The organism is Dendronalium phyllosphericum CENA369, assembly GCF_016056275.1.
Taxonomy (GTDB): Bacteria; Cyanobacteriota; Cyanobacteriia; order Cyanobacteriales; family Nostocaceae; genus Dendronalium; species Dendronalium phyllosphericum.
The window spans coordinates 1-57,671 of record NZ_JAECZA010000233.1; the positions used below are offsets into that span (position 1 = coordinate 1).

Below are 57,671 nucleotides of genomic sequence, written 5' to 3' on the forward strand. Positions count from 1 at the left end.
CTATACACCGGGGGTTTCTGGTGTCCCTGATTCTGAGGATTGGGCAGAATCACTTTACCCCTTTTACCGTCTCAGCCGTTTTCGGTAATTCCTCTTCACGATGCCTCTGCAAGGATTCACATCTGTTAACCCTGTCTAGTTTTACCCTAGCACTTCACCTAACTATGCGGCTTGCTGATGTCGCGCATTTTACCCTCTAGCTATGAGACATTACAGTTACCCGTAATGCCCCTTTGGGCGGGTACTGGCATTGACACTCGCCAGGAGTATTTCTGAGATACTCACTCTCGTCGTGCAACCGATAGTCGCACCAGTCCCCGTGAGGGGTAATGAGGTTTGGAAACTCTTACACAGCGCCTCGGTATCATGCGATCGCCTCTAGATTTACAGCCTGTTTTAATTGGATGCGGTAGCGCGTACCTTCATCTACAAGCTCAACATAGCTTTTTTGATTTGTTTGTCGGTGGATGGAAAGTAAAGGAGATCGCCCTTTATTGGAATTGGCGAACTCATTGATGCCAATCAGTAATCCTATGTGTTTGTCATAGTAGAGATAGCGGGGATTGCTATATTTTTGAATATGAAGCAAATGCTGCATTTTTAATGCATGACAGCATCACCATTGAATATAACAGTACAAGATGTTGACCACTGTGGTATTGTTGCAGAAATATGTGATGATATGGAACTAGTAGAGCAAATCAACCTAGTGCTTGTTGCAATCCGCAAGAAATAATTAGTGCAGGTCAGGTTGTAAAAGCAATGATTCTCAACAGATTAGGATTTGTCAGTTATGTTTCGGCTCAAGAGCATTTTGGGGTAAAATTAAGACGATGCTTTTTTGATAACCAAGCTGTCGAATTATTTCTGCTGCGCTGTTGCGCTTAATCGCGCAATCTAATTGGGCAAACCAGATGGCTGCAAAGTGGAAGACTAACTTACTACTCTATTGAGAGAAGGTGTGTCTTTTTTCCGTTTCATGCAACAAAGCCCTTTTTATGTCCAATGAATCTCTTTTGAACGAAAAGCTCTATCCCAATCGTTAGCAATCACCTCCATCATATTAATCATTCCTTCATAGCCAAAATATGGCTTGTCAAGATAGGTTTCTCTGTTAGTTGGGCTAAATACATCAAAAGCAATTTGTATTCCTAGTTCCTCTGCCATGTACTTTTCCCATGCCGAGCCAATAACGGCATTAACATCAACCTCTTGTAAGGCATGTTTGATTTGATATCCATCTGCCGAAAATACTACGCGAGGAGAAAGACCGAGGCCTTGTAGTTCTCGCTCTAGAATCGAACGAGAATCAGGCATCGCCGAGCGAAACAATAAGACTTCCGGAATCATCTCTAATTCTTCAAAGAGCATTCTAACAAGTCCAATGCCAAGCGTCCCATCAGCAGATATAGCAATTCTACAGTTACGATACCGAGGAATAATCATCAATGCTCGTTTGCGAAGTGTATCTATGACCATTTCTTCGCCTTGTTTAATCATTGGCTCAACTCTTTCTTCTATTTTGAAATGTGCCGCCAATGCCTTTAACCATCGATTAGTGTTGTTTACACCTACTGGTAAAGGTATATCATCAAGGATAAGGGGAATATCATGAGTCTGTTGCATTTTGCGAGCAAACTTATACCCAACATCATGACTGAGAACAATATTGGCGGTTGCTTCACCAGCTTGCTCCAGTTCTTCAAAGGAGGTATTGTGCGAGAAAACCGTCTGTACTTTAATCCTTAAAAACTTTAAAGTCTGCCTTACCCATTCCAAATCAGCCCACCAAGTAGGATTCAAATTTGCCTGTGGTGCAATGATATTTACAATCCTCGGCTTTCTGCCCCTTCTCTTGGTCTGCCTTTTTTTGATAAAAGGAAGTAAGGCTTCCAAACCCATATCTAAGCCATCATAAGCATTTCCCCTAAACCCACCAGCAAGTAAAGGAACAAGTTTAGCTTTGACCTCTGGTTGAAGCTGATGGCACAATCCCTGAATATCTTCACCAATAATATCTGCCGCGCAAGTACCAACGACAAACATCACCTTAGCATCAAAAGATTTATCCGCCTCTTTGATCATACCTTTGAGTTTCTCAGTTGCTCCCATGACAATGTCTGACTCAAAAAGACGAGTACAACCTACTTTGCGCTTAGTGAAATCAACTTCATGGGCATCATATCCAGCCGCAACAGTGGACGCGCAACCTTGTGGAGACTGAATCACAATACTGACATCTTTAATGCCAGCAACCGTAGTTGCAATACCTTCAAGGGCACAGCCAACGATTGGGTCTTTACTATGGTCTTTACTATGGTCACAATTTTCAAAATTTAGTCCAGCAGACATTTTCTCCTCCTCTTTCTTTAAGGGCATTGCATTGACTATAGGTAGGTGTAGGTTAGGTTCAGTCCCAACATCCAAAAACGTTGTGTTTATTGGGTTTCTATTTTTACTTTTTACTTATTACTCGTTAAAACATTTTCCCCGTCTCTTCTGGGCATATACGGTACAGTCAGGCAAGTCTTGGGCTAGTTTTCCAGTCAGTGATTGAGCAGATGCCAACCCGGAATTTTTAGGGAACACCATTTGCTTGGTTAGGGAACTGCGAGGTCTAAAGCCATATTGCAGTGCTGTTTTGATACACTGTGCGACCTTCAAAGCTCCGCGATAGCCGAATCGAGGACGATTTAAGATGGCGTTTAAATCAACCACAGGAATATGAGGGAAACTCAAAGAAGAACCAAAATACACTACTGATTCGGGATCAAGACCACCAATAAAATCTAGTAATTCATCTTCGGTTTGTTTCATCGACTCGTACTTGCCAAAAGCCAGCGTTCCTTTCGTAATCAGGATTTCCGGGTCTAACCCTGTTTCTAACAAGTAATCTACACTGGTTTCTCGTGCTTCCGTACTCCAAGGATGGAAATTATAAATTACCGCACGCATCCCAAAATCACGTTCTAACATATGGGCAATGGACAAGCACTTGATAGCATCATGTCCTTCGATAATTGCTAACTTTCCCTCTATGTAACTTTTAGCAGCTTCAAATTCAGTCTTAATGGCAGCATATTCCCTTTCCATTAAAGCAGCCGCCTGTTCTTCCATCCCTAAATATTTTGCAGCCCCTTCGAGCCATTTTTCTGTAGCGCTGATTCCATAAGGAAGGATAGTAGAGTTCAATGGAGTACCAAATTTGTCTGACATGGCTTTACCGATGGTATAACCAAGATCCAAACATAAGGTACAGTTAACTGCAGCACTCGGCGCTTGCTTGAGTTCTTCTAAAGTACAATCACCAGCGATGACGCTGTGAACTCTTGCTCCCATTCCTTCAATTAGTCGTATCAGTTCCTTGACATCGGTTTCGACTTCTGTCCTTTCGGGGCCCATCTTTGCACCCACAATATTGACAGCATCGGCTAATTGAGACTGACGTTCTGGAGTTGGCGGCTCCATAAAGTCTACGATTTGCCGAAATACGATATCAAATCCACTGCGATACTCCCCCGCAAATCCTTCACAGTGTATCGTCATAATCTCAGACTGGATTTCTTTGCGTGCCTTATTCACTACGTCATCAACACAGTCGCCAATAATACCAGACGCACAACTAGTAGCAACAACGATCGCATCAGGATGGTATTTTTCATCTACTTCTCGAATCGCACCTGCTAATTCTTTTTCACCACCAAAAATCACTGCCTTCTCACTCATGTTCGTAGTCACCACAGGTTCATAAGGTGAACCACTGTTGCGGCTATTGGTCAGCTTGTATGCCCGCTTTACACCATAAGCACAGCCACTTGGCCCGTGAGAAATGACGATCGCATCTTTAATCCCACTTAAAATCTTTGTTGCAGTCCAGAATTTACAGGGGCGAGTATGGCTACCTTGTAAGGTGGTTTTAATCTTACCCTCTTTTGCCATTTGGTAAAGTTCGCTCAGATTTCCATAAAATACGATATTTTGATCTATAGTCATTATGATTCTCCAGTGTTTCGTTAGCTTCTATAGCGTGGGTAATTAGATCCCCGACTTCTTAGAAAAGTCGGGGATCTCGCAGTTCGTCAAGTATCCTCTTCAGCCTATTACCAGACGTTTAAGATCCACTCGCGATCGTGCTTGTACTCCATATCTGCAAACAAGGCGTTAGCAATGTTGTCTGCTAGCCATTCTGCTCCTTTGTAACCAATCACAGGGTATTTCCACAGACCTGCACGGTCAAAGCTGGGGAAGCCTACCCGAACCATGGGAATATTGTTATCGATGGCAATGTAGCGACCTTTGGAATGACCCAAAATCAAGTCGATTTGCATGGATTTATCTTTAATGCGGCGCTCCAATTCCCAGAGGTCTGCATTTGTGATCACTTCGATGTCAGTAGGTGAGATGCTCTCCAGAGCCTTAATTCTGGGGTCTTTTGCACAAGCTTTGTTATCATCGCCTAACAAGAGCAGCACTGGCTCTAACTCAACTTCCAAGCAGAACTCTGCGAGACCAATTACTAAATCGGGATCTCCGTAAATAGCTACCTTCTTGTTAGCGAAGAACATGTGAGCGAGGTCGGCGAGCGCATCAATAGCTTTACCTCGTTCTCTAACTAAAGATTCTGGTATTGGTTTACCAGTTAGTTTGCTGATATTTTGCAGCCAGATATCGGTGCTTTTGATACCAATTGGTGTTGGGCCAACAATCGCAGGAACCTTAAACTTCTCGTCTAAAAATTCAGCCGCGCTACCGCCTTCATATTTACATAAAGCGATGGTGCCGATGGCGTTAGCAGAATCAGCAATGTCTTCGATGGTGGTATTCCCAAAGGCAAAACTTGTCTTATCGGGCATGGTGGGCGCATCGAAGCTTTCTGTATCCATTAAGATGTTTCCTGGAACATCCATTTCTTTTAAGATGCGCTTAACTTCTGTGACATCTCCAGGGTTAAGCCAGCCAGTAATGACGTTTAACTTGCCAGTTGGTTCGCCTTTTTTTGCTAGGGTAGAAATGATCGCATGGATGCCGACATTATAGCCAGTGACTTGAGAGCCTTTGTAACTAGGAGTATGTACAGCAACAAGCTTAACGTCGCGATCGGGATAGTCTTTCTTTAACTGGCGGTTAAGCTTGTTAATGGTTCCTTCGATGTCGTCCCCAATCGTCTCGGTTGAACAAGTCGTAATAATAGGAATAATCCGTAAATCAGGATATCGTGCGACTAAAGTCTTTACGCCTTCCTCAATACGTGGTATACCCCCAAGGACAGCGCTATTTTCATGCAGAGATGAAGAAGCAATGTCAAAATTTTCCTTCAAATGCTGGGCAAACAGGAGGCGAACAAACATACTGCATCCTTGTCCTCCATGCACCATGGGAATACAATCTTTAATTCCGATAGAAGCATACTCGGCTCCAGCAGGCTGACAGGTAAAAATTGGATTGATTACGCCGCTGCGTTCTTTCTGTTTGACGATTACAGACATCCTATTGACTCCTATGTGGTAAAAAATTGCGTGATTTTTGTTTAGCGTTGCTCAACGAAGAGATGAATTGTTATTTTGAGCATAAGGAAGTAGAGCGATGCCTGCGGCGAGCGATCGCACCTACCAAAACAGTAAGTTGTGCCTGAGACTACAGAAGTAGAATTGAATTTCCTAAAAGTCTTGCAAACTATACGGATGCTTCTGTAGTCAGACAGTGCAAGAATACTACTTTTTGGGAATGTGTTTAGCGTAGGCGTAGCCCGCCCTTAGACATCGCTCCTTAGTTTGTAGGCAAATTCCTGTAAGTAAAGCAGCACCAACACTAACAGGATGACAAAACTCTAATTACTACTCCAATTGAGCAACGCTGTTTGTTTAGTGAGGCAGTTTAGTCTTGGAGATTTCCACACCACTCGCTACCGTGGAAGTTCACCTCACCTCCACGGAGAAGCAAGCTAGGCGTAGTCTGGTAGAGAAGGAGTACAAGCCAAAGGGTGGCTCCCCAAGAAGAACTGTCCGACGCAGGCGCATCACCCGAAGGATTGAATCACCAATCCAATTGCTTAATAAAGCGAGTGGTGTAATTCACCATTTAAGGACTTGGTGATTGCAATATCGATCAGCTTGTGTTTAACAGACTCCAATATTGCTTTCTTTTGCACGTTATCCATCTTGCTCAACCATTGGAATTTCTTTTCTAGGTCAATCACAAGAAGTTTTGCGTCTGCATAAAAAGCTCTGTCAATAAGGGTTTCCAGAACAACCTCTTCCCCGGTCAAGATTTTAGCAGCCTGAGCGAGAACGCCATTGATGTTTTCTTCACGATCCCATGAGCGCGAGTGAAACTGCCACAAACACCGTTGTTGTATTAATGAAGTGACTTCCTCAGTTCGCTCTTGAATGTATATCGCGATTTCCTTTGCTGGCTGTGGAACTGGTAAGGTAGTTTCCTTAGCTGGCGCTTGAACCTGTGAAGTAGTCTCCTTAGCTGGCGCTTGAACCTTTGAGGTGGTTTCCTTGGCTGGCGCTTGAACTGCTGAGGTGGTTTCCTTGGCTGGCGCTTGAACCTTTGAGGTGGTTTCTTTAGCTGGCGCTTGAACCTTTGAGGTAGTTTCCTTAGCTGACTGCTGAACTAATGAAGTCATGTCCGCAGAGGTATCTTTAGCAACTTTGCCATTGCCATTGCCATTGCTGTTGCTTTTGCCGTTGCCATTAGCAACAGAAACATCATCGCGGATATCATTTTGAGCCAATTTCATCAGGGGGGAATTAATGGCATTGTACATATCACGTGCCATATTCACCGCACCTTCAAAGCCCATGTAAGGACCATTGTGGTAGCCATGACCATTCACATAAGGCAAGTGTAACTTCTTCACCAATGCACCCACCCGTGGCCCAGTCAAAACCAAATCAGGCTTGACCATCTCTAGCACTTCAAAGAACTCAAGTTCATTGCCATCATCAATATAGATAGTCCCTTCTTCACCTCTGGCAATTACCTTTTCAAAGTCCTCTTGGTGACCGAACTTCGACGACATCGCCACCACTCTCATCCCCAAATCGTCTTCCAGAGCCTTTGTCCAGTGCCACAATCTAGGGCCTCCAGTCCAGATACAGACTTTCTTGCCGGTCAAACGCTCCTTATACCAAGCTAACTTAGATTCGTATTTAGCTACCTCTTCGGCAATTACCTCTTCGGCTTTATCCTCAAGACCAAAGAAAGCCCCAATTTTACGTAACCCTTCTTTTGCATAATCAAAGCCCCAAGTATCCACATCGATACGGGGAATGCCATATCTTTTCTTCAACTCATTAGCAATATATCCCGCAGACCGCGCACAGTTAGTTACATTCAACTGCGCTCTGTGCATTCCACGTAATGAGTCATAAGTACCATTGCCAGTAAAATGGGCAATGATTTGGATGCCCATTTTTTCCATATACCTTTCAAGGACAAAGGTATCTCCTTGGATGTTGTAGTCCCCAATCACATTAATCGTATATGGACTGGTAATCTCTGGCTCAAGGGTTCCTACTTTCTCATTCACCCAGCCAATGTTAAGAACGTGGTGTCCTTTAGATTGACTTACTCCAGCAAAACCTGGACACTCTACAGTGAAGATATCAACATCACCGAGTTCTTTTTCCACTTCTTTGACTACAGGCTTGATATCATCACCAATCAAAGCTGTAGAGCAGGTGGTGTACACTATCATCCGCTTGATGTCAGGAAATTCAGCAAAGGCTTCTTTGATGGTCTTTTTGAGTAATTTCTCACCACCAAAGACAATATGCTGTTCCTTCATGTCTGATGACCAGGCATACTTAAGTTGGAAGTTGCCGTTGTCACTGGGATAGCGTTTGGTGTGCCAAGTATCGTAGGAACAACCTACAGGGCCGTGTATCAACTGGATAGTATCTTTGAGGACAGCACCAATTACTAGCTTGGCACCACAATAGCTGCATCCGCGCTCAGACAAAGAGCCGGGAATGGTTTCCACGTTGGCGCTGGGGAGAAACTGGGTTGTATCTTCTCCCTTCTCTTTAATATATATGTGTCTTTCACGTTCGGGAATCGTTTCGTCGCATTTAAACAACTTGGTTGGCATGGCTGATTGCTCCTTCTGCAATAGCTGATCTTAAGAAAGATGATTCAAGGCTTTGTATTCAAGAAGAAAACTTTCTTGAGTTCCTTGATTTCAAAATCCTATCAACATCTGTAATTAATAATAGTAAATCTGATAACAATTAGGAAAAAAAATGTAGGAGAATTAAAGAGTAAGTTAGCTATAAATAGACAGTTCTGTCTAAAATTAGAGCAATATTTTCTAATAAAAATAAATCGTTTATCTATGAAAATAGACAGACTGTTCTAAATATATAGGAAGAGATAAATAATTAAATTATTGTCCAGATGATAGATATATTCTTGGAATAAATATGAAATATTTGCTCAATTGAAATCAATATCAAAAACTTAATTTGTGGCTTTTGGACTCTCCCTGTGATGGCTAATTGTAACCACGAATACTATTTGTAAATTAATTGGTAGGCGCAAGTAAATTTGCTGGATGTATGATATTCTTGATTTATGGGAATCTGAATCGCCAAAGCACAATAACTCCTCAGGCACCTGCCAATCAAATTTCAGCCCGGCTTCATCAGTTATTTGTGACGGCATAAGTTAATCGAAGTGGAGCAAAGCCGCAAAAAGTCGGTTTTTCGTTTGGCGAAGCTGTTGCCACAGGGTAGGCTGGACTGATTTTTCTATCTATATGTATATTAGACCTATTGCAAAAGTCGTTCTTTTCATTCTCCTCTTTGCATCTTTGCGCCTTTGCGTGAGGCAAAAAAATATTTATGCAAGAGGTCTATTCATTCCAATAGAAATGATGTTTGTTTTGTTGGAATGAAGCAGAAATTTGTCATTTACTTACCAGAACTGTGGAAGTTTTGTGAATTACTAATCAAAATAATTCGTAATTCAAACTCTCACATTTATGCATGACCTTGAAATTAGCAAGAAATTTCTTTGTCTCCATAATTAAAATTAGAGGCTACAACTTTCATTACGAATTACGAATAGATATATCTGTGCCATTACCGAGGTTTTCATGCGGAAGATTGCTATTTATGGAAGGGGGGGAGTTGGTAAGTCCACAACCACTCAAAACGTAGTGGCTGGACTAAGTGATATGGGTCGTAAGGTAATGGTTGTAGGGTGTGACTCAAAAGCAGACTCTACTCGGCTGCTTTTGGGAGGATTGCACCAGAAGATTGTACTCGATACATTGCGTAAAGAAGATGATGAAGTAAATTTAGAAGACTTTCGTCAGGAGGGATGGGGGAAGACGCTTTGTGTAGAATCAGGTGGGCCTGAACCTGGTGTGGGATGTTCGGGTCGAGGCATCTTGACATCGATTGGATTGCTAGAACAACTTGGTGCCTATGATGATGCAGTTAAACTTGATTATACATTTTATGATGGTCTGGGTAATGTGGTGTGCGGTGGATTTGTCATGCCCCTTCGCGAACGCAAAGCTCAAGAAATTTACATCGTCACTTCTGGGGAAATTATGACAATGTATACCGCCAACAACATCTGCCGAAGCATTCAGAAGTATGCCCCTATAGGCGGTATACGTCTGGGAGGATTGATTTGCAACTCTCGCAAAGTCGATAAGGAAAACGATCTAATTGAGGCTCTAGCCGAGAAACTGGGTACTCAAACAATCTACTCCATACCCAGAGACAACATGGTGCAACGGGCAGAGTTCCACCGTAAAACGGTGATTGAGTATGCTCCTGAGTGCGAACAGGCACAGCACTATCGCAACCTAGCAACAGCAATTGACCGGAACACAAATTTTGTAATTCCGAAATCCATGTCCAACGAGCGGCTTGAAGAACTGCTAGTAAAGTTTGGGTTGTTTGACTAAGACGACGTAGTAAAGTGTCTGAAGCAATTGGCAACCTCTAACTCGAAAAAGCACAAAAAACTGCGTAAGTTTCTTACCAACATTTGAGAAATCGACGTTATAAACTACGTCAAAATTTGTCTACCTCATTGAAGGAGTAGAACTTATTATGTTAACCGAAGAGGTATTAGTCCAAAAATTTATTAGTGTAGCTAAAGAACGTTGTCCCAAACTCGGTGAGTTGCTCCAGTACTGCCACGTCGAACTCGTAAACTCTTACTGGGGCTGCCCCTCGAAACTTATTCAACATTTTGCTGTATATTCGCCCAATCTGTTATTTGCTTGTATTAATGACTACAAAGACCTTCTCAGAGGCACTGCTAGAGATCTAGGAATATCGGACGCTGTTTGCATGAATGCTACACGCATTATCCGCGATCCCGCTTCAACTTTAAAGGAGAGAAACCCCATTCTGTGGTTGGAACTTCATTATGTGTCAGTACCAACTAGAAAATGCAATTGATATCTTAAATTGGAACTTACGGATGAAGGGAATGAGCAAGATGCAGACACACGGAGAAATTATTTCAAAATTCTCTTCCTTGCCTCCTGGGGATACTATTTCTCTTCGCAACTTAGTATAAGTTAGCAAATACTGAAAAAGCGATCGCTAAATAGTATCCAAAAATGCAAGTATATTGGCAAAATGTATGTTACACTTGCGGCAAATAAGCGAAATTGTCAAAGATAGATATCAACATGTCTTCCCACAAAAACGGCAAACACTGAACAACCTTGCTATTGTCCCTACAGATTAAGTTTGTCCACTGCAACTTTTTCTAACGGAGAAATACAGCCTCATGAAACTGGACGTAAATCTTTACAATAACCTGAAGTCAATTAGAACTCGTTTAGGCATGAGTCAGCAGGATTTGGCTAATATAGCTGGCGTAACCCGTCAGAGTATAGGTGGTGTGGAATCGGGACAATATGCTCCTTCTGTCGCTATGTCACTGCGTTTGGCCAAAGCCCTTGGTTGCCAAGTCGAGGACTTATTTTGGTTTGAGGAAAATTTACCAGAAGTTGAAGCAGTTCTTACTAAACCAGTACAGTGCGGACAGCAATTGCGAGTTAGTCTAGCGCGGGTTGGAGGTCAATGGATAGCTTATCCTCTGGTTGGGAACAATGCTTTTCGCCTAGAAATGATTCCGGCCGATGGAGAGGCAGTTGCAGTGAGCCACCAAGTTACAGACAAAAGTTTTAATAGTGAAGCTAAGTCGAGTTTTTTCCCCAGGGAAGACGCTAAGAGCGATAACGCAGCGTTAGTAAGTCTACGAGCATCACAAGCATCGGAGAATTTCTCTGCGGACGAATTCTCATACTCGCCTCTAGGCGAACAGAAGGTTTCCCAGCCTGTTCCTAATGTTCAGGAACACTTACCCTGCCATAAGAGCTACGCCCAACAGCAAATAAGTCAGCAAAGAGCAGCTCCTTGCAGGATAGAAACTGCTGTTAGTGCAAGCAAACTGCCGTTGGCGGAGGATGAAGTACAGAACCAGACAAGTACAAATAAAGTATTGGTTCGACTGCTTGATGATACGGAGAGATTGCAAAATACAGTTGTGGTTGCTGGTTGTACGCCGATGATTTCCCTTTGGGCAAGAGCATCTGAACGCTGGCATCCCAGACTGCGAGTTCATCATATTCTCGCCAACAGTATGGCAGCATTGCGTAGTCTGTGCCGAGGTGAAGTTCACATTGCAGGGATGCATCTGTACGATCCGGAAACTGGAGAACATAATATCCCCTTTGTGCGGAAAGCTTTAGCTGGCAGGAGTGCAGTTGTAATCGCCCTTGGGGTTTGGGAAGAAGGACTTGTAGTTGCACCAGGAAATCCAAAGAAAATCAAAACAATCAGTGATTTAGTGGAATTAGGAGCAACTGTTGTCAACCGTGAATTAGGTTCTGGTTGTCGTACACTTTTGGAACGCAAACTTCAAGAGAAACAGATACCATTACACACAGTTAAAGGATTTGACCATATCGTTTACAACCATCAAGATGTCGCTTTATCTGTAAGCTCAGGAATTGCAGATGTAGGTGTCAGTACAGCATCTATAGCTGCTGCCTTTGGATTGGGATTTATCTGCCTGCATCGATCGCGCTACGATTTAGTGATTCTCAAAGAATACTTGGAAGAAACACCAGTACAGCAGTTGCTCAGTACTTTGGGACATCGGCTAGTTCAATCGCAATTAGAGATTCTCGGTGGCTATGATGTTAGCAACATTGGAGAAGTCGTAGCGAATATTTAGTAATTAGTATTCGTAATTATTAGCCTTCGACTGTTACGAACTACTCAAGTAAACCAAAATCACACAACAGGTTAGCCGCTCGTGAATCACCACTCCATTACGAACAAACATCCCATTCAAATTAATGATACAACCTTGCGAGATGGCGAACAGGCAGCAGGTGTAGCTTTTAACGTTGAAGAAAAAATTGCGATCGCCACCTTTCTAGATTCTATTGGCGTTCCAGAGCTAGAAATTGGCATTCCAGCAATGGGACAAGAAGAAGCAGAGTCAATTCGCACCATTGTCAATTTGGGATTAAATGCCAAGTTACTTGGCTGGAACCGAGCTAATTTATCTGATATCCAAGCATCTATAGATTGTGGTTTGCAACGGGTGCATATCTCCGTTCCCGTCTCGGAAATTCAGATTGCCGCCAAGTTTAGCGGTAAGCAGCAGGTAATGCTAGATCGTCTCCAAGATGCAATTAATTTCGCCTGCGATCGCGGTTTAGCTGTATCTGTTGGTGGAGAAGATTCTTCTAGAGCCGATCCATCTTTTCTATTAGATGTAGCTTTCTCTGCTCAAGAGTGGGGAGCTTTCCGATTTCGCTTTTGTGACACTGTCGGAATTCTCGACCCTTTGACTACTTACAGCAAAGTTCGCTCACTCGTGCATCACCTCTTTATTCCCATAGAAATGCACACGCATAATGACTTTGGACTAGCAATGGCAAACTCGCTAGCTGGTATTGAAGCAGGGGCGCTATCAGTCAATACCACAGTTAACGGAATTGGCGAACGCGCCGGTAATGCGGCGTTGGAAGAAATAGTGATGGCGCTCAAACATATCTACGGTGTCCGAACGGGTATTAATACAAAACGGTTGCTGGAACTGTCACGGTTAGTTGCTAAAGCTGCTAATTGGCCGGTTCCCCCTTGGAAAGCGATCGTTGGTGAAAATACCTTTGCACACGAATCGGGCATTCATGCTCACGGTGTGCTGCAAAATCCAGGTACTTACGAACCGTTCGCGCCGGAAGATGTTGGTTGGGAACGTCGTTTAGTTGTAGGCAAACATTCCGGTCGGCATCTAATACTGAGTGTACTGCAACAACATGGAATCACCCTCAGTCAGCCAGAAATTCAATCAGTGCTGGATGCCGTCAAGCATCAGTCAGTACAAGTTAAGCGCAGTCTCACAGTGGAAGAACTCTTGAGTTTGGTTCCCCAAGGGTGAACGCACTATCAGTAAACAGTTATCAGTACATCCGACAACTGATAACTGATTACTGAAGTTGATTAAGAATGCATAACAATTTTGTCTTTATTGCAAGCGCAATTATTGTACCAAGTGCTAACATGTTACCAACTAAATTGGTGTTAACTATGCCGAGAAAAGATCAAGGATGGATTACCTTTCAATCGTCAACAGAAGAACTGCAAATTTTGGAGCAGTACTGTAAGCGCCATCAACGCACTAAAACTGATGTATTGCGCTCCTTAGTGCGTACTCTCCAACCAAAATTACTTAAAAATCGGAGTCAGCGATTTGATTCTACAGAGGTCGATCTTGACCTATTTAGCTATTTTGAGTAGTGATACCAGTTGTAGAGGTCAATTAATTGTTGATACTGCGTTGTCATAACACCACTTGATGTCCAGGGCAGTCAGGATTGGTTAACTATAGTAAATTATTTTTTTCTACCATGCTCAATTTTGAGTCCATTAATACCACAGCAATGCAAAAAGTCCCATATAATTGGGCTTTGATTAAAAACCTATTCTCAACAGAGGCAAGCGTAGAACTAACTGCCAGTTTTCCCCACGAGGAATTTCACCTGTCGGAGGGAGAGGGATATGGATACTCTTGGGGAAAGATGCTTGCCAGTAGTGAGGATATTCCTTTGATGCTCAAATCTAGCGATCGCCGCTGGCGACAGCGAATGGCACAAGGCAGACTTACCAGTGACTTGGGACACCTTAGTAATCTCTGGCGGCAGTTGATAGAAGGACTGTGGACAGATTCTTACCGCACAGCAATGGCTAAAATGTCTGGGTTGGAGCTAAAAGACTGTTTAATGGATATTGGGTTTCGTCGATATAAGTTAGGACAATTGCATCACCCTCATACAGACGAGCCGAACAAAGTTTTAACTCATCTGCTATTTTTCAATCAACAATGGTCTAGTGACTGGGGAGGCTGTTTGCGAATTCTTAAAGACTCCCAACCGGAATCTACCTTCCAAGACATTCTACCCCTGAGCGATTCCTCAGTTGCGATCGTGCGTTCTGATAATTCCTGGCATACAGTAACTCCGCTTACTTGCCCTGTATCTGAGTGTCGGCTGGCTTTACGAGTTGCTTTTTTTCACAACGATCGCCTAACCCCAGATTTTGGAGAAACCCAGCTAGCCGCGTAGCAGTCAAGTATTTTTCTGTGGATGCCTGATATGAATAAAGAATTCTACAATTTCTCCAACATTGCAATCCAAATCCTTCCCATACTTCTGTTGCTGCTGCTTGCCGTATATCTCAACCTGAAAGTGATAGAGCGTTACCCCCCTTTTGTCACTTCCGTCAAAGAAAATGATGAAGTTTATATTTCAAAAGGCTTTTATCCATCAGATATAGATAAGCCCCATGAACAAAACCTAACCAAGCTAGAATCTATGATTAACACTGTCTTGCTTTTTTCAGATTGATAGAACAAGGATTGTACCGATTTTTGTGAGTTAATCGGCCTTCTGATTTTCTAATTCTTCCTTGTTCTCCCTGTTTTTCGTTGTTGGGAATCCCTGTGAAATCGTAAAAAAGTGTTGGAGTTTGAAAGTTGACCATGACTAATCCTACAGAACTATTGCGATCGCGCTACGGTGAGATTCCCTTCAATTATGAAATTGACTGGAACGACTCTCTACAAACGCTACTATCTCACCGTTCAATTCGGTCTTATCTATCTGACCCCTTACCACCAGGAACCCTAGAATGGCTAGTTGCATCTGCTCAATCTGCTGCTAGTTCAGCTAATTTGCAAACTTGGAGTGTGGTAGCGGTTGAAGATCCAGAGCGCAAAGCAGAATTATGCAAGCTATCTAATAACCAAGCATGGGTTAACCAGGCTCCTGTATTTTTGGTTTGGTTGGCAGATTTAGGTCGTATGGCTCATATTGCTGACAGTCGCGGATTACCTCATGTGGCTCTAGATTACATAGAATTGTTGTTTAAAGCAGTAATCGATGCCTCGATAGCAGCGCAAAATGCGACTCTAGCTGCTGAATCTATTGGTTTGGGAACGGTATATATTGGTGCAATCCGTAATAATACACAAGAGGTGGCAACACTACTAAATTTGCCACCTTTTGTGTTCCCTGTATTTGGATTGTCTGTAGGTTATCCCAATCCTGAAGTACAACCTGCTATTAAGCCGCGTTTACCACAGTCAGTTGTATTCCACCGGGAAACCTATAAATTAGCAGAACAAGATGAAGCGATCGCTCACTACAACGATATCATGAAAGAGTTCTATATAGAACAAAAAATGAATGCCGCTGTTGATTGGTCGCAAAATTCAGCCGAGCGGATCGCAACCTTAGACTATTTAAAAGGATGCAAATACTTGCGTGAAACTCTCAACAACTTCGGCTTCAAGTTGCTCTAAAAGCAACTGACGTTGTCTGCAAGGGTTCCCGCTGTTGAGCAACGCCAGTTTGCTCAAGTCGGAAAACCCCTTCGGGTGACGCTCCTTATGTCGCTAACGCTGCGCTAACGGCAGTCCACTCGGCGGCAGAGCCGCACGTGTAGCTGCACTCACCGCCCACGCAACTGGCTCAACTTTTCAAGACAGATTTTGGATTACAGATTGAGTTGATACCCAAAATCACACTCTTTTCTTCTACGTCTGGGTAACTCTGCGTAAATCAATCACATCCTGATTCAGCAACACTAAAAACTGCTGTGAGAGATATTCCAACAAGCTTTATCTTTCAAACAAGAGCTGACCTGTAAGAATCGCTCTTGTGATGATAATCACCGACCAACAACGTAGAATTAACCCACGAAACAGAAAGGAACTTCAAACAATGAACGACTTGTCTACCAAAGATTTAAACAAACTACGCTCTCTAAGCAAGATAATTATTAATCGAGTGGAGATTTTTGTAGAAACCTACTTAGCAGATGCCTCTGTTAATGAGGAACTGATTAACCAAAACTTACAAGAGATTATCAAGGCTGCGAATAACCTAATAACAGCGACATCTAAAATTAAACCCACAGAAAATTTACATAACATCAACAGTTCAAAATAGTTCAATAGTGCTGAGTAGAACCCCATAGCTAAATTATGGGATTGAATACAGTGCCGAGTTACGAGTGCTGAGTATAGTGTTAATTACTCAGCACTATTTTTGATTAGGGAGATAAATGAACCTAGACTATTAGGAAATACTATGCTAAAAGAACTGATTTTCAAACTCAACAATTGGTTACAACGAAATAGAATTGTACGTAACCTAGAGTTTTTTCAAGACTTTATTATCATTTCTCTATGTCTTGGTTTATTCTGTGTAATGCTCATCCGACTGGGAGATATGTTCTTATCCTTTTTGCATCCCTTAGATTTACGACAAGTAACATCTGATATCTTATTCATTTTAATTTTAGTAGAGTTGTTTCGTCTATTAATCGATCATCTACAACAACAACGGACATCCGTAACCGCAGCAGTGGAAATTACTATTGTTTCTGCTTTGAGAGAGGTAATTTTACGCGGTGTTCTCGAAATTCCTCGCGACCAAATTTTTGGTATAGCTGTATTTTTAGTAGTTTTAACAGCAATCATTGGAGCTTTGCCTTGGATATCTCGGTTTTTGGAACAGGTCAAAATTGCTAACCCAGAAGCAACAGAAAAAAAGCAGTTGTTGACTGAAAATACTCTAGCTTCTGATTAATTGTAACCGTAATTACTCTTTGAAAATAATTTGGTAAACGCAAGTAGATTTGCCAGATGTATGATATTCTTTATCTAGAGAGAATCAAAAGCACACTTAAAGATATGGTCTTTGTATCTCCCTAGCTTATTAACGTAGAAGAAAAGTCAAATCATCCAAGTATTTTCAATTTTGCTAAAGTGCATCAATCTGCAAGCGATATTAATGATATTTAATATCCTTGCGTTTTTGTTTAAGACTTTATACCAATTTGAAAAAAGAATGCAAGAGATACAAATCTAGAAATTTAAATAAAGTTTGACTTTCTTAACTACGTAGCTTGCTTACTATTAGGTATTAGGAGCTTGTTTCTCCCGGAGCAAGTATTACGAATTACGAAAATACTAACTAACACATGAGTAGAATACCATGCTTGAGAGTCTTCTGAACAACCATAACTTACCGTACCCCGATACAATACATCCCATCATTGTCCATTTTGTGATTGCGATGGTATTGTTTGCCTTTTTGTGTGATGTTATTGCTTACTTTACTAATAACTATCGTCTTTTCGAGGTGAGTTGGTGGAATATGTTTTTCGCTACAATTTCCATCTTCATCGCCGTTGTTTTTGGTCAATTTGAAGCAGGTTTAGCACAACCTTATGATGCCGTTCAACCAGTACTTAATTTACACACTATCCTTGGTTGGTCACTTTCAGGAATTCTTGCAGCAATCACAGCTTGGCGTTATGTAATTCATTGCCGTAATCCAAAAAAAGTATCAGTTTATTACCTAGCAGCAGGTCTAGTTTTGACCATATTAGTAGGCGTACAGGTGTATTTCGGAGATGAATTGGTTTGGGTATATGGACTGCATACTGTACCTGTTGTTGAAGCCGTGAAGGAGGGCTTACTACGATGAATCCTGAAGTTGTTGAGCAATTAAGAAGTCATTTAGGCGCAAATGGGTTGCCTTATCCTATACCTATTCACCCAAATCTAGTTCATCTGACTATAGCTTTGTTCATCCTTGGCATTACCTTTGATTTCATTGGTACACTGTTCCCTCTACAAAAACCAATCTTCAAGTTTTTAGCAATTCCTGCTAATCGTTCTAGCTTCTTTGAAGCTGGTTGGTACAACATGCTAGGCTCGGCACTGATCACATTGTTTACAGTGGCAGCAGGTTTTTACGAAATTATGTTGGCACAACCACCTGCTGGGGTTAAAAGTGCCTGGGGATTGGAAGCAACAGAAACAATGCTTTGGCATGGTGTAGGTGGTGTTTTTTTGCTAGGACTGATTGTGGGGATGGCTATCTGGAGAGGATTGCAGCGCTACATTTGGGATCGGGATGACGGTAAACAGGTGCAGTGGGCTTATTTATATTCTGGACTGTTCATTATATTCATCATGTTCATCCACGGTACGCTAGGAGCGCACTTAGGTGCTGAGTTTGGGGTTCACAATACTGCTGATATGTTGTTGCGCTTGGGTAAAGATCCCAACTCGCTACTGAGGTAATCATGAAAATCCGAAAAATTTTGATTTTGAGTGGAATTGCGATCGCCTTAACTGCTGTTAGTCTTTTGATAGGACAGTGGACATATTCCTGGATGCCTCCTCAAGCCGCAGCAGAATCGCACCTCGTCGATAGATTGTTTAGTTTCTTAATCACACTGGGAGCATTTATCTTCCTGGGAGTTACAGGAACACTCATATATTCAGCAATTTTTCATCGAGCAGAGAAGTTCGATACTAGCGATGGCCCTCCAATTGAAGGAAATATCACATTAGAAATTGTCTGGACGGCAATTCCTGTATTGCTAGTATTTTGGATTGCTGGCTACAGTTACCAAATCTACGAGCAAATGGGGATTCAAGGCCCAATGGAAGCTATGCATCTGCATATTCCAACGCTAACGAAATCTGCATCTGCTGCACCAGTGAAAGAGGACAAGGGGAATGTTGAGGGACTTCCAGTTGAAGATATTGAAGTCGATGCCAAACAATGGGCTTGGGTTTTCCGCTATCCAAGAACAGATATCACTAGTACCGAACTACATTTGCCCATCAATCATCGCATCCGTTTAGCATTGCATTCAGAAGATGTTATCCACGGCTTTTATATTCCCGCTTTCCGAGTCAAGCAAGACATTATTCCCAACCGTAACATTGACTTTGAATTCACCCCTATTCGCACTGGCAAATATCAATTGACCGATTCTCAATTTAGCGGCACTTACTTTGCAACTATGCAGGCAGATGTCATTGTCGAGTCCCCTGAAGATTATAAAAGATGGCTGGCAGAAACAGCAAACCGTAGACCGTGCATAGCAAATAATCAAGCAGCTTCCGAATATGCCGAAGAGTCAAAAGAATTAGTCAAAGGTTGGACTACAGTAGTACCTGCAAAAGCACCTGTAGTCAACTCTAACAAAGTAATTAGTCACTTGTCTTACTCTCTTCCTCTATGCACTTCTACGCTTCTGCGCGAGGAACAAACCTTCAAGTATCCTTCAACCAGAAAATGAGTAAACAAATGACAGAGAACAAAGGGAAAAAGATAAATGACAAATATTTCTGTTAAAGGTATTACAGGTAACGCACCTCAAAACGAACCTACAAATAATTGGAAGCACTACTTTAGCTTCAGCACAGACCACAAAGTTATCGGTATTCAGTATATTGTTACCGCTTTCATTCTCTTTTTAGTCGGTGGTCTATTTGCAATGATCATCCGTGGAGAATTGATTACTCCAAAAGCAGACCTCCTTGATCGTAGTGTTTATAATGCAATGTTCACCATGCACGGCAGTGTGATGCTATTTGGATGGACATTTCCTATACTTACAGGTTTTGCTAACTATCTTGTGCCTCTGATGATTGGGGCGCGAGATATGGCGTTTCCCAGACTTAATGCTGTTGCCTTCTGGATGGTACCAGTCGCTGCTATCCTACTGATGGTCAGTTTCTTTGTACCAGGTGGGCCAGCGCAAGCAGGTTGGTGGTCATACCCTCCCGTCAGCGTGCAAAACCCGACAGGAAACTTAATCAATGGTGAGGTTATCTGGCTTCTGGCAGTGGCAGTATCAGGTGTTTCTTCAATCATGGCGGCGATTAACTTTGTCACCACAATTATTACGATGCGCGCACCTGGGATGACACCCTTCCGCACGCCCATCTTTGTTTGGAACGTATTTAGCGCCCAGATAATTCAACTGTTTGGACTACCTGTGTTAACAGCAGGTGCAGTCATGCTTTTACTCGACTTAACAGTTGGAACTAGCTTTTTTGACCCCACCAAGGGAGGCGACCCGGTTCTATTTCAACATTTTTTCTGGTTCTACTCCCACCCTGCTGTTTATGTAATCATTCTGCCGGTCTTTGGAGTCTTTTCGGAGATTTTCCCTGTTTTTGCTCGCAAACCTCTGTTCGGTTATAAAATTGTCGCTATTTCATCACTCCTGATTGCTGGAGTTAGCGGTATAGTCTGGGTACACCATATGTACGCCAGCGGTACTTCCGGCTGGATGCGGATGGTTTTCATGCTCACAACCATGTTCGTATCTGTGCCTACTGGGATTAAAGTATTTGCTTGGACTGCAACGATTTGGGGTGGTAAGCTACGATTTGATACACCAATGCTGTTTGCATTTGGTGCATTAATCTTGTTTGTGTTTGCAGGTATCACAGGCATCACCCTTTCTTCTGTTCCTATTGATGTCCATGTCAATAATACTTACTATGTGGTGGGTCACTTCCACTATGTTCTATATGGCACAGTCACGATGGGGATGTTTGCTGCGATTTACTTCTGGTTCCCTAAGATGACTGGACGTATGTACTATGAGGGCTTGGGTAAGTTGCACTTTTGGCTAGCGTTCATTGGTACTAACCTCAACTTCTTTCCAATGCATCCATTAGGATTGCAAGGAATGTTGCGTCGAGTTTCTTCTTATGCCCCAGAGTATGAATTTTGGAACATTATCGCCAGTATTGGAGGATTTATGCTAGGCGTATCCACTTTGCCGTTCATTTTGAATATGATTGGTTCTTGGATACATGACCAGCACGCACCGAAGAATCCTTGGCGGGCTATTGGACTAGAGTGGCTGGTTGCTTCACCACCTCCTGTAGAGAACTTTGAGAAAATTCCAGTTGTTGTGGGTGAACCCTATGGCTACGGTAAGTCTGAACCTTTGGTAGCTGAGCATTAGTTTTAACGCAGAGGGGAGGCAGTGCGGTCTTGGGGTTTCCCCCATAAGCGACTGCCGTCGCAGAGGTCTACGCACAGGTACGTAGTGAAGCAGTCGCAGTCCTGGTGAGTCCACTTGCCGTCTTGGCGCATGTGAAGGATGGCAAAGTGGCGAACCCGAAAGGCGGTTTTCGTCGGTTGCGTTAGCGAAGCGGTAGCGACGAAGGAGCATTACTGCCGTTAGCGTAGGTTAGCGAGCTTGCGAGCGTCACCCGAAGGGAGAGTTTGAGATGAGGTGCGTCGCAAACTACTTCCTTTCCCCTCTAAGTCTTTCTCTGCGTCTGGAGCGTGAGATAAATATATAGGAGTATTTAAGCAATGGACAGTTCCATCATTTCAGGAAAATCACACCATCCTTCACACGAGCATACCCATGATGAAGAACGCAGCAAGATGTTTGGCTTCATTGTGTTCTTGCTTTCAGAAACTTTCATTTTTCTCGGTTTTTTTACCGCATATATTGTCTACAAAACAACAAATTCTGACTGGTTGCCTGCTGGTGTTTCTGGACTGGAAGTCAGAGATCCGGCAATTAATACAGTGGTTCTTATCTCCAGTAGCTTTGTCATCTACTTGGCAGAACGCGCCCTTGCACGCCACGACTTGATGAAATTTCGCCAGTTTCTTTTCCTAATGATCGCAATGGGAACTTACTTTTTAGTCGGACAAGCTATCGAGTGGAGTCACCTTTCTTTTGGCTTTACTACAGGAGTCTTTGGTGGGATGTTCTACTTACTCACAGGCTTCCACGGTTTGCACGTTCTCACTGGCATTTTATTGCAGATACTTGTTTTGGGTCGCTCTTTCATCCCTGGTAACTACGACACAGGTCATTTTGGTGTCAATGCTACTTCTATTTTCTGGCACTTTGTTGATGTCATCTGGATTGTTTTGTTTGTTCTGATTTATATCTGGCAATGACACTTAGTAGTCTGAAGTTTTGTGCGGAAGATTGCTTTGCAGCATAACGCCTCAAATCAGCGGCGGTAGACAATCCCGAACTCAGCACCAGTGGCTTTCGACCGTCCGCTGCATTTGAATTATTGGGCGGCGAGATCGAATTGAATTAAACTACTCACCAGCTTCTAGTTGTTGCAGAACCTCCTCAACATTTAAAACAGAAATTAATGTATTTGAAAAATCAGTATCACGAGTGACAACTGCATCCAATCCTTGAGCAACAGCACAAGCTATCTGAACAGCATCTTCAAAATCAGTCAAACTAGATGAAAATGCTGATTCTAAAACTGCTCGATTAACAGGACAAATCACCATAGCAGTTAGCGTGCCGCGCTTGCTCAACTAATTGGAAGAGAAACTGAATGAATCGCAAAGTATGATGGATGTTGCCATTGCCATTGTTTTGAGCCATCATGACTTTTCAATTCTTCAACAGGATTATCAAGTAGCCAATTCTACTAATTTCTACAAAACTAAGAAGACGTGAGTTTGATGAGTTAAAGTTCTTGAGCGAGCTGATACCGATCCAATTCTAGAAACTCAGCGTTCCACTCCAGAGGTATATCAAGGAACTTATTTCCGATTGTGATGCAACTGTCTAGAAATGGTGTTTCTACTCCAGCTAGGCGAGCTAAAACTTGTAGGGGAAAACAGCCATAAGGCAGATCCTCAACCAAATAGCGGTGATGAGGGTTATACAGCGTCGTACTGGAGTAGGCTCCAACCTGCTGCATATGTTCATAAAGGGACGATGCTGTGGTTCCATATGCAATCTGATAGTGGCTTTTGATATCAATTAAGTTAGGCACTTGCAGTGCTTCACCTACTGCAATGCGATCGCGATCTAGGTGGTCGATAAGTCCAACAGTTCGACGACCAAGGTTATGATAAGGGTTGTAATCCTCACCAGATTCCCATCTAGCTAATGAAACCAGAAGCAGGGGAAGGTGGATAATGTCATTAACTTTATTGAGATTAATTTCTAAAACCGAGGTCGCAGCGCATAAATTACTAAAGACAGTTTGGTAAGCGCTCACAATCCGATCTGTCATAATTTGGTTCTGAGCTGCCACAAAGAACTTGTTAGTAAGCGTACTAATTTTGACTCGATCCTCCGTATTACTGCGACTAACGAACGGAGTATTGTTGACATCACCCACAACAGGCAATTGTTCCTCAGTTATTCCCAATCTCTGGAGTTCCTGACAAAAAACTCGACCTGCAAAGCGACTAGCGCAAAAAACCAGAACGTTCATTTGAGGATTAACATATTCAGCTAAAATCTTGGCGTAGGGTTCGATGTCTTGACCGCGACAACATATCAATACGTTGAGTGGTAGCTTACCACCATTTAGTGCTGCCAACTCATAAATATTATTGGAACAAGCTGCAACTAGATAACTTCCAGGAGAAACCGATCCAATTGAGTTAATGGTTCTTGTCTGGGCAACTATAGAAGAACGGCGAGAGAAAAGGTAAACAGTGTATCCTTGATTACTCAAATAAACAGCTGTCGCTAAACCAATGTGTCCTTTGCCTACAACTAAGTAGCTATTTTGTAGCATTATCCGAAAACCATAAAAAGGATATCTTAAATTCACCACTCGCATAAAATTTTGTCTGGGCGTTGGTGAATCCAAGTGTGAATTAGGGACTGACAAATAAATATCCCATTGCTGTTGAAGCTTTTTGATTTGGGGAGGCTCTTAAGGAGGAGAATCTCAATGGTAGTGTTGCATACAGGGATTGAATAATTATTTATTGGAGTTCCCTTATTTATGCACAGGTGTAGCCTGTGTAGCGAAAAGTTGAGCCAGTACGCCCGCAGCAGGTTTCCCGACTTGTACTCTAAAGTCGAAGCAAGCGATGCATAACGTCTTTGACAAAAGAAACAACTGGCGTTGGAGCGGAAGTTTCTGACCTAGACGCTTTGCGCTGAAACAGTCCTGTAGGCAGGTTTCCCACTGTAGGGAACTGTTGAACTCGTTCGACGTTCGGCGTTCGCCCTTAGCATTACCAAAGGCTAGCCGTTCTCGTTCGCGTAGCGTCTCCCCTTGGGAGAAGAGTAGTCGTTCCCCGTTCACCAAAGGTGTTCTTAAAGGGTAAGGGTTCCCGCAGGGTAAGGCTTGCCACAGGCATATATTAGCGTCGCTAAAGCGACCCTGGAGCGTCACTTTTCAAAACAGACATCGCCTCAAGCTTACAAGCGTTCTGCGCCTGCATCTGTACATAACTATATTTAAGATAACCTACAAAATTGTGGTAGTTTCTGTATCTCTAAATACACTATTTCTGATAAAGTACAAGGAAAAATTTTTTATTCTTTAGCAATGATTTTGGCTATATGTATGGTATTCTTGCTAAAAGGAGACAAAAAACAGTAACAAACTAATAAAAAAGTCTGAAATTACTTGACTTCCAACAAAAACAAAAATCTGGTAAGTATACTGACAAGATGTACGCAAAATTACAAAAGCATTAACAAGACTTCCAGCAGAAAAGGTGCACGTTAAGACTTCCAGCAGAAAAGGTGCACGTTGAAAGACCTTGCTATTAATTAGACACTTAAATATGTCTGCTACGGCTTTTTGTAGGAGAGATACAGCCTTATGAAGCAGGATACAAGTATTTGCAATAACCTGAAAGCAATTAGGAATCGTCTAGGCATGAGTCAGCAAGAGCTGGCTAATATAGTTGGTGTTACCCGTCAGTCTATTGCTGCTGTGGAAACGGGACAATGCGCGCCTTCTGTTGCTATTTGCTTGCGTTTAGCTAAGGCACTTGGTTGTCAAGTTGAAGACTTATTCTGGCTAGAAGAGGAGGATTTACCTAAAATTGAGGCAATTCTTGTTGGTTCGATCCCTAATGTACAGCGATCGCAAGTTAGTCTAGCGCGGATTGGAGATCGATGGATAGCTTATCCCCTATTAGGCAGAGATGCTTTTCGCATTGAAATGATTCCATCTGATGGTGAGGTAGTTGCAGCAAGCTATCCCGTTGTAGGGAGTGATACTGGCACAAGCGATAGCAATGTAGGAGCGTCGCCTGTAAGGGTGGACGGGTTATCTAGCAAAAGCAAACTGCCATTAGCCTCAACAAAAGTGAGGAACGAGCGTCACCCGGAGGGTGAAGTAGAGAGCCAGATAGGTACAAACAAAGTCCTGGTTCGGCTTTTGGATGATATAGACAAATTGCACAATACAGTTGCGATTGCTGGTTGTACGCCTGTGCTTTCCCTCTTGGCAAGAGCAACTGAACGTTGGCATCCACAGCTGCGAGTTCATTATCGTTTTGCCCACAGCATGGCTGCATTGCATAGTCTGTGTCGAGGTGAAGTACATATTGCAGGAATGCACTTGTACGATCCCCATACTGGCGAACATAACATTCCCTTTGTGCGAAAAGTATTAACAGGTAAGGATGCCGTCTTGATTACTCTTGGGGTTTGGGAAGAGGGATTGTTAGTTCAACCAGGAAACCCAATGAAAGTTAAAACAGTTTCCGACTTAGTAGAATTTGGAGCAACTGTTGTCACCCATGAAGTGGGTTCTGGTAATCGGATGCTTTTAGAACGGAAATTTCAAGAGGAACAAGTACCATTGGAGGCTGTGAAAAGACTCGCTCGTATCGTTCACAACCATCAGGAGGTTGCCTTATCTATAGTCTCAGGAGTCGCTGATGCAGGTATTAGTACGGCATCTATAGCCGCTACCTTTGGGTTGGGATTTATTCCTCTTCATAGTGCGCGATACGATTTGGTGATTCTCAAGGAATACTTGGAAGAAGCACCAGTACAGCAGTTTCTCAATATTTTAGGAAATCGGTTAGTGCGATCGCAATTACAAATTCTCGGCGGTTATGACATCAGCAAGACTGGGGAAGTCGTAGCAAATATTTCATGACAATTGTCTGGAAAACAAGATAAATGGTTGATTTCCTACTCAATCTTGCTTATACTTCGCTATGTAAACTTTACTTGCGGAAGTAAAGAATATTGGCATATAGATTAGTAGGAAAGTGGAATGAGCAGTTATTGGGGTGTGTGCAATGGGTGTTTGCTAAGTTTCCTAGCAAGTGTTTGCGTCGGTTTTGGCAGTAACCTAGTCAAGCAAGAGCCAACTCTTGCACAGTCCCAAGTAAATAAAGAAGCAATGCTTGCGGCGGGTTACGCCTACGCATCGGTAGCCAGAAAAACCTCTGTTCAATCTGCTTTAGTCACTAATTGGAAAAGGAAGCGATCGCCGTACCCCTACGGGGAAGCAAGCTACGCGGAGCGTTCCGCAGTCAAGGCGGCTCCTAAAGGAGGATCGCAAACACTTATATCAGAAGTTCGCCAACTCAATTCTATAGAACGTCCTTTCACCGATACATCATATTTATTGAGGGTCAACAGAGTAAAGAACTCGATCGCTCAACAAAGTCAACTCACAACTGATGTAGTGTCAGTTACAGATGTGAAAGTGAAGACCACCAATAAAGGAATAGAGTTAATTTTAGTTACGGCTAGCTCAGAGAGATTGCAAGTTTTACCGAAGACACAAGGAAATTCTTACATTGTAGATATTCCCAATACCAAGTTACAGCTTGCCAGTGGAGAGAGTTTTCGACAAGAAAAACCAGTAGCAGGGATTACCGAGGTAACAATTGTAAATACTGGTAACAACACCTTGCGATTGACGGTTGTGGGGAACCAGAGTCCGCCACAGGTGGAGTTGTTTGATAGTGTTACTGAAGGTCTAGTGTTTGAAGTGAGTACCACAGCCTCAACTGCACAACAACCAACAACTACGCCTGAGCAAAACCAAGAGCCAATAGAACTATTAGTAACTGGTACTCCAAACACCAGATATCAGGTTCCCGATACGACTGTGGGAACTCGGACTAATAGGCGGGTACAGGACATTCCTCAGTCGATTCAGGTGGTTCCTCGACAGAGTTGGCAGGATCAAGCAGCCGTTAATACCATTGATGCCCTAAGAAGTGTCGGTGTTATCCAAGCCGCTAATTCGCCGACCAATGGTGATGTGTTTACAATTAGAGGTTTTCAAACGAGCAATATCCTTCGCAACGGTCTTAAGGACTATACAGCAGGAGCAGTATCAGGACAATCTCAACTTGCTAACATTGAAAGGTTGGAGGTTCTAAGGGGGCCAGCTTCTGTCCTTTACGGTCAAGGTAATCCGGGTGGTACGATTAACTTTGTTACCAAGCAGCCGTTGAGTGAGCCTTACTTCGCTACCAGTATGACTTTTGGTAGTTATAGTTTCTATCAACCAACCTTAGATATCTCTGGGCCTCTCAATTCTGACAAAACGCTGCTTTATCGTTTAAATGCTTCCTACATCAGCACAGAAAGTTTTGTTGACTTCTTTTACAATCAGCGTTATCTAATTGCACCTGTTTTGAGTTGGCAAATAAGTAAGAATACGAAGCTGACTTTTGAAGGCGAGTTTCGAGACCAGCAGCAAGCTCATAGAACGGGGCTACCTGCTGTGGGAACTGTCTTGCCGAACCGAAACGGAAAGATTCCGCTCAATGTCAACACATTAGATGAAGGTGCCATAAACAATCGTCGTTCCATGCTATTGGGCTATAACTTTGAACATCGTTTTAGTGATAATTGGTCTTTGGTGAATGCTTTTAATGTTAGGTCTTTAAGATATAGAACAGATACTGCTAATCCTGGCTCTTTACGAGCCGATCAACGGAGCATAAACCGCACACGGCAAGACTATCTAGGGCCTGCTGCCGATGACGAGTATGCTCTAGATAGTCATGTGGTAGGTAAATTTAAAACTGGCAGCTTTCGGCATGAATTAGTTGCTGGTTTTGACTTGTATAGAGACATTGTTCAGTTCGATCAGACCATGCGGTCTCTTGCTCCTCTAGATTTGTTCAACCCTGTCTACGGTCAATCTCCTGGTAGTATTGTTTCTAGAATTAATCAAAAAACTAAAAACGATCAGCTCGGTTTTTATGTTCAAGATATAGTCTCACTTACCAATAACCTGAACTTGGTTCTGGGCGGACGCGGAGATTTTGTCGATAATCAAGTTACCAATTTTTTAAGGGCAAGTGGCAATCAAAGTCAATCAGACTTTGCATTTAGTCCTCGTGTAGGTCTTGTTTATAAACCTATCCCACCCGTTTCACTCTATGCCAGCTACAGTCAATCATTTTCCCAGAATATTGGAACTACGTTTGAGGGTGATTTATTTGAACCTAGTCGTGGTACTCAATACGAAGTAGGAGTTAAAGCTGATTTCTTCGGTGGCAAGCTGTCTTCAACCCTGGCTTTGTATCAACTGACTTTATCCAATATTTTGACGACTGATCCTAATCATCTCACCTACTCTATCGCAACAGGAGAGCAACGTAGCCGAGGTGTTGAACTCAACGTTACAGGCGAGATATTGCCAGGCTGGAATGTGATTGCCTCCTATGCTTATACGGATGGACAGGTGACAAAGGATAGCAACCTATCAATTATTGGCAATCAACTAGTAAATGTTCCTGAGAATAGCGCGAGTTTGTGGACGACTTATACCTTTCCCAAGGGAGATTTGCAAGGGTTAGGGTTTGGCTTGGGTTTATTTTACGTTGGCGATCGGCAGGGGGATCTGAACAACTCGTTCAGTGTACCCAGTTATTTACGCCTTGATGCTGCTGTCTACTATCAAATAAATCGCCTTCGCTTCGCACTTAACTTTAAAAATCTGTCCGATGTTCGATACTACACCGCCCGAAATATTAACCTTGTTTATCCTGAAGACCCATTTATTGTGGAGGGAACAGTAAGTTGGGAGTTTTGATAGGGCAATAGTGGAATGACACGCTTGAAAAATTAATTATTTCCAAGTTAAAAGTCAAAAGAAATATTAAGCTTATCTTTTTCTACTTTCGGTTTTTAACTTTTTATTTTGGGCTTATTTGGTCAATAGTGTGAGGGTTTGAAGAGTGCATTTACAAAAACAATTTGTGTTTTTTTACCGTAGTCTTTTGCTGTGTAGTTCTTGTTTAGCGATGTCTATCGACAAGCCGATGCCCGTCTACGCTGTACCAGTTTCGGGTCAACAGCTCCTAAATACTAAAGCTAATCAACAGCAGTCGTCATGGCAAAAAACTTTCACTAAAGCAGTTGAACCAACTACAGAGATTCATAGCAACAGCAGTGCTGTGTATTTATTGAGAACACCCAGGAATCAGAACTCTGCTTCTCAAATCACTCAAGCAACAACTTCTGTTGTCTCAGTTACAGATGTGAAGTTGAACATTACTGACAAAGGAATAGAGTTAATTTTAGTTACACCCAATTCTAAGCAGTTATCAATTTCACCAAAAACTGAAGGTAATTCCTACATTGTGAATATACCCAATGCTCAGTTGCAATTGGCGAGTGGGAATAGTTTTCAACAATCAAAGCCAGTTGCTGGAATTGCACTAGTGAAAGTTGCCAATGCCGACGCTAACACCCTGCGGGTGACAGTAGTTGGGGAAACAGGTACGCCTGCGGTGGAGTTGTTTGATAGTCAGACTGAAGGTTTAGTGTTTGGAGTGACAAGTACTAGATCTACGGCACAGCAGCCAACACCGACACCAGAGAAGCAACCGCCCATTGAGTTAGAGGTGATTGGGGAGGCTGAAGGCAGCTATAACGTTCCTGACGCGACTACAGCCACAAAAACACCAACGCCACTACGCGACATTCCTCAATCGATTCAAGTGGTTCCCCGGCAGAGTTGGCAGGCTCAAGGAGCCATTAACGCTATTGATGCTTTAAGAAGCGTCGGTGTTATCCAAGCTTTCAATTCACCCAGCAATGGTGATGTCTTCACAGTTAGGGGTTTTCAGACGACCAACATTCTTCACAATGGTCTTAAGGACTATGTAGGAGGAGCTACAACGGGACAAACTCAACTCAACGACATTGAACAGATAGAAGTTCTGAGAGGACCTGCCTCTGTCCTTTATGGACAAGGCAATCCAGGGGGCACGATTAATTTTATCACTAAGCAGCCCCTGAGCGAGCCTTATTTTGCTGCCAGTATGACTGTTGGTAGTTATAGTTTGTATCAACCAACTTTAGATATTTCTGGACCTCTTAATTCTGACAAAACGCTCCTTTATCGATTAAATCTTTCTTACTTCAATACAGAAAGCTTTGTTGACTTTTTTAACTCCCAGCGTTATCTAATTGCGCCTGTTGTTAGTTGGCAAATAGATCGCAATACAAAAGTGACTTTTGAAACAGAGTTCCGATACCAGCACCAGTTTCCAAGAACAGGGCTACCTGCTGCGGGAACTGTTTTGTCGAACCCAAACGGAAAGATTCCGCTCAGTCTTAACACATTGGATGTGAACGCCAAAAACGACACTAGCTCTGTTCTGTTAGGCTATAACTTGGAACATCGCTTTAGTGATGACTGGTCCTGGGTGAATGCTTTTAAGGTTAGGTTTGTTGGCTTTTTAAGAGATAGTGCCAATTCTGTTGCTCTACAACCTAATGGTCGGACTCTGAGACGCTCAGAGCAAACCGATATAGGAGGGCCAGGTGTGGATAACGAGTATGCTCTAGACAATCATGTGACAGGTAAATTTAAAATCGGCGGTCTTCAGAATGAATTAGTCGCAGGTTTTGATTTGTACAGAGAGATCAATATTTACAATCGGACTATGAGTGCTATTGGTTCTATTGATCTATTTAACCCCGTCTATGCTCAGCCGATTGGTGCTGTTACTTCTACACTGAATCAAAAAACGATCAATGATGACATCGGCCTTTATATTCAAGATTTAGTAACCCTTGCTCCTAACCTGAAGTTAGTCCTCGGCGGACGAGGAGATTTTGTCGAGAACAGCGTTACTAACTTTTTAAATGCAAATGCTAATCGAAGTCAACCAGACTTTGCATTTAGTCCTCGTGTAGGTCTTGTCTATCAACCTATCCAACCTCTCTCACTCTATGCCAGCTACAGTCAATCCTTCTCCCAAAATCCTGGAACCACGTTTGGGGGTAGTTTATTTAAACCCAGTACTGGCACTCAATACGAAGTAGGAGTCAAGGGTGATTTCCTCAGCGGCAGGCTATCTTCAACTCTTGCTTTGTATCAACTGACTTTATCGAACGTTTTGACAACCGATCTGAATAATCCTACATTTAATGTCCAAACGGGGGAGCAACGTAGCCAAGGCATTGAACTCAATGTGACGGGGGAGATATTGCCAGGCTGGAATGTGATTGCCTCCTATGCTTACACGGATGCACAGGTGACAAAGGATAATGTATATGCTATTGGCAATCGACTGCCGAATGTCCCTTTCAATAGCGCGAGTTTATGGACGACTTACACTTTTTCCAAGAGTAGCCTGCAAGGATTAGGGTTTGGCTTGGGTTTGTTTTATGTAGGCGAACGGCAGGGAGATTTGAACAATGCGTTCAGTGTATCCAGTTATTTACGTACTGATGCAGCTGTGTATTACCAAAGAGATCGCTTTGGGATCGCTCTCAACTTCAAGAATCTGTTCAATGTTCAGTACTTCACCCCTCGAACTATCCAACTTGTTTATCCTGAAGATCCATTTACGGTACAGGGGACAGTGAGTTGGAAGTTTTGACAGCGCAATAGTGGAATGGCACGCTTGAAAAATTAATTATTTCCAAATTTTGATGTTTGAGAGTATTTATGTCTGATGATATCAATGTTGTTTGGATCAGTTCTAGTGATGTATTGCAGCGTTTTGATCAACCACTACTAGAATATTTATCGCAGTATGTGAATGTAGATCAATGGGAGTATCACCATCATCTAGATGAAGGTAGTTCTGTAGATGAAGCTGTAGATTTGATGAATGAGTTCTTAGCACAACCTTCTCATCCCATACACTTAGCAGGTCATGGTGCAGGTGGTGCGATCGCTTTAACTTTTGCTCGTCTCTATCCCCAAAAAGTGCGATCGCTGGTCTTACTAGCTGTAGCTTCTCAACCTGCTAATACTTGGCATGTCCACTATTATCTGCAAAGAAAATTATTTACTATGAGTCGGCGGCAAGTTTTAGCAAACTGTGTTCGCCATCTTTTTGGCGAACAACCCCACAATACTACTAAAAAGTTAATGGGTATACTATATAGAGATTTAGAAGAATCCCCACTTTTGCATTCTCTTTTCAAGTTGATTCAGTTACCTCAAGGTGGGGTTTCTATGCCGATGATGATCTGTGGGAGTATGAATGATTTCATTGTTAATTCACCTGCATTAAAAGGCTGGTTAAAAGAGTTTAAGCCTGGAGATCATCTGTGGGAATATCCCAAAGGTTATCATTTTTTTCACTACTTTTATCCTCAACAAGTCGGCGAACAAATGTTGAGTTTTTGGCAACCATATCATTTACAATCAATGCTGAAATCTCAACCATTTTATCGAAATTTTACAAATTAACAAGTATTCTCTAAAGACGTATATGTATACCCTTTTGCCTCTTGCACAACCAAGACGCGATCGCTCTACCATTACCTGTATCTTGTTCACTGTATATGCCTAAGTTCTGCTTTATTGTGCTGCTTACACTATTAGTGATTTCTGCTTGTAGTTCCTTTGGTTGTCAATTACAGAACCGCAACATAGACGTTGTTTCCTCAAGTCGAGCATCACCTGTAGTTTTCCATCCAGTCCAACATTTAATGGGTCAAACTCTAATTCCTACCCATCCTCAACGAGTTGTCGTTTTAGATCCGTGGATTGTAGAAATACCTCTAGCTCTGGGATTCAACGTAGTGGGTGTTCCAGATCCGGCTAAAACTCTCCAAGGGATAGGATTGGCAAATAAACACCCTGGTATTGAAGACATTGGTGCGCTTCTTTCACCCAACATGGAGAAAGTCATGGCTGTTAAGCCAGACTTGATTTTAGGCACGAAGCGAAACCGGGATACTTACAGTTTATGGTCTCACATTGCACCGACTATTCTGCTCAAGATAGAAAACAGTGGAGATTGGAAACAACCGTTTATGCCAGCAGCAAAAGCTCTGGGGAAAACCGAGGTGGCACAACGCATAATCGAGCAGTATAACGCTCGTTTAGCCGAATTCAAACAAAAGATGGGTTCTCAACTCAAAGAGACTGTAGTTTCCGTCGTGCGCCTCATGCCACAGACGATTAATCTGTTAACCAAGGGTGCATTCTCTGGAGTAATCATAGAGGATGCTGGTCTAATCCGTCCTCCTTTACAAAATCTGGATGCCGTAGCAACTCAAAAGAAATGGGGCAGCCCCATTAGTTTCAACATATCTTCAGAGATCGTCGCCCAGATAGATGGGAATGTCCTATTTCTACCGCTCTTCGGCTTCAAAGACCCTACCGAAGCCAATAATGCTGTGCATCAATTCATGGCAGAACCTCTATGGTCAAAACTTAAAGTTGTCAAGCAAGGTAAATTTCATGTAATTAGTGGATTTTATTGGCAAGGTAGTAGCTATATATCAGCTAATCGAGTTCTTGATGATTTATTTACCTACTTGGTAAAGGGGTAATAGTGGAATGGCAGGCTTGGAAAGCGGAAATACTTGTGGTTTAAGCAGTTTTCAATTATTAATTAAAACTGTTTTGCATATTAACTAGAACGGTGGGCGCAATGTGAGACAATAAATTGTAAAAGGATAGATGATACGAAAAAAGCATCAACTCTTAATTTATCACCTTTTCCTCTGTTATTAAAAAATCCTACTTTATCTTAACTTGTCATGAATTCATGAACATAAATATTTCTGATTCAGAAAAATACTACATTCGCATTTTCAGTTTATGTATAGGTATCTTAGTAGTATTATTGGGTATATTTGCCAGTATTTCTTATGGTGCTGCTGACATTCCTATTGCCAAAATATTCACTGCATTCACTAACTATGATGATTCCACTGAGCATATAATTATTCGCTCGATGCGCCTACCGCGTACACTGATTGCAAGTATGGTTGGTGCTAGTTTGGCTATAGCCGGAGCATTAATGCAAGGACTGACTCAAAATCCTTTAGCCGCACCAGGAATCTTGGGGATCAATGCAGGTGCAGCTTTAGCAGTGGTAACAGTGGTCTTTGGCTTGGGTACATCTTCAGCACCTCTAATTACCCTTGTAGCATTTGTTGGGGCATTGGTAGCAGCCTTAGCAGTTTATTCTCTCGGTTCACTTGGACACGAAGGCGCAACACCATTGAATCTGACTATTGCTGGTGCAGCTTTAACTGCTTTATTATCTTCTATTACTACAGGTGTACTGATTTTAAGCGATCGCACTTTAGAAGAAGTCCGCTTCTGGTTAGCAGGTTCTCTAGCTGGGCGAGACTTCAATCTATTTCTGACTGCGTTACCTTGGATGGTAGTAGGATTATTAACAGCTTTTGCTTTGAGTAGACAAATCAACGTCCTCAGTTTAGGAGAATCGGTAGCTACAGGCTTAGGTCAGCAAACAAGTTGGATCAAGTTGGCAACAGCATCGAGCGTTGTCATATTGGCGGGGAGCGCTGTAGCATTAGCAGGGCCTATCGGCTTTGTCGGTCTGGTAATTCCCCATCTGGCGCGGGGAGTCATGGGTGTTGATTATCGTTGGGTATTGCCTGGTGCAGCGGTGTTTGGTGCTGGTTTACTGGTATGGGCAGATTTAGCAGCCCGTTGGGTAATTAGACCCCAAGAATTGCCTGTAGGCGTGATGACAGCGCTTTTGGGAGCGCCATTTTTGTTGTACTTAGTACGTTGGCGGGTGAAGAGAGGATGACAACAATTCCAAATTCTAGATTGCAAATTCAAAATTCAATACTCAACAATCAACCTGTAACTAGAGTATTGTTGCTACTGCTATTGCTCACCCTCGCTGTTTTGGGGATGAGCCTCAGTTTGGGAGCTTATCCTGTGCCGCCAGTAGATATAGTAAAAGCTGTTGTTGGTTTACCTACACTTGACCCAGAATCTCCCTTTGTTGTTGTTACCTTGCGTTTACCGAGAGTGTTAATCTCCTGGTTGGTAGGAGTCAGCTTGGCTATTGCTGGTGCAATTTTACAAGGATTGACACGTAATCCTTTAGCCGACCCTGGTATTGTTGGAGTAAATGCAGGTGCAGCCTTAGCTGCGGTGATTTTGATTGTGCTATTCCCAACTGTACCAACTATATATTTGCCCTTGGCTGCCTTTGGTGGTGCTTTTGTTGTCGGGTGTCTAATCTACTTGCTAGCTGGTACGGGAGAAAAATCTCCTCTGCGCTTAGTGTTAGTGGGAGTAGCACTCGCAGCAATTATGGGAGCTTTCACAACTTTGATACTCACTTTTGGTCAAATAAATGACGTTACCAGAGCATTGGTGTGGTTGGCGGGTAGTGTTGCTGGTAAAAGTTGGGAGCAAGTTTGGCAACTGCTACCTTGGATAGTTGTCTTTGTTCCCTTGGCGTTACTGCTGACGCGGGAACTTGATACTCTGCAACTGGGTGACTTGGTAGCTAAAGGACTCGGTAGCCGAGTCACATGGCAAAGAGGCAAATTATTGTTAGTGAGTGTGGCGCTGGCAGGGTCAAGTGTGGCGATCGCAGGTACAATTGGTTTCGTTGGATTAATGGCTCCTCATTTAGCACGTAGACTTGTCGGCCCAATACATAAAAATTTACTACCAGTTGCCGCCTTGATAGGAGGATTACTCGTAGCAGCAGCAGATTTTTTGGGTAGAACTTTATTTTCTCCGACACAATTACCTTGTGGTTTGCTTACTGCTGCTTTGGGAGCGCCTTATTTTATCTATTTACTCTATCAAAGGCGGCGGTGATGAGTACCAAAGGAGAAATAGGGCAGGCGTATTCTTATTCGATCTGCATGAGTAGTCAATATTTACATCAATTGCTTGCTTTAGTCGCGCACAAAATTTCTATGCTTGATACTAAGTAATATTTCCACTCATATGCAAGCGAACGATCGCCGTTTAAATTGATCGTCTTCAGAGGTAAGTTATTTAACGTAGTCTAAATATTACCAACAAAGTTGAGCAAAATACCAAATAAATATTTGATACAAATCTTAAAAATACCATTCTAAATCTTGTTGTTTCAATAGGGGCAACTATTCATGATGCTACTCAAATTGAGTATTGAAACCGTTTTTAATCAAAATCATCTGGGATAGTGCTGGTTTTTGAACCAAGCCTAATGTCAGGGCATCTTTACCAAGTGCAAGACTAAATAGCCAACATTATTGGTAGTATCATCACAATATGATTTACACATCTGTCGTAAAAGGCAATGTCTACAACAAGCCCTCAAGGTCTACGCGGTTCTTGAGGAAAAGCCTTAGTATGTGATGACTCAAAAGTTTAACACTCTAGCAATTGTAACAAGACACTACTGTATTAGGCGATCGCTTTTTCGCACTGCATCTAAATGAAATTATACCGTAGACAAACTAAACACTTATGTCCTGAGCTTGCGCTCACAAAGCCTTATGGAAAATACAGCCCTTAAAACTCAACATCTGAGCCTAGCTTACGACGGCAAATCCATCATATCCGGTCTTAACCTATTAATTCCCACAGGACAAATTACTGCTCTAGTTGGCCCCAATGGTTGTGGTAAATCTACTCTACTGCGAGGTTTAGCCAGATTACTCAAACCCCATACTGGTGCTGTATATCTCAATGGTGCTGATATTTTTCGACAATCAACAACTAAAGTTGCACAACAACTTGGTATTCTTCCTCAAGGGCCAGTTGCACCAGAAGGATTGACTGTGCGAGATTTGGTAGCACAAGGTCGTTATCCATATCAAAAAAGTTGGCTGCAATCTTGGACAGATGAAGATGAACGTCTTGTCCGCAAAGCACTAACAACTACAGACCTCAACGAATTAGCCCATAGAGCCGTAGATACCCTCTCTGGTGGACAGAAGCAACGTGCTTGGATAGCCATGACTTTAGCGCAAGATACGCAGATTCTACTATTGGATGAGCCGACAACTTTCTTAGATTTAGCTCATCAAGTGGAAGTACTGGAATTATTGGGGGATTTGAATCAACTTGAGGGGCGAACAATTGTCATGGTGTTACATGATTTGAATCAGGCGTGTCGTTATGCTCATCAGCTAGTAGCTTTACGCGATGGCACTGTTATGGCTCATGGAACTCCAGCAGATGTCATGACAGAAGAAATGGTGCAGGAGGTGTTTGGATTAGCTTGTCGAATTGTACCAGACCCAGTAGTGGGAACACCTTTGTGTTTACCTTTAGCAAGGAAATGATAGCACGAGGTCTTGAGGTAGAGCAGACAACAATATATCGATGGGTGCAGGTGTTGAAAAAACAGACATTTTGTTCCTTCTGCACAGTCAAGACGCGATCGCTCTAACATCATTCATATCTTCTTCACTTTGTCAATAGTATGCGTAAGTTCTACTTCGTTGTGCTACTCACGCTCCTAGTGGTTTGTGCTTGTAGTTCCTTTGGTCGTCAATTATCGACCCGCAATATAGCTGTCGTTCCTTCAACTCAAACATCACCTGCACCTGTCCACGTAGTCAAACACGCAATGGGTCAGACTCAAGTTCCTGTCCACCCTCGACGAGTTGTCGTCATAGACCCGTGGTTAGTGGAAATACCTCTAGCTCTGGGAGTCAATCTGGTAGGAGCTCCAGATCCAACTAAAACTCTTCAAGGACTAGGGTTAGAGAATAAGCACCCAAGCGTTGAAAACATTGGTGCGGTTCTGACACCGCCGAACATGGAGAAGGTTATAACTCTTAAGCCGGACTTGATCTTAGGTACGACGCGGAACCAGGATACTTACAGTTTATGGTCTCACATTGCACCCACCGTTCTGCTGAAGGTGCAAAGCAATGGAGACTGGAAAAAACCGTTTATGCCAGCAGCAAAAGCTCTGGGAAAAACCGAGACAGCAAAACATTTAATGGATGATTATAACGCACGTTTAACCGAGTTGAAACAAAAGATGGGTTCCCGACTCAAAAAAACTTTGGTTTCCGTCGTGCGCCTGATCCCAGAGACGATTAACCCGTTAACTAAGGGTGCATTCTCTGGAGTAATTTTAGAGGATGCTGGTCTAATCCGTCCTCCTTCGCAAAATCTGGATGCTAAAGCCACTAAAAAGAAAGCGGGTAACCCCGTTGGCTATAATATCTCTCCAGAGAGCCTTACCCAGATAGATGGTGATATCCTATTCTTAGTGCGCTATGGCTTTAAAGACCCTACACAGTCAAAGATTGCTGTCAATGAACTCATGGCAGAACCTCTGTGGTCAAAGCTCAATGTTGTCAGGCAGGGTAAAGTTTATCTAGTTGATGATTATTATTGGCTCACTGGTAGCTATATATCAGCTAATCGAGTTATTGACGATCTATTTACTTATATCTTGCACTCACCGAAAGAAACTAACAGTAAATGATATTCAATCTAACTCTCAACAAGCAAACTTTGATCGATCGCATTAGCCAACTTGCACGTGAGAAATTTGCATCTCGCGCCGCTAGTTATGACCACAATGCTAGCTTCCCAAAAGAAGATTTTGCAGACCTTTTTCAAGCAGGTTTGAATGCGCCTGCTGTGCCAACTGAATACGGTGGTCTAGGGTTAGGACACGATCGCGATATCTTTACCCTGTGGATGATGACTAAGGAACTGGCAAAAGTGGATTTATCCCTAGCCCGTTGCTGGGAAGGACACGCAAATGCCCAAGTTTTACTAACGGCTATGGCTAATGAGTCTCAGAAAAAGCGCTGGTTTGAGGGTATTGTCCAGCGTGGCGAGATATGGGCGGCTTGGAGTGGAGAACCCCAGTCTCAGATTCCAGGTCAAAAAGCCAGCCTTGGCACAAGTGTGCAAGTGGTAGATGAGGGATACATCATTGATGGTACAAAGGTATTCGCTACCAGTGCCCCAGCAGCACAGTGGGCAATTCTCTTAGTCAACACAGAAGGTGCTGGAGGAGCGCGTCATAGTAATGACTCCCTAACATCAGTATTGTTACTAGCCTGCAACTTATCCGACCCCAGTATTAGCTTTGATGATAGTTGGTGGCAGCCAATTGGCATGAGAGGTACAGTCAGTTACTTGGTTCGCTTTGAACGTACTTTCATCCCTAAAGAAAACTTGATTGGCTATCCAGGGCAGTACATCGAACAGGAGTGGCAAACGCGGTTTACACCTCAGTATGGCGCTGCTTTTCTCGGAGCTGCTGAAGGAGCCTATGACTATGCTTTAGCATACATCAACAAACAAGAAAAAGGACACGACCCCTACGTACAACACCGAATTGCTAAGGCAGCAATTAATATAGATACTATGCATTTCTGGCTGCGACAAGTAGCCACTCTTTGGGAAACAGGCCAGGTATTAGAGGCAAAACAAGCAGGTAATCGCGCCCGTTACATAACTGAACAACTGGCTTTGGAAACGGTGAACGATTGCATAAACGCTTGTGGAGCTCGTTCCTTGATTCAACCGAGTCCTTTAGAGCGAATCTTGCGAGATTTGTCCTTTTATGTATTGCATGATAATAGCGATCGCGTTTTGGCTTCAATTGGTCAGGAGATTCTAGGGCAATCGTGCGATCGTGCCTATTTCAATACCTATCCAACTCGCCAATAAAACCCTACTGAGTAGCTAAATTGCCATAAAAGTTATACGAAATAGGAGATTTTTTCATCCCAAGGAGCAGGTTTTGTGACTTGCTCCCATACAGGACTATACAAGGCTTCATACAATTCTCGTGCCAGTTCCAACAGCCCAATATAACCAGCGTAGGCATGATGGCGTTCGTGGTTAACATCCAAAAAAGGAATTTGGGCTTTGAGTGCTGTATATTTACTGCCAGTTCCACTGATCAAGACATCAGCTTTTGTTTCCTTCAGTACTTGTAGTAATGCTTGCGGCGTTGCTTCGTGCAAAACAATGCCATCTTGACCAAGATATTGTTTAATTTTGGCTTTCTCCTCTTCTGTAGTCTTAGCGTTAGTAGTAGCAATCACTTCCATTCCTAAATCTTTAGCGGCTAAAATAATCGACCAAATTTTTACACCACCAGTACAAAGAATAATCCGCTTACCTTTCAACCGCGCACGGTAGGGAGCTAAAGCAATATTTAGAGCCGCATTTTCTTTTGCAATTAACCGTTCTGTACGTTGTTGAAGATATTTATCCCCTAATGTTGCTGCAATATTTCGCAAGCAATGGTTTAAGTTTTCTATACCGAAGAAAGATTCTTCAATATAAGGAATTCCATAAAGTTCTTTCATTGTTTGTGCCATTGGTAGCACAACATTTGAGCAAATGACTACATTCAACTTAGCACGATGAGCATAGCAAATTTCTTGATAACGAGCATCACCTGTAATTTTAGAGAGAACACGTATACCCAATTTGTTGAACAGTGGTAAAACATTCCACAAATCACCAGCAACATTGTACTCACCAACAATATTGATATCGAAAGGAGTAGTAAATTCTGGTTCTGCGGTTCCGATTACATATTTCAATAAAGTTTCATTACCGATGTGATTACCTAAATTTTTACTACCAAGAAATCCAGGAGAATTTACATAGATAACCGGAATATTAATTTTCTGCGCGGCAAGTTTACAGACACTATTAATATCATCACCAATCAAAGCGGTAATACAAGTAGCGTAGACAAAAATAGCCGCAGGTTTATAACGTTGAGCAACATCGAGAATAGCTTTGTACAGTTTCTTTTCACCACCAAAAATGACATTATTCTCGCCAAAATCAGTAGTAAAAGCAGTTTTGTATAATTGAGAGCCTGACGAGAGACTACCATGAGTCGCCCAAGGATTATGAGTACAAGCAACAGCACCATGTATTAAATGAGCAACATCAGTAATAGCTGCCACAGAAACCATCGCTCCATCTAAAGGACAATTTCCTTGGCTTGTACCTGGTTGTGGTAGTTTTGTACAAGTTAGTTTTTTCTTGTCACTCAATTTATTTTGGTTAAGTTTGCAAGCTGTTTCGTTGAGTGGTTCGTTGGTTGTTACTTGAGTATTTTTCATGCCTTTCCTCGTACTAGAGATTAATACAAAAGAGTCAAGATTTAGGAGTTAAAAGGCGTGCCGCTTGCCAAATTATTTATCAAATTCACTTATTAACCCAAAATTTGCTATAGCTAAGTAATAGCCGAAATCTTTGAGATGAGTAGCGCACATCTCACTCAGTACAGTCTTTACTATTAACAGCAGGAACGTAAAGGCTTGAAAACTCGTTCTCTAGCTTTGGATTGACACTAATTGAGCAAGCAAGCATTTAAATTTTCAAGCGACAATAACTGATATCAAGAAAGATTATTTGAGTCTTTATATTCTAAGAATAAAGCTGCTTAATGTTCCTTGACTTCAAAATACTAACAACAACTATAGATAAGAAGAGTAAGACTGATAACAATAATCTAAAAAAGTTCTGCTGTGTTAATGATAAAAATAGTTCTATAAAGACCTGTTTGTCTAAAATAAAAACTATTATTACTCTAATAAAAATAAAATTTTACTGCTTTAATTAGACAGACTATTCTAACTATAAATTAGGAGATATATGATTGGATTATATGTTTATGGTGGATATTTTATTGGAAAAATTAGACAGACTATTCTAACTGTAAATTAGGAAATGTATGATTGAGTATGAAGGGTTTAAGCAATCAATATAGTCCTAAAGAATGTGACTACGGCTAGCTATACATCATTGAAATTACTACGAAAATAGGAGTCAAGACTGCCATCGGCAACCCTGACTCCTCACCCTCTACAATTATTATCATTCCTCTTGACAGAGGATTTTATTTTCTGGAAATCCCTTATCACGCACGCAGTCCCTTGAAAATATGGATAGTGATAAGGCTTTTAGTTCCAGCGTTTAGATAGGTACACGTTATCTTTAGTGTTAAACTGTAGACTTCTTGTACAGCAAAGCTTGTGAAGCTTTTTTAGTCCACCTGATAGTAAAACTCTCGACATAGAAAATTGGGTTGGCTGCCATCCTTGAACTTGTGAAACGCAGCAATGACCCACAAGCCTTTGTTCATGTTCGCTGCTAACAAGGATTCTACTGAATCGCGATCAAATTTTGCACTGAAAGCTTTCTCATTGATATTATCTACAAACGGTGTCACCTCAGTCTCACCCCAATCTTTGAGAGACTCAGTGCCATAAGCGTGCATAATAATTTGCTCATTATGCTTGGTTAAGATAAATTTCTCGATCCATTTAGTCTTTGTGTTGGAGTTTATCCAGGTTCCCAAAAAAGGCGTGAAATCGATCGCATTATCCTGGGGCTGGTTCCCGTAAATTTCGTTTCGCTCCATCTTAAAATCTTCCTCTTCTGACTAACGATGATAAAACTCACGGGCAAAATGATCGGTTCGACCACTACCATCTACGTAGCGGGTATAGGACTGGATGACTAAGATTCCCAATTTTTGGTTTGCCACCAGATGTGTCTCAACCCCGTCTAACTTGTAAAAAGCGTGGAATCCTGCTGCTAGAAGTGAGGTTCCCGTAGCGTAAGGCACTGCTTCAACCTTACCCCAGTCAATTGGATTGGGTTCGTTGGCTCCATAACCTTGAAACGTAAGGCGACCGTCTTGCTCAGTCAGAACTACCCGCACCAAATACTTAGTGTCCGATTTAGTATTGATCCAGTTACCGACTAGAGGTGAGAGTTCTATCGGCTCCTTACTACTAGGGCGTTGGTCAGCCTGCATATAGTATGCGTATTGAGTTGTTTGTGTCACTAGCTAACTCTCTAATGAATAAATTGCAGCATTTTAATAATAAATATAAACTACTTCTTAGCGTACATATAGCTGAAATAATATTTTATTAATAAATTAAGTTGATAGGGACTGACCTAATTAGCGAGTCGCAGAGAAAAAATTATTTTACAATTACAATATTTTATAATTTCGTAGCTATGTTTTATCAATCTTCTCCCTGCAATAATCACTACTCAATATCTATCTCAAAATTGTCGCAACCAGATTATTTGAGTAATTATTCTTTCAGTTTTTTGTTAAAAAAGATGTAACTAATGCATAGCTATCTTTTTAGTGAAGGTATTGATATATGAAAAACTTATAAACCTATAGAATTAGAAACTGACCCATGTTTTGCGTGTTTAACTAACTGGAGTCCAGACTAAATACGAGGGATAAAAAATAACACCCTGTAATTATTGGTAGAAAGATTTTGAATCTAAGAGGATGTCTGAAAACTTATTCGTTAGCCCGTGACAGTCATCAGTCATCAGTCATCAGCCAACACAATTAAATATGCAACTTGGACATGCATTAGCTTATTGCCAAATTTTAGAGAATTGGTATAACTTTGACTACTTTCATTATTTTTCAATTGTTCTAAATAAACAGCAACGAGGCTCATAATTCTGCTACACCTTTGTTAAGAAAAGTTACAAGACTCTTAACACAAGGAAATTTTTTTATGGTAGTTTCACTTGAGAAGAATGTACCACATCAGGTTGTAATCATTGGTGGAGGCTTTGGTGGGCTGTATACAGCAAAGACTCTGAAGAAAGCGAATGTAAATGTTACTCTCATCGATAAACGTAACTTTCATTTATTTCAGCCGCTTTTATATCAAGTTGCCACAGGTACGCTATCACCTGCTGATATCTCCTCACCATTACGAGCTATATTCAAGAAAAGCAAGAATACAAAAGTTTTGTTGGCAGAAGTAAATGATATCGATCCAGAAGCCCAAGAAATTATTCTGCGCGATCGAACAATACCCTACGATACATTAGTTGTTGCCACAGGTGCGAACCATTTCTATTATGGTCACGATAACTGGAGACCAATGGCTCCGGGCTTGAAAACTGTTGAAGATGCCATAGAAATACGTCGCCGGATATTTTCGGCATTTGAAGCCGCAGAAAAAGAAAACGATCCCGAACTACGCCGTGCTTGGTTAACTTTTGTGATTGTCGGAGCGGGACCCACTGGTGTAGAATTAGCAGGTGCGATCGCAGAATTGGCATACAAAACTCTCAAAGAAGATTTCCGCAACATCGACACAAAAGAAACTCAGATTTTGGTGTTGCAAGGGGGCGATCGCATCCTCCCTCATATGGCTCCACAGTTATCAGAAGTAGGAAAAGTATCCTTGCAAAAGTTGGGTGTGGTAGTCAACACAAACACTAGGGTGACGAATATTGAAAACGATCTCGTTACTTTCAAGCAAGGCGATAAAGTTCAAGAAATTGCCTCAAAAACTATATTATGGGCAGCAGGTGTGAAAGGTTCCGCTATGGGGCAAGTTTTAGCAAACCGCACAGGTGTAGAGTGCGATCGCTCTGGACGTGTGATTGTAGAACCAGACTTGACGATTAAGGGTTATAAAAACATCTTTGTCCTCGGAGATTTAGGCAACTTCTCTCATCAAGATGGAAAACCCTTACCTGGTGTTGCACCCGTAGCCAAACAACAAGGAGAGTATGTAGCTAAACTCATTCAAAAACGCCTTCAAGGTCAAACACTACCACAATTTCATTACAATGACGTAGGCAGTTTGGCGATGATTGGCAAAAATTTAGCTGTTGTAGATTTAAGCTTCATCAAACTCCAAGGTTTCCTTGCTTGGATATTTTGGTTAGTCGTTCATATCTACTTCTTAATCGAGTTTGACACTAAATTAGTAGTAGTATTTCAGTGGGCATGGAATTATATCACTCGTAATCGTCGCTCTAGATTAATTACAGGTCGAGAAGCTTTGGAAGAAGCGAAAACTGCGATCGACAGCACTAATTTGGCGACTAAAATCGCTAACCCTCCCACTCAACCAACACCTCATTCAAAATTGCAATCTTACACTGCGGATATTGAGGCAGCAACTTCCTGGTTAACATCACCAAAACTGGGTCATCATTAAGATAACTTTTGCTCTCAATAACTGTAAATTGGTTTTTTCTTGACACGTCACGCGTGTTGATTCAATTGTTCCACTTGACTTGAAGATTTTTCATTTTCAGCAACAGGTGCGACGAAATAATTACCTTCTCTGCAAACAAGACAGTTTTCTGCACCCACTGAAAGAAACGAATAGTCAATAAATAAAGCCTCCAAAAGTGTAACCGTGTTTTGTATAACGGAAGCAAAGCTAACACAACAAAAGGAGTAACCCCCAATGACTGAATATCAAGACTTCATTGCTGTCGCTTCTAAATTTATTGACTACGATCCTGACGCTAACTGGATATTTCGCTATATTGTCGATGGACTCACCAACCACGGGTTCAGCACTAAAATGTCTGAAACTTATACCACACTTGTCATCGGGAAAGAGTTCTTCAATCCCAGTGAAAGTGATTTTACTTCTTATATCAATAGTGCAATATCAGAGTTCCCACAGCTAAGTCCTGAAGGTCACGCCTCACTGCTAGAAGTCACTACTAAATACGTTCACGATTATTATCACCCACAAGTAGATACACAATAACTGTAGTCAGCACAAACCCGCTATTGTGTGCAGCGGGTTCTACACACCGCATACAATAAGTTACCCCAGTGGCTGCGGCGGTCGCCTATAGCAGCCATTTGTCGATCGGGCTTGACGCATAGGGGACAAATCATCTTCCATCTCAGCAAGGAGACGAGCAGCGATCGCGTCTTGCTCGTCCGCAGGTAAAGTTTTCAATTGGGCGATCGCTTTTTTGAGTGATTCGGTCATTGCAAAAGTACTCCTACCAAAGAGGTACTAACCATTATCGCTTACCCAATTGCTGAAAGTTTGAACACTGACTAATATCCTTGTTTTGCGCCGCTACCAAAGACTTAAGCATCCTAATTATCCTGTTTAGCTTCATTGCGATCGCTAAAAAAAATTTGATGATTGATATCTAGGCACAGATACTTAAAATCGTTCATCAATTATATAAAAGTAGAAAATTTTCTGTATATATAAATACGGTCTTTGTCAGAAAATACAAGGAAAAATCTTTCATTTTTAGCAATTATTTTGGCAACCTGTATGGTATATTTGCTATAAGAAAGATAAAAATCTAAAATCACTTGACTTCCCGCAAAAACAAAAATCTGGCAAGTATAGGGATACAGCCTGATGAAGCTGGATATGCATATTTGCAATCACCTGAAGTCAATTAGGATGTGATGCTCCAAAAGAAGCCGTTATATCGTGTTCGGTTAAAGACTTATCATCAAGACCGCAGGGGGGCAGAGCAGAGGTGCAGAGGGGAGGGGTTTTCAGGCTTTCTGCATAGATTCGGGAATTATAACTAATTAGCCGAACATGATATTAAGAGCGATACTCCGTAGGAGTGACTTCTCTTCTTAGGCTGCACCCTAAGTGTAGCTATGCCGCAGGCTTTACGTGAACGCAATTAGAAATCCTCAACTGTTATGGCATCAAGTAGTAGCAAATATTTGTTGAAGTGAGAAGTGAGTTTAGTTTCTCAAAGTTGAACCCACTAGTACCGGAAGGCGGAATTCAAAATTCAAAATTCAAAATCCAAAATTAATACAGCGTAAGCGTTTTATTGATTTTGAATAGGTAGTTTATTTCTGCTGTGTTGTACTAGACATTTAACATTCCAAGGTTGCATCAGATAGCAAGAGGTTTTATGGTTAAGAGGACGATCGGTACATTTTTACTAAGTTTCTTGGCGGTTGTTTGCATCGGCTTTGGTAGTAACTTAGTCAACCAAGAGCCAACTTTTGGACAGTCCCCAACGAGTAAAAATGTGATTGTGGCGATGACAACCAGCATTGAGGACAGTGGGCTGCTAGATGATTTGGTTCCAGCGATTGAAAAGAAAACAGGATATACCTTAAAAAAGGTTGCAGTCGGCACCGGACAGGCTTTGGCTCTGGCTGAAAAAGGTGAAGTTGATGCCCTATTCGTAAATTCACCGAAAGCCGAACGCAAAGTTTTGGCAGGTGGTGCGGTGATTAATCGGCACTTGGTAATGCACAATGACTTTGTGATTGTCGGCCCAGATGCAGATAAGGCAAAGATCCGAGGCAAAAAGAATGCTGTGCAAGCATTCTCACTGATTGCCAAAAATCAAGCATTGTTTGTATCGCGGGGTGATGACTCAGGTACTAACAAACTAGAAAAAGATTTATGGCAACAGGCAAATGTCACACCCTCTGGTAGTTGGTATCAGCAAACAGGTTCAGGAATGGCGGAAACTTTGCAAGTTGCTAATCAAAAACTAGGATATACCTTAGTAGATCGGGCAACATATATATTTCAAAAGAAAAACCTGTCTTTGCCAATACTTGTGCAAGGAGACAAGAAATTGTTAAATCTCTACCATGTCATGGAAGTAAATTCTCAGAAATTCCCCAGGGTGAATAGTGCAGGAGCTAAAGCGTTTATTAATTTTGTCTTATCCCCTGAAGGACAGAGAGTGATTGCAGCCCACGGGAAAAAAGAATTCGGGCAACCGCTATTTTATGTTGATGGCGGTAAAACGGAGAAAGATTACGGCTTTTAGAGAAACTTAAGCATCAGATCGTCAAGGGTTGCTCTACTGTATATTTCACTATTATTTTCCAATTTTTCATCCTTATTTGTATTTGTGAATACAATTATTGAAGGAACTGTAAAAGCTTTTGAGCTATTAACTAGTGGCAATAGTGACGTTTTCCAAGTCATAACAATGACATTGTTCGTATCTGGAACAGCTACAGCCATTAGCGTTTTACTGGGACTACCCTTAGGACTGTGGCTAGCACTAGTGGATTTCGTCGGCAAGCAGACTCTAACTAGTTTGATTAACTTCGGTATGGGATTACCACCAGTTGTAATCGGTTTATTTGTCAGTCTGCTTTTGTGGCGATCTGGGCCGTTAGGAAATCTTGATTTGATGTACACGCCTATAGCTATGATTATAGCCGAAGCCATCATTGCTTTTCCAATTGTAGCTGGCTTAAGTTTTGCGGCAATTCTCAGTATTAATCCGAAACTGCGCTGGCAACTGTTATCAATGGGAGCGACCACCTGGCAAGCAAACTTATTGCTGATTAAGGAAGCACGGTTAGGATTAATGGCTGCTGTCATCGCCGGTTTTGGTCGTGTGATCTCGGAAGTTGGCGCATCGATGATGGTAGGTGGCAATATCAAGGGTCAGACAAGAGTTCTGACGACAGCGATTGTTATGGAAGTGGGTAAAGGTAATTACGATGTGGCGATCGCAATTTCATTAATTTTATTGATAGTTGCATATAGCATTATAGTCTTGCTAACTATCCTGCAACATGACAAACAAGGCAAAAGTTAAAAGTTAAAAGTAAAAATAAATATTGAATTCATCTTTCTTTTTACTTTTTAATTGGTTCTTTTTACTTTTATAAGTGTGCGTTCTTGGAGGTCTGGATGAGCGAGTATATCCTAAATATGCAGCAAGTTACCGTAAGTAGCAAAACACGTAAAAATATTCTCAACATTGAACACTTTGCACTGCGCCCTGGAGAACTTGTAGCAGTGCTTGGCCCGAATGGTGCTGGCAAAAGCACACTGTTAAATACGATTAATCTATTGCAGCCTTTTCAGGGCAAAATGCAATTATTTGGCCAGGATGTGCATAATGCCAATCAAACACTGTTACGTCGTCGTTCGGCTTTGGTATTTCAGGAGAAGTTACTGTTAAATGACACTGTATTTAATAATGTTGCCAGAGCATTAGAGTTTCGCGGAACATCAGCAAAAGAGATTAAGCAAAAAGTATATACTACACTTGCCGATTTTGGCGGCGAGCATTTGGCAAATCGGTCAGTCCGCTCACTGTCTGGTGGGGAAGCGAAACGTGTTTGCATTGCTCGTGCGTTAGTAACCGATCCGGAACTGCTGCTTCTAGATGAGCCTTCTGCCTCTTTGGATTTGGGAATACGTGCCGGGATGATTGAAAAAATTAGACAGTGGGCAGAAGTTAAAGGAGCATCGGTAATATTAATTAGTCATAATTTTACAGATATACTACGTTTTGCAGAGAGGGCGATCGCTTTATTTGACGGTTGTATTGTACAAGATGATAAATTGGAAACGCTTATCCGCCGACCAGCTAACGAGCAACTTGCAAGATTGGTAGGGATAGATAATATTATTCCGTGCCAAGTAAAACAAAGTAGCCATGGTTCTTGTATCAAGCTAGCAAACGGAATCAAATTTTCTTACCCTGGAGAAATCAAAAAATCAATTACTGCGTGTTGTCTATCTAGCGATACATTCAATCTGTGCGATGCAAGTTCTTCAATACAGCATAAACCTTGGTCAGTAATTATTGAAGGGCTAGTGGAACGGGTTTTAAATGGTATGGGAACTTATAACATCTGGGTGAAAGTAGGAGAACAAACTTTAATCGCCAGAATGCCTCAAAATCATGTATTAAGCAATGTGCATCGCCATGAAATGATTAAGCTAGCATTCAATGCGGCAGATGCACATTTTGTTTAGAAAAAATATAGCTACTGGTTAATACGGTTGGTGCAAGATGTGAGGATCGCTACCTTTCTTAGTTTATTAGTATACATCTACTATATTTAGATGCGTTTGCCCTGCGATTTAGAGTCTACTTTCACCTGTCCTAATACTAATTTATTTGTATTTGCCCATGCACTTACTATTTGAATTGCACTTTGTTCAATTCGATTATCATGAGAGCCACATCAAGTTTTTCCGTCAATTGCTACAACTTCACCCGCAGTCTTGTTGTGAATTGTTTTTATCCAGTTTAAGAAGCATTCCTGAAATTGCTGGGGATTTAATTGTGCAAATACTCGCGCAAATGTATCATGTGATGGTATCCCATTTGGTAACTCCAAAAACGTTTTTAACCACTCATATTTTGTGCAGCCATACAATTCTATTGCTACCCAACTATCTGCCCCACATATCACTGCACAGATGGCAATGGTTAAAATGTCAATTAACTTATGTAGTCTTCTCCGATCTACTCTTGTATCTTCCATCTGTGCAAAATGGTCAGCTATTGTGATTTTGGGCTTCAGCTTCACGCTTTTTGAGGCTTAATTCTACTTTTACAATGACTTTACCATCAAAGCCTCATTGCTCGACCTCCATACCAGAGAGCGATCACTACCTTTTTTCTAGCTTTAGTATATATGTACTCTATTTAGATGCGTTCGCCCTGCACTTGATGTGATATCAAATAAATTGCGATCGCTAATAATTTATTTCGTAAAAGTAGCAAAATAATCTAAAATTTTACATATGGCAGTGTTTATATTACTAAAATCATCATTCACAAAACTTAGTTGCAGAGAGAATATAATCTTTATTTATCACCCATTGCTCAATGCTAGCAAGTCCTTCAAATGGGACGTGTTGTAAGTAATGAATTCTCATCCCGGACTGCTCCGAATTTAGTTGCAGTGTGGTTTTTTACATTAAATCACAAAATGAACTTCATGTAACGCGGGATTTTGGTGCAGTCTGGATTAGGGTTGCTGCTACTTTTTTTGCTTGTGAAGCGGTTGACCAACTTCCTTCCATCATTGCAACCACGATCGCACCTTGCACGATTAGAAGCAGTTGCCTAGCTAACTGTTCTGGTGATGAAAATTCTGCGGCTTGAGCAATGCTCTTAATATAGCGATATATCGATTGTTGATGCTCCAATGCTACTCGATGTCCGGGATGGTCAGCATTGGCTAGTTCTATTGAAGCATTAATGAATGCACAACCTCGAAAATCTGGGCCTTCAAACCATTCCCGCAGAGCATCAAATATTGCCAAAAGTTGTTGGGATGGGTTAGAAGCTCGTTGCTCAATCGTGGTTTTGAGCCATTCACACCACTGTTCCTCCTGTTGTCGCAGCCACGCTTCAATCAATGCATCTTTTGACTTAAAATGATTGTAGAGTGACATCTTAGCAACGCCAGATTCTGCTATGATTCTGTCAATACCGACGTTACGAATTCCCTCACGATAAAACAAGCTTGATGCCGTATTTAGGATGCGATCGCGAACAGATTTACGAGTTGTTTTCGATTTATTCATTTAGAGCGCATCCTTGTATAATGTATAACTTTTAGACACTTCATGAATAAAACTGACAAAGATTTTCCAATTTCAAGATCGTTTAAAATTTAAGCTTAAATAGCCTTTTGAAGCGATCGGTTAAAGCTAATAATAACTGTAAATTAGAAAACACCCTTAATCATTCTTTGATTCCTTGTAAAGACTAGGGTGGTTTATCTAGATTGATGTTGACTTTGTTTTATCCAGTTGCTTAAATTGCAAACACTTTTATCAATTACTTATTCTATTCTTTAATTCGCCAAAATTTTTATTCTTTAGAAGAATAAAGTTTAACCAAATAGTAGTTGATGAACTGCAAGCAAACTTAAGTCTCCCCAAACTTAGAGTACTGCTACCGATCGAGTACTTCCACAGTCCTCCAGAAACTTGTGGAGCAAGACCATCAGTTCATCAAACTATTGGTTAACTTATGGGATTTGGTTTTTTCACTACAGCGCAAGTGCTTGGAGATCCTTTGTGCTTTAGCGATTTAGATTCCCTATAAATAAAGAATATCATACATCTGGCCAATTTACTTGCGCTGACCAATAAATTTACAAACAGTATTCGTGGTTACAATTAATCCTAAGCTAGAAAGTCTTAAAGCCAATAATTATGTTCTTCTGTTGTTTTGAGTTGAGCAAATATCACTTATTCTCTAATGGAGACATTCATCATTAATACAGAAATAAAATCATTCATCTCTTCATATCCAGTTAGAAGAGTCTGTCTATTTCAATTAAAGAATATCTAATATATAAGATTTCTATTTGAGTTTTGCGAAGCTAGGTACACCTCAAAGAGGTTTCTTTTCTATTACCTATTGCCTGCCTATCGCGCTTGCGCTTCGAGCACCACGCAAGTAAGTTCTCCAAATAAAACCATATTTCTATGTGTTGTATATTCATCAAGATTGAGGAAACTTTATACTTAAAGTTCTGATAAAGTCAGCGTTTGATTACATAATTGAATTGATTTCAGCCAACCTAGTTGGTATGATAGCTTGGACAATCAAATTACATAGACGTTAACGCTTAGCAAAACGAATGTTTGATCGTTATTGACTAAGAATTCAAACATTACTAATACAAGGAAAGCAACAGATTATACCAACTATGAAGAAGCAACTTTTTGCCTTTTCATTGATAGCTTGTGCTGTCAGTGTTACCATACCAACCCAAGCCTTCGCTGTTACACTGTATGCTGCTGGTAGTTTAAGGGGTGCGCTATCAGAAGTAGCTAATAGCTTTACTCAAGAATTTGATATTCCTGTGACAACAGAATTTGCCTCCTCTGGTTCATTAAAAAATAGGTTGTTGGCAGGGGAGAAGGCAGATGTTTTTGCTAGTGCGGATTTAGGTAATGCCCTTGCACTGTATCAAAACAACATTAGCGGCGAAGTCAAAAAGTTTGCCACTAATCCGATTTATGCGATCGCCACACCTGAAGTCTCACTCACAAAAGAGAATCTTTTAGATAAGTTTCTCAATCCCGATATAAAATTAGGTATTGCCCAACCTGTAAGCGATCCTTTGGGAGACTACGGCATTGAAGTATTTCGCAAAGCTGAACAAATTCGTCCTGGTAGCTTTACCCAACTGAATGCTAAAGCCGTAATCTTATCAGGGACATTGCCACCAGATAGGAATAGTCCGGGGGGCAGCATCGTCTACTATCTACAAGATATCAATAAAGCAGATATTTATTTAGTCTACTACACCAGTGCTTTATCTGCTCAACAAATTTCACCAAGTTTAGAGATAGTGGAATTACCAGATAGCTTAAAAGTTAAAGCTGATTATGGTTTGACAGTACTCAAAGATGCGAGTCCTGAAGGTTCAAAACTAGCTAATTACATCCTTTCACAAACTGGGCAAAAAATCCTAGCCAAGTATGGATTTAGTAGTCCGAGGTCTGTTCCCGAACCTCAAGGAGTTGGTGGAATTTTACTTGCTTTTTGTATAGCTTGTGTTTTGCAAAGATTAATTACCAAACGGCAAAAATTTAAAGTGAGCGATCGCAATTTAAATTCTTAATCTTGCGATAATTTTCTAGTTTGATATCAAGATACTTTCAATCCCACTAAGCAATTAACTAAGGACTCGACGGAAACCGTCAAGACTCCGACTTCCTCTCAAAAGCAATTTCACTTGCAAATAAACCAGACTTACGTACTTATCCTTGCGATCTCAAATCCTTTATGGAGAACATAGCTCTTAAAACCCAACATCTGGGACTCGCTCACGATGGTAAATCGATTATATCTGGTCTAAACCTGTTAATTCATACTGGAGAAATTACTGCTTTAATTGACCCCAACGGTTGCGGTAAATCTACTTTACTACGCAGGGCTGTTTAATTCGATTTCTTGGGTATTTTGTCAAGAGTATGAGTCAGAAATTTGCTTGAGTGGGGAAAAGAAAAGCTACCACCTCAACGAGTAAATTTAAGTGCGATCGCGATTTTATTGCCCAATCAGATTTTTTATTCACCTGAATTTTTTGCTTGAAACGCTTGTAAATCAGCGCTTTTTAGGGAACGAAACAGCCCTGCTTTACTACGGGGTTTGGCTAGATTACTCAAACCCCAAGTTGGTACTGTATACCTAAATGGCGCTTTTCAAGATAGCAACTAAGAATAAGCTTAAACTTTTACTCAATTACTATTAATATGACACTTATTCTCCCATACGCAGATTACTTAAAACTGCTATACCAAGCAGAAATAATTCAGAATAATGATAGTTCAGATAATTTTGACATCATTAGAAAGTATCAATTTGGACAAGGGTATTGGCGACAGATTCAGCTACGAGATAGCATATCTTTAGAAATTTCCTATTATCAGCAGCCCAAATCATTCATTTTAAAACTTCAGGGGCGAAAGCATCCATTAGAATTTCGATTCCTTATTTTGCTAGAGAGCGAATTTAAAAACCTTGAGTTCAAGACAGGAGAATACTTTTTAAGTGGCAGTGGTATGGCATCTGAATGCGCTGTACTAGAGCCATCAGCGCGGATAGTAGAAGTAGCTATTCACCTACATCCAAATGTGTTTCATAGCTTTTCAAAAAATACATCTGGTAAACTCCCAAAAGAATTACAACATCTAATTAGACGTTGGGATCAACCGACTTATGAACGCTATGGAACTCAAACTCCTGCAATGCAAATAGCCGTGCAGCAAATTCTTCAATGTCCATACCAAGGCTTTACTAAACAAATTTATCTTGAAAGTAAGGTTTGGGAACTGGTAGCAATGCTAGTCGAGCAAGAAGTACAAATCAACCAAGGTTGCTTCCAGATTAATAAACTCAAGCCATTAGATATTGACCGCATCTACAATGTTAGGGAAATTGTGTTGAAACATCTAGACAACCCACCATCTCTTATTGAACTAGCACGACAAGTAGGTTTAAATGATTGCACAATGAAGCAAGGCTTTAAGCAGGTTTTTGGGACTACGGTGTTTGGCTATCTGCATCATTGCCGAATGCAACTAGCTTATAAGCTACTTATTGAAAGAAATATGAATGTCACAGAAGTAGCCAGAACAGTAGGTTATGCTAGCTTACCTTCATTTAGTAATGCTTTTCGTAAGAAGTTTGGGGTAAGTCCTAAGTCCTGTCAAAGATAAAAATTCCGGATGGAATAAAAAAAATTCCGGCTCGAATAAGACGCAGATACTGAAAAGTTATATATTTTTACAATAATTGGGTTGGTATAAATAGATTTTTTCACCAACTTAGTCAGTAATAGTAATTGGGAGCTATGGACTGAAAGGAAAATTATACTTAATTCTTAATTTAAATACCTAGTATTCACTAAGTGGTGTGTGTAAAAATGTTTATCAGACTACAATATCCCGCTGTTTGCGGGTTAATATCTGTTGCTTCTCTAACTTTAGCCAATCCAGCATATTCTGAACAACCGTTAGTCAAAAAAACTTTAGTACGCTCAGGTGAAGTCTTCCAAGAAATTCAAACATTGAATCAGCTACAGCTTCCTAAAACTAATACTTCATATTTATGGAGAGTACCCAGACAGAATAAATTTCCTGAACTTAGTCAAGTAACTACAGATGTGATATTAGTTACGGATGTGAAGGTTAACTCTACTGATAAAGGGATAGAGTTAGTTTTAGTCACAGCTAATTCTCTTAAATTACAAATTTTACCAAAAACTGAGGGTAATTCCTATATTGCAGATATCCCTAATGCCAGGTTGCAACTAAGAAGTGGGGATTTTAGACAATCAAAGCCAGTAGCCGGAATTTCAGAAGTAACAGTTGCAAATGTAAATGCGAACACATTGCGAGTAACGGTGACTGGGGAAATGGGTGCGCCTGCGGTGGAGTTGTTTGATAGTACAAAAGAGGGTTTAGTTTTTGGAGTGACTCCTAGTACTTCTACAGCTCAACAGCCAACAACAACGCCAGAACAAAAACCATCTACAACAGAGCCAGAAAAGCCCATTGAGTTAAATGTGACTGCTCCACCGAATGTAAATTATCGGGTACCAGATGCAACTACTGCAACGAAAACAGATACACCATTGCGTGATATTCCCGCTTCAGTTCAGGCGATTCCTCAGCAGGTTATCGAAGACCAACAACCGCGTAACTTAATTGGGATACTCTCAAATGCTGGCGTTGTCCAAAATAATTTTTCATCTCGAGTTGCAGACACTTTTTCTATTCGAGGTTTTAGAGCTAGAAACGTTTATAGGAACGGCATCAAAGACCGCTTTGCAGATGGTGCTGCTTTATCAAGTTCGCTGACAAATATAGATAGAGTAGAAGTTGTTAGAGGGCCAAACTCTGTAATTTATGGTCAAGTCAATCCCGGTGGGATCATTAATATAGTTACTAAAAAGCCTTTGAGTCAACCTTACTATGCCTTAGAGGTAAGGCGTGGTGCTTATGATCTTTTTGAACCTTCACTTGACCTTTCTGGTCCTGTGACAAAAGATGGCAGTCTGTCGTATCGTTTAAACACTTCTTACAGAACCGCACAAGACTTTACTGATTTTTATCATGAAAAGCGTTTTTTCGTTTCGCCTGTTGTTAATTGGCGTATAGGGAAAAATACAAATCTAACTTTTGATTCAGAATATGAAGACATACAACAGTCGCTAGGTACTGGTTCTGAGCAGATTGCTAGTGCAACTATACTTCCTAACCCAAATGGCAAAATCCCTATTAACCGTTATTTAGGGGAACCGACTGATTTCTTTAACCGCCAGCTTAATAGATATAATTACAATCTAGAACATCGTTTTAACGATAACTGGTCTATTAGTAATTCATTTCAAGCTGCATTTTTAACCCTTGATTTACGTGAAACAGCTGTTACCAGTCTACTGGAAGCAGACAACCGCACTGTCGAAAGAAGACAGACTATTTTCCCAAAGCCAACAGAGTATGAAGATTACACTTTAGATACTCATGTTATTGGTGATTTCAACACTGGTAGTATAAAACATAAACTTTTGGTGGGGTTTGACTTATTTAGACAAACCCAAAGTATTAATATACTTAGAAGATCTGTGGCCCCTCTTGATGTTTTTAACCCAGTGTATGGTCAACCACTAGGTGAGACTTTTGGAAGACTTGATCTCTACTTTAGAGATGATGCTTTAGGCTTTTATCTTCAAGACCAAGTGACACTTGCCAATAACCTCAAACTACTTGTGGGTGGACGTTATGACTTGGTAGAGAATGAGTTTGCTAATCGGATTGCTTCAACGGCGAGTGTCCAGTCTGATTCTGCCTTTAGTCCAAGGGTAGGCATAGTTTATCAACCCATAGCGCCTGTCTCACTCTACGCCAGCTATAGCCGCTCTTTTGAACAAGAAACGGGTGCAGATAAAAATGACAACCTTTTTAAACCACGGCTGGGTACTCAGTATGAAGTGGGCGTTAAGACTGATTTATTCGATAACAAACTCTCAGCAACACTTGCTTTATATCAACTGACACTAACTAACATTTTAACTACCGATCCTACCGATCCCGATTATAGTGTGCAAACAGGAGAACAAAGAAGTCGGGGAGTAGAACTGAGTGTCACCGGAGAGATTCTTCCCGGTTGGAATGTGATTGGCTTCTACGGTTATACAGACGCACGCATTACCAAAGACAATGATCTTCCAGTCGGGAGTCGAGTAGAAGGAGTACCAGAGCATGTCGCTAGTTTGTGGACAACTTACACCTTTGGTACTGGCTCTCTCAAAGGTTTTGGAGGTGGAATTGGCTTTAACT

General features: G+C 41.5%; 46 protein-coding genes and 3 pseudogenes (1 of these 49 running past the window's edge). 34 read left to right on the forward strand and 15 right to left on the reverse strand.

Translation table 11 applies throughout. The annotated features are described in order from the left end of the window. Positions 1–364: 364 nt before the first annotated feature. A complete protein-coding gene (locus tag I8752_RS26835; protein ID WP_214435276.1) occupies positions 365–598 on the reverse strand; it encodes a hypothetical protein in 234 nt (77 codons plus the stop codon). A gap of 9 nt (positions 599–607) precedes the next feature. Between I8752_RS26835 and I8752_RS26840 the strand changes: the two are divergent. Beyond that, a pseudogene (locus tag I8752_RS26840) lies at positions 608–792 on the forward strand (DUF4277 domain-containing protein); the annotation flags it as partial. Positions 793–996: 204 nt separating this feature from the next. Here I8752_RS26840 and I8752_RS26845 read toward each other — a convergent pair. From I8752_RS26845 to vnfD, 4 genes are all read right to left on the reverse strand, one after another. Next, positions 997–2,352 (reverse strand): nitrogenase component 1, encoded by a 1,356-nt coding sequence (locus tag I8752_RS26845; RefSeq protein ID WP_225895931.1) that lies wholly within the window; start codon positions 2,350–2,352, stop codon positions 997–999. 117 nt (positions 2,353–2,469) lie between these two features. Further along, complete coding sequence (locus I8752_RS26850; protein WP_225895932.1) at positions 2,470–3,993, reverse strand: nitrogenase component 1; 1,524 nt, start codon at positions 3,991–3,993, stop codon at positions 2,470–2,472. Between the two features lie 107 nt (positions 3,994–4,100). Beyond that, a complete protein-coding gene (gene vnfK / locus I8752_RS26855) occupies positions 4,101–5,486 on the reverse strand; it encodes a V-containing nitrogenase subunit beta (protein ID WP_214435278.1) in 1,386 nt (461 codons plus the stop codon). 563 nt (positions 5,487–6,049) lie between these two features. Next, complete coding sequence (vnfD, locus tag I8752_RS26860) at positions 6,050–8,098, reverse strand: nitrogenase vanadium-iron protein, alpha chain (protein WP_225895933.1); 2,049 nt, start codon at positions 8,096–8,098, stop codon at positions 6,050–6,052. A 1,005-nt stretch (positions 8,099–9,103) separates the two neighbouring features. Between vnfD and nifH the strand changes: the two genes are divergently transcribed. The 14 genes and pseudogenes from nifH (at position 9,104) to I8752_RS26930 (ending at position 22,312) form a co-directional block, all read left to right on the forward strand. Then, positions 9,104–9,928, forward strand: a complete 825-nt coding sequence (nifH, locus tag I8752_RS26865) for a nitrogenase iron protein (protein WP_225895934.1) — start codon at positions 9,104–9,106, stop codon at positions 9,926–9,928. Positions 9,929–10,767: 839 nt separating this feature from the next. Continuing rightward, positions 10,768–12,222: a substrate-binding domain-containing protein gene (locus I8752_RS26870; protein ID WP_225895935.1), complete on the forward strand. Its 1,455-nt coding sequence runs from the start codon at positions 10,768–10,770 to the stop codon at positions 12,220–12,222. 81 nt (positions 12,223–12,303) lie between these two features. After that, positions 12,304–13,440: a homocitrate synthase gene (nifV, locus tag I8752_RS26875; protein ID WP_318780895.1), complete on the forward strand. Its 1,137-nt coding sequence runs from the start codon at positions 12,304–12,306 to the stop codon at positions 13,438–13,440. Positions 13,441–13,589: 149 nt separating this feature from the next. Then, positions 13,590–13,718 (forward strand): annotated as a pseudogene (locus tag I8752_RS37640) (TOBE domain-containing protein); the annotation flags it as partial. Between the two features lie 224 nt (positions 13,719–13,942). After that, positions 13,943–14,623 carry a 2OG-Fe(II) oxygenase gene (locus tag I8752_RS26885; RefSeq protein WP_225895936.1) on the forward strand — a complete coding sequence of 227 codons (681 nt, stop codon included), beginning with the start codon at positions 13,943–13,945 and terminating at the stop codon, positions 14,621–14,623. Positions 14,624–14,653: 30 nt separating this feature from the next. Then, the gene (locus I8752_RS26890; protein WP_214435281.1) at positions 14,654–14,905 is read left to right on the forward strand and encodes a hypothetical protein; all 252 of its coding nucleotides are present in this window, start codon (positions 14,654–14,656) and stop codon (positions 14,903–14,905) included. Between the two features lie 134 nt (positions 14,906–15,039). Next, entirely contained in the window at positions 15,040–15,861 is an 822-nt protein-coding gene (locus tag I8752_RS26895; RefSeq protein ID WP_214435282.1) for an NADPH-dependent oxidoreductase, read from the forward strand. A gap of 421 nt (positions 15,862–16,282) precedes the next feature. Then, positions 16,283–16,510, forward strand: a complete 228-nt coding sequence (locus tag I8752_RS26900) for a hypothetical protein (protein ID WP_214435283.1) — start codon at positions 16,283–16,285, stop codon at positions 16,508–16,510. 141 nt (positions 16,511–16,651) lie between these two features. Continuing rightward, entirely contained in the window at positions 16,652–17,152 is a 501-nt protein-coding gene (locus tag I8752_RS26905) for a phosphate-starvation-inducible PsiE family protein (protein WP_214435284.1), read from the forward strand. 408 nt (positions 17,153–17,560) lie between these two features. After that, complete coding sequence (locus I8752_RS26910; RefSeq protein WP_214435285.1) at positions 17,561–18,055, forward strand: DUF2231 domain-containing protein; 495 nt, start codon at positions 17,561–17,563, stop codon at positions 18,053–18,055. Further along, the gene (locus tag I8752_RS26915) at positions 18,052–18,657 is read left to right on the forward strand and encodes a DUF2231 domain-containing protein (protein WP_214435286.1); all 606 of its coding nucleotides are present in this window, start codon (positions 18,052–18,054) and stop codon (positions 18,655–18,657) included. Before I8752_RS26910 ends, I8752_RS26915 begins: the two co-directional genes overlap by 4 nt. A gap of 2 nt (positions 18,658–18,659) precedes the next feature. Then, the gene (locus tag I8752_RS26920; RefSeq protein WP_214435287.1) at positions 18,660–19,667 is read left to right on the forward strand and encodes a cytochrome c oxidase subunit II; all 1,008 of its coding nucleotides are present in this window, start codon (positions 18,660–18,662) and stop codon (positions 19,665–19,667) included. Between the two features lie 36 nt (positions 19,668–19,703). Beyond that, positions 19,704–21,353, forward strand: a complete 1,650-nt coding sequence (locus I8752_RS26925) for a cytochrome c oxidase subunit I (protein ID WP_214435288.1) — start codon at positions 19,704–19,706, stop codon at positions 21,351–21,353. 356 nt (positions 21,354–21,709) lie between these two features. Then, positions 21,710–22,312, forward strand: coding sequence for a cytochrome c oxidase subunit 3 (locus tag I8752_RS26930; protein WP_214435289.1), 603 nt, complete (start codon positions 21,710–21,712; stop codon positions 22,310–22,312). Positions 22,313–22,462: 150 nt separating this feature from the next. Here the strand turns inward: I8752_RS26930 and I8752_RS26935 are convergent, their stop codons facing one another. The 3 genes from I8752_RS26935 to I8752_RS26945 all read right to left on the reverse strand — a co-directional run bounded on the left by I8752_RS26935 (position 22,463) and on the right by I8752_RS26945 (position 24,435). Then, on the reverse strand, positions 22,463–22,693 hold the full coding sequence (locus I8752_RS26935; RefSeq protein WP_214435290.1) for a PIN domain-containing protein: 231 nt from the start codon (positions 22,691–22,693) through the stop codon (positions 22,463–22,465). A 155-nt stretch (positions 22,694–22,848) separates the two neighbouring features. Further along, complete coding sequence (locus I8752_RS26940) at positions 22,849–23,916, reverse strand: NAD/NADP octopine/nopaline dehydrogenase family protein (RefSeq protein ID WP_225895937.1); 1,068 nt, start codon at positions 23,914–23,916, stop codon at positions 22,849–22,851. 207 nt (positions 23,917–24,123) lie between these two features. Then, on the reverse strand, positions 24,124–24,435 hold the full coding sequence (locus tag I8752_RS26945; protein WP_225895938.1) for a hypothetical protein: 312 nt from the start codon (positions 24,433–24,435) through the stop codon (positions 24,124–24,126). Positions 24,436–24,960: 525 nt separating this feature from the next. On the opposite strand from I8752_RS26945, the gene I8752_RS26950 reads away from it, so the two are divergent. From I8752_RS26950 to I8752_RS26995, 10 genes are all read left to right on the forward strand, one after another. Then, positions 24,961–26,253, forward strand: a complete 1,293-nt coding sequence (locus tag I8752_RS26950; RefSeq protein WP_214435293.1) for a substrate-binding domain-containing protein — start codon at positions 24,961–24,963, stop codon at positions 26,251–26,253. 120 nt (positions 26,254–26,373) lie between these two features. Further along, positions 26,374–29,163 (forward strand): TonB-dependent siderophore receptor, encoded by a 2,790-nt coding sequence (locus I8752_RS26955; RefSeq protein WP_214435294.1) that lies wholly within the window; start codon positions 26,374–26,376, stop codon positions 29,161–29,163. A 211-nt stretch (positions 29,164–29,374) separates the two neighbouring features. Beyond that, positions 29,375–31,966, forward strand: coding sequence for a TonB-dependent siderophore receptor (locus tag I8752_RS26960; RefSeq protein ID WP_214435295.1), 2,592 nt, complete (start codon positions 29,375–29,377; stop codon positions 31,964–31,966). A gap of 68 nt (positions 31,967–32,034) precedes the next feature. Further along, entirely contained in the window at positions 32,035–32,787 is a 753-nt protein-coding gene (locus tag I8752_RS26965) for an alpha/beta fold hydrolase (protein WP_214435296.1), read from the forward strand. Between the two features lie 41 nt (positions 32,788–32,828). Continuing rightward, complete coding sequence (locus I8752_RS26970) at positions 32,829–33,878, forward strand: ABC transporter substrate-binding protein (RefSeq protein WP_214435297.1); 1,050 nt, start codon at positions 32,829–32,831, stop codon at positions 33,876–33,878. 218 nt (positions 33,879–34,096) lie between these two features. After that, positions 34,097–35,116, forward strand: coding sequence for a FecCD family ABC transporter permease (locus I8752_RS26975; RefSeq protein ID WP_214435298.1), 1,020 nt, complete (start codon positions 34,097–34,099; stop codon positions 35,114–35,116). Beyond that, positions 35,113–36,150: a FecCD family ABC transporter permease gene (locus I8752_RS26980; RefSeq protein WP_214435299.1), complete on the forward strand. Its 1,038-nt coding sequence runs from the start codon at positions 35,113–35,115 to the stop codon at positions 36,148–36,150. Before I8752_RS26975 ends, I8752_RS26980 begins: the two co-directional genes overlap by 4 nt. A 668-nt stretch (positions 36,151–36,818) precedes the next feature. Further along, positions 36,819–37,610, forward strand: a complete 792-nt coding sequence (locus I8752_RS26985; protein WP_214435300.1) for an ABC transporter ATP-binding protein — start codon at positions 36,819–36,821, stop codon at positions 37,608–37,610. A 140-nt stretch (positions 37,611–37,750) separates the two neighbouring features. Then, positions 37,751–38,770: an iron-siderophore ABC transporter substrate-binding protein gene (locus I8752_RS26990; RefSeq protein WP_214435301.1), complete on the forward strand. Its 1,020-nt coding sequence runs from the start codon at positions 37,751–37,753 to the stop codon at positions 38,768–38,770. Then, the gene (locus I8752_RS26995) at positions 38,767–39,972 is read left to right on the forward strand and encodes an acyl-CoA dehydrogenase family protein (protein ID WP_214435302.1); all 1,206 of its coding nucleotides are present in this window, start codon (positions 38,767–38,769) and stop codon (positions 39,970–39,972) included. Before I8752_RS26990 ends, I8752_RS26995 begins: the two co-directional genes overlap by 4 nt. 32 nt (positions 39,973–40,004) lie before the next feature. Here the strand turns inward: I8752_RS26995 and nifE are convergent, their stop codons facing one another. The 4 genes from nifE to I8752_RS38190 form a co-directional block, all read right to left on the reverse strand. Continuing rightward, complete coding sequence (gene nifE, locus I8752_RS27000) at positions 40,005–41,393, reverse strand: nitrogenase iron-molybdenum cofactor biosynthesis protein NifE (RefSeq protein WP_214435303.1); 1,389 nt, start codon at positions 41,391–41,393, stop codon at positions 40,005–40,007. A gap of 926 nt (positions 41,394–42,319) precedes the next feature. Then, positions 42,320–42,697, reverse strand: coding sequence for a hypothetical protein (locus I8752_RS27005; RefSeq protein ID WP_214435304.1), 378 nt, complete (start codon positions 42,695–42,697; stop codon positions 42,320–42,322). Between the two features lie 21 nt (positions 42,698–42,718). Next, positions 42,719–43,126 carry a hypothetical protein gene (locus I8752_RS27010; protein ID WP_214435305.1) on the reverse strand — a complete coding sequence of 136 codons (408 nt, stop codon included), beginning with the start codon at positions 43,124–43,126 and terminating at the stop codon, positions 42,719–42,721. A 511-nt stretch (positions 43,127–43,637) separates the two neighbouring features. Then, entirely contained in the window at positions 43,638–43,772 is a 135-nt protein-coding gene (locus I8752_RS38190) for a hypothetical protein (protein WP_263986295.1), read from the reverse strand. Between the two features lie 60 nt (positions 43,773–43,832). Here I8752_RS38190 and I8752_RS27015 point away from each other — a divergent pair, with 60 nt between their 5' ends. Both I8752_RS27015 and I8752_RS27020 read left to right on the forward strand, forming a co-directional pair. Further along, a complete protein-coding gene (locus I8752_RS27015; RefSeq protein WP_214435306.1) occupies positions 43,833–45,278 on the forward strand; it encodes an NAD(P)/FAD-dependent oxidoreductase in 1,446 nt (481 codons plus the stop codon). Between the two features lie 255 nt (positions 45,279–45,533). Beyond that, a complete protein-coding gene (locus I8752_RS27020; RefSeq protein WP_214435307.1) occupies positions 45,534–45,845 on the forward strand; it encodes a hypothetical protein in 312 nt (103 codons plus the stop codon). Positions 45,846–45,905: 60 nt separating this feature from the next. Here the strand turns inward: I8752_RS27020 and I8752_RS27025 are convergent, their stop codons facing one another. Next, the gene (locus I8752_RS27025) at positions 45,906–46,076 is read right to left on the reverse strand and encodes a hypothetical protein (RefSeq protein WP_214435308.1); all 171 of its coding nucleotides are present in this window, start codon (positions 46,074–46,076) and stop codon (positions 45,906–45,908) included. Positions 46,077–46,986: 910 nt separating this feature from the next. Here I8752_RS27025 and I8752_RS27030 point away from each other — a divergent pair. From I8752_RS27030 to I8752_RS27040, 3 genes are all read left to right on the forward strand, one after another. Continuing rightward, the gene (locus I8752_RS27030) at positions 46,987–47,865 is read left to right on the forward strand and encodes a substrate-binding domain-containing protein (RefSeq protein ID WP_214435309.1); all 879 of its coding nucleotides are present in this window, start codon (positions 46,987–46,989) and stop codon (positions 47,863–47,865) included. A gap of 84 nt (positions 47,866–47,949) precedes the next feature. Next, complete coding sequence (locus tag I8752_RS27035) at positions 47,950–48,651, forward strand: ABC transporter permease (protein ID WP_214435310.1); 702 nt, start codon at positions 47,950–47,952, stop codon at positions 48,649–48,651. A 95-nt stretch (positions 48,652–48,746) separates the two neighbouring features. Next, positions 48,747–49,823 (forward strand): energy-coupling factor ABC transporter ATP-binding protein, encoded by a 1,077-nt coding sequence (locus I8752_RS27040; RefSeq protein ID WP_214435311.1) that lies wholly within the window; start codon positions 48,747–48,749, stop codon positions 49,821–49,823. Between the two features lie 104 nt (positions 49,824–49,927). On the opposite strand, the pseudogene I8752_RS27045 reads toward I8752_RS27040, so the two are convergent. After that, positions 49,928–50,383, reverse strand: a pseudogene (locus tag I8752_RS27045) (ISAs1 family transposase); the annotation flags it as partial. Positions 50,384–50,795: 412 nt separating this feature from the next. Beyond that, positions 50,796–51,389 carry a TetR/AcrR family transcriptional regulator gene (locus I8752_RS27050; protein WP_214435312.1) on the reverse strand — a complete coding sequence of 198 codons (594 nt, stop codon included), beginning with the start codon at positions 51,387–51,389 and terminating at the stop codon, positions 50,796–50,798. Between the two features lie 1,136 nt (positions 51,390–52,525). On the opposite strand from I8752_RS27050, the gene I8752_RS27055 reads away from it, so the two are divergent. The 4 genes from I8752_RS27055 to I8752_RS27070 form a co-directional block, all read left to right on the forward strand. Beyond that, the gene (locus tag I8752_RS27055) at positions 52,526–53,446 is read left to right on the forward strand and encodes a substrate-binding domain-containing protein (protein ID WP_214435313.1); all 921 of its coding nucleotides are present in this window, start codon (positions 52,526–52,528) and stop codon (positions 53,444–53,446) included. A gap of 164 nt (positions 53,447–53,610) precedes the next feature. Next, positions 53,611–53,769 (forward strand): ATP-binding cassette domain-containing protein, encoded by a 159-nt coding sequence (locus I8752_RS27060; protein WP_214435314.1) that lies wholly within the window; start codon positions 53,611–53,613, stop codon positions 53,767–53,769. 311 nt (positions 53,770–54,080) lie between these two features. Beyond that, complete coding sequence (locus tag I8752_RS27065) at positions 54,081–55,046, forward strand: helix-turn-helix transcriptional regulator (protein WP_214435315.1); 966 nt, start codon at positions 54,081–54,083, stop codon at positions 55,044–55,046. A 206-nt stretch (positions 55,047–55,252) separates the two neighbouring features. After that, positions 55,253–57,671: the 5' portion of a TonB-dependent siderophore receptor gene (locus tag I8752_RS27070; protein ID WP_214435316.1), read on the forward strand. 221 nt of this gene lie beyond the right edge of the window; the window shows 2,419 of its 2,640 coding nt (coding positions 1–2,419); it begins with the start codon at positions 55,253–55,255; its stop codon lies beyond the right edge, outside the window.

What these genes read in the sequence shown, in the direction of transcription:
- I8752_RS26835 (WP_214435276.1), bottom strand. Translation starts at nt 598, where the DNA reads ATGCAGCATTTGCTTCATATTCAAAAATATAGCAATCCCCGCTATCTC.
- I8752_RS26845 (WP_225895931.1), bottom strand. Translation starts at nt 2,352, where the DNA reads ATGTCTGCTGGACTAAATTTTGAAAATTGTGACCATAGTAAAGACCAT.
- I8752_RS26850 (WP_225895932.1), bottom strand. Translation starts at nt 3,993, where the DNA reads ATGACTATAGATCAAAATATCGTATTTTATGGAAATCTGAGCGAACTT.
- vnfK (WP_214435278.1), bottom strand. Translation starts at nt 5,486, where the DNA reads ATGTCTGTAATCGTCAAACAGAAAGAACGCAGCGGCGTAATCAATCCA.
- vnfD (WP_225895933.1), bottom strand. Translation starts at nt 8,098, where the DNA reads ATGCCAACCAAGTTGTTTAAATGCGACGAAACGATTCCCGAACGTGAA.
- nifH (WP_225895934.1), top strand. Translation starts at nt 9,104, where the DNA reads ATGCGGAAGATTGCTATTTATGGAAGGGGGGGAGTTGGTAAGTCCACA.
- I8752_RS26870 (WP_225895935.1), top strand. Translation starts at nt 10,768, where the DNA reads ATGAAACTGGACGTAAATCTTTACAATAACCTGAAGTCAATTAGAACT.
- I8752_RS26885 (WP_225895936.1), top strand. Translation starts at nt 13,943, where the DNA reads ATGCAAAAAGTCCCATATAATTGGGCTTTGATTAAAAACCTATTCTCA.
- I8752_RS26890 (WP_214435281.1), top strand. Translation starts at nt 14,654, where the DNA reads ATGAATAAAGAATTCTACAATTTCTCCAACATTGCAATCCAAATCCTT.
- I8752_RS26895 (WP_214435282.1), top strand. Translation starts at nt 15,040, where the DNA reads ATGACTAATCCTACAGAACTATTGCGATCGCGCTACGGTGAGATTCCC.
- I8752_RS26900 (WP_214435283.1), top strand. Translation starts at nt 16,283, where the DNA reads ATGAACGACTTGTCTACCAAAGATTTAAACAAACTACGCTCTCTAAGC.
- I8752_RS26905 (WP_214435284.1), top strand. Translation starts at nt 16,652, where the DNA reads ATGCTAAAAGAACTGATTTTCAAACTCAACAATTGGTTACAACGAAAT.
- I8752_RS26910 (WP_214435285.1), top strand. Translation starts at nt 17,561, where the DNA reads ATGCTTGAGAGTCTTCTGAACAACCATAACTTACCGTACCCCGATACA.
- I8752_RS26915 (WP_214435286.1), top strand. Translation starts at nt 18,052, where the DNA reads ATGAATCCTGAAGTTGTTGAGCAATTAAGAAGTCATTTAGGCGCAAAT.
- I8752_RS26920 (WP_214435287.1), top strand. Translation starts at nt 18,660, where the DNA reads ATGAAAATCCGAAAAATTTTGATTTTGAGTGGAATTGCGATCGCCTTA.
- I8752_RS26925 (WP_214435288.1), top strand. Translation starts at nt 19,704, where the DNA reads ATGACAAATATTTCTGTTAAAGGTATTACAGGTAACGCACCTCAAAAC.
- I8752_RS26930 (WP_214435289.1), top strand. Translation starts at nt 21,710, where the DNA reads ATGGACAGTTCCATCATTTCAGGAAAATCACACCATCCTTCACACGAG.
- I8752_RS26940 (WP_225895937.1), bottom strand. Translation starts at nt 23,916, where the DNA reads ATGCTACAAAATAGCTACTTAGTTGTAGGCAAAGGACACATTGGTTTA.
- I8752_RS26950 (WP_214435293.1), top strand. Translation starts at nt 24,961, where the DNA reads ATGAAGCAGGATACAAGTATTTGCAATAACCTGAAAGCAATTAGGAAT.
- I8752_RS26955 (WP_214435294.1), top strand. Translation starts at nt 26,374, where the DNA reads ATGAGCAGTTATTGGGGTGTGTGCAATGGGTGTTTGCTAAGTTTCCTA.
- I8752_RS26960 (WP_214435295.1), top strand. Translation starts at nt 29,375, where the DNA reads ATGTCTATCGACAAGCCGATGCCCGTCTACGCTGTACCAGTTTCGGGT.
- I8752_RS26965 (WP_214435296.1), top strand. Translation starts at nt 32,035, where the DNA reads ATGTCTGATGATATCAATGTTGTTTGGATCAGTTCTAGTGATGTATTG.
- I8752_RS26975 (WP_214435298.1), top strand. Translation starts at nt 34,097, where the DNA reads ATGAACATAAATATTTCTGATTCAGAAAAATACTACATTCGCATTTTC.
- I8752_RS26980 (WP_214435299.1), top strand. Translation starts at nt 35,113, where the DNA reads ATGACAACAATTCCAAATTCTAGATTGCAAATTCAAAATTCAATACTC.
- I8752_RS26985 (WP_214435300.1), top strand. Translation starts at nt 36,819, where the DNA reads ATGGAAAATACAGCCCTTAAAACTCAACATCTGAGCCTAGCTTACGAC.
- I8752_RS26990 (WP_214435301.1), top strand. Translation starts at nt 37,751, where the DNA reads ATGCGTAAGTTCTACTTCGTTGTGCTACTCACGCTCCTAGTGGTTTGT.
- I8752_RS26995 (WP_214435302.1), top strand. Translation starts at nt 38,767, where the DNA reads ATGATATTCAATCTAACTCTCAACAAGCAAACTTTGATCGATCGCATT.
- nifE (WP_214435303.1), bottom strand. Translation starts at nt 41,393, where the DNA reads ATGAAAAATACTCAAGTAACAACCAACGAACCACTCAACGAAACAGCT.
- I8752_RS27005 (WP_214435304.1), bottom strand. Translation starts at nt 42,697, where the DNA reads ATGGAGCGAAACGAAATTTACGGGAACCAGCCCCAGGATAATGCGATC.
- I8752_RS38190 (WP_263986295.1), bottom strand. Translation starts at nt 43,772, where the DNA reads ATGAGCCTCGTTGCTGTTTATTTAGAACAATTGAAAAATAATGAAAGT.
- I8752_RS27015 (WP_214435306.1), top strand. Translation starts at nt 43,833, where the DNA reads ATGGTAGTTTCACTTGAGAAGAATGTACCACATCAGGTTGTAATCATT.
- I8752_RS27020 (WP_214435307.1), top strand. Translation starts at nt 45,534, where the DNA reads ATGACTGAATATCAAGACTTCATTGCTGTCGCTTCTAAATTTATTGAC.
- I8752_RS27025 (WP_214435308.1), bottom strand. Translation starts at nt 46,076, where the DNA reads ATGACCGAATCACTCAAAAAAGCGATCGCCCAATTGAAAACTTTACCT.
- I8752_RS27030 (WP_214435309.1), top strand. Translation starts at nt 46,987, where the DNA reads ATGGTTAAGAGGACGATCGGTACATTTTTACTAAGTTTCTTGGCGGTT.
- I8752_RS27040 (WP_214435311.1), top strand. Translation starts at nt 48,747, where the DNA reads ATGAGCGAGTATATCCTAAATATGCAGCAAGTTACCGTAAGTAGCAAA.
- I8752_RS27050 (WP_214435312.1), bottom strand. Translation starts at nt 51,389, where the DNA reads ATGAATAAATCGAAAACAACTCGTAAATCTGTTCGCGATCGCATCCTA.
- I8752_RS27055 (WP_214435313.1), top strand. Translation starts at nt 52,526, where the DNA reads ATGAAGAAGCAACTTTTTGCCTTTTCATTGATAGCTTGTGCTGTCAGT.
- I8752_RS27060 (WP_214435314.1), top strand. Translation starts at nt 53,611, where the DNA reads ATGGAGAACATAGCTCTTAAAACCCAACATCTGGGACTCGCTCACGAT.
- I8752_RS27065 (WP_214435315.1), top strand. Translation starts at nt 54,081, where the DNA reads ATGACACTTATTCTCCCATACGCAGATTACTTAAAACTGCTATACCAA.